The sequence below is a fragment of the Streptomyces sp. SLBN-31 genome (genome assembly GCF_006715395.1).
Taxonomy (GTDB): domain Bacteria; phylum Actinomycetota; class Actinomycetes; order Streptomycetales; family Streptomycetaceae; genus Streptomyces.
On sequence record NZ_VFNC01000001.1, the window covers coordinates 2275626 to 2333296 of the forward strand.

The following is a 57671-nucleotide window of genomic DNA, read 5'->3' on the forward strand; positions in this document are numbered from 1 at the left end:
CCTGGGCGCTGCCGTGGGGGCCGGCGCCACCGCCGCCGTCGGCTCGGCCGCGACCACCGCCGAGCGCGGCGGCGGAGACGGCGGCTTCGGCAGCGGCCAGGACCCCGCCGCTGGCAGCGGCTACCGGTCAGCCCCGCCGCGCATGGGATTCTTCACCGACACGTCCGTGTGCATCGGATGCAAGGCGTGCGAGGTGGCCTGCAAGGAGTGGAACGCCATCCCGGAGGACGGCCTGACGTTCACCGGAATGTCGTACGACAACACGATCGGGCTCGGTGCCGACAGCTGGCGGCACGTCGCCTTCATCGAGCAGGACAAGCCGCTCGCCGGCCAGGTCACCGGAGGGGTGACGGGCGAGGACGCGCAGGGCATGCGCTGGCTGATGGCCTCCGACGTCTGCAAGCACTGCACCGAGGCCGCGTGCCTCGACGTGTGCCCGACCGGATCGCTCTTCCGCACGGAGTTCGGCACGGTCGTCGTCCAGGAGGACATCTGCAACGGCTGCGGCTACTGCGTGCCCGCCTGCCCCTACGGCGTCATCGACCAGCGGCACGGCGACGGACGGGTGTGGAAGTGCACCCTGTGCTACGACCGGCTCGAAGTCGGCCAGCAACCCGCCTGCGCCAAGGCATGCCCCACCGACTCGATCCAGTTCGGGCCCTTGGACGAACTGCGCGAGCGGGCCGCGCTGCGCGTGGACCAGTTGCACGAGGCTGGCGTCACCGAGGCCCGCCTGTACGGGCACGACCCGCAGGACGGGGTCGGTGGCGACGGCGCGTTCTTCCTGCTGCTGGACGAACCGGAGGTGTACGGGCTGCCCCCGGACCCCGTCGTCACCACCCGTGACCTGCCCAGGATGTGGAAACTCACGGCGGTCGCCGCCGTCTCACTGGCGGCGTCGGTGGCCGCCGCGTTCGCAAGGAGGGCCGGCCGATGAGCGATGCCCGGATCACCCCGGACGGTCTGCGGGGCGGGCGCCCCGGCCGGGAGGCTCCCACCGGGACCAACGTTCCGGCGGGCGGCGGTGGACCGCGCCGCAAGCGGCGCGGGAAGCGCAGGGACAAGGAGCCGGAGTTCCGTTCGTACTACGACCTTCCGGTCATCAACAAACCGGTGTGGGAGTCACCGGACATCCCCGGCTACCTCTTTCTCGGCGGCCTCGCCGGCGCCGGGGCCCTGATCGGCGCCGCCGCACACGCCACCAGTCGTCCCGTGTTGAGCCGGGCGAGCAAGGTAGCCGCCGCTTCGGCCGGCCATCTGTCGCTGGTGGCGCTCGTCCACGACCTCGGACGGCGCGGGCGCTTCCTGAACATGTTGCGGGTGTTCAAGGTGACGTCGCCGATGAGCGTCGGCTCCTGGCTGCTGGCCGGATTCGTGCCCTCGGCCAGCGTCGCCGCCCTGTGCGACGTGACCGGGGTGGCGCCGGCGCTCGGCGCGTTGACCACCACGGGTTCGGCCGTGCTGGGCGGCCCGGTGGCCGCCTACACCGCGGCGCTGATCTCCAACACCGCCGTGCCGGCCTGGCACGAGGGCCAGCGCTGGATGCCGTTCGTCTTTGTCAGCAGCGGCCTGTCCGCCGCCTCCGGGCTGGGACTGATGGCCGCGCCCCCGGCCGAGACCCGGCCGCTGGTGCCGCTCGCCGTGGGTGGTGGACTGGCGGAGGTCGTCCTGGTCAAGGCCATGGAGGAGCGCGGCGGAGTGGTCAAGGAGGCCTACCAGAGCGGGCCGGCCAAGAAGTTCCTGCGGGCCGCGGAGATCCTCACGGTGGGCGGCGCGCTGCTGGCCGCGACCAGCGGGCGCAGCCGCTCCCGGGCCGTGGCCGGGGGTGCCGCCCTGCTCGCCGGTTCCGCGCTGACCCGGTTTGGGATCTTCCATGCGGGTCTGATCTCAGCTGAGGACCCGAAATACACCGTCGTACCTCAGCGGGAACGCCTGCAGAGTGAGGCGGACGCCGGATGAACCGGCTGTGGACGCCGGTGCAGGACGACCATGACGCGATCTGGCGCCTGCTGGACCGGATCACGGTGGCTCGGGCACACCGGAGCCCGACACCGGCACACAGCGTCGCCTGGCCCGTCGGCTCGTCGCTCTGCAGTCGGCACACGAGTTCGCCGAGGAGATCGTCCTGTGGCCGGCGGTGCTCAGGCACTGTCCAGCCGGCGATGCGCTGGTCACCACGGCGCTGGAGCAGGAACGGCAGCTCAAGCGGACGCTTGAGGAACTCGCCCATATCTCGCCCGGGAGCCAGGAGTTCACGCAGTGCGTCAACACCCTCGCCGGGCTCAACCGCACGCACCTGACCTATGAGGAGAACCAGGTCTGGCCCCGCCTGCAGGACGGGCTCACCGCACGTGACACCGTCCGGCTCGCCCGTCAGTGGAGTGGTGCCCGCCGCCGTGCCCCGACCCGGCCTCACCCTCGCCTGGCGGCCCGGCCCGTGGTCCTCGGCACGGTCGGGCTGGCGGTGGCGGTGGTGGACCGCACCCGCGATGGACTGACGGCACGGTAGACGCGGACACCCCGCCATCCGCGGGGTGTCCGCGTCTACCGTGCCGTCAGCCGGCCAGGAGGCTGCGGCGCAGAAGCGCACAGGATCGGTTGAGGAGCCGTGACACGTGCATCTGTGAGATGCCGACGATGTCCCCCACCTCCCGCTGAGTCAGGGCGTTGAAGAAGTACAGGCACACCACGGCCCGTTCTCGCTCCGGCAGCTTCGGCAGGGCCGAGCCCAGCGCCACCATGTCGGTGACCAGGTCCAGGCGGGGGTCCTCCGTGCCGAGGGTCGTCGCCAGCGAAGCGCTCCTGCCGGGGCCGCGTTGCTCGTCCATCGAGACGAGACGGCGAGCCTGGTCGGCCCGCAGGGCGAGCCTGATGTCCTCCTCGTCGATCCCCGTGAGGTTCTTCAGGTCGCCTACGGTGCCGCCCCGGCCGTCCCCGGACCGGCGTATCTCCTCCTGGGCCCGGCGGACCTCACGGTGTTTTTCTTGCACCCGGCGTGGCACGTGGACCTGCCACGTGTGGTCGCGCAGGTGGCGTTTGACCTCACCGTCGATCGTGGGCACGGCGTACGACAGAAAGGCGTGCCCACGGGAAGGGTCGAAGCGGTCCACGGCCTTGACCAGTCCCAGGCACGCCACCTGGTAGAGGTCTTCCCGGTTCTCGGGAGGGCAGCCGTAGCGACGGGCGATCCGGCGGGCCACCGGCAGGAAGGCGATGATGGCATGTTCCCGCAGGGATTCACGCTCCGGCCCGGGCGGGCAGGCGGCCATGCGGTGAACGAGCTGTTCCTCGGGTGTCCGGTCGCCGGGGGCCTGCTGCCGAGGAGACGGCGCGGTGTCGTGGGGGGTGGCGGAAACGTTCATGGCGCGTTCACTCTCGCTCGATCCGCGGGGCCGGGCGGCCCCGCGCGAACCATGGGTTGCGACCTCTGGGCGAGAAGCGAGTTCCCCACCTAATTTGTCCTATGCAAAGGTTCTTGCTCTTCTCTCGGAGATCCGGCGGGTGGCCGCAACTCCGCCACCCGCTACGTGCCGGTGTTTGGACATCGCGGGCCGGGACAACCCGCTTGGGTGACCGCGACACCACGGAGCCCGCAACGGCGACAGGCACCCGTCGGCGACGCTCGCCGGGTCCTGATCGTCAGCGCGAGCATGGGCGCCGGACACGACACAGTGGCTGCGGAACTCGCCCGCCGCGCGCGGCAGTACGGCCAAGAACCGTACGTCGTCGACATTCTCCGGCTGCTGCCGTACGGCCTGGGCACCGGTCTGCGCCACTTCTATCAGGCGTCGGTACGGCACTTCCCCTGGGTGTACGAGGGTTTGTACCGGGCCTTCCTGCGTCCGGGAAACGGGGTCCGTCCCAGCGGGGTCCCGCTGGCTCGGCTGGCCGCCGACCGGCTGACGGAACTGGCCGACCGCACCGGGGCGGATGTCGTCGTGCCGGTCTTCCACCTCGCCGCGCAGCTGACCGGCCATCTCAGGTCCCGGGGGCGGCTGCTGGTACCGAGCGCCGTGTTCGTTACCGACTTCGCGGTCCACCGGCAGTGGCTGCATCCCGGCAACGACCGCTACCTCTGCCTCACCGACGACGTGGCGCGTGAGGTGCGCGCCGGCGTGAACGCGCCCGCCGACACGACGGGCCCGGTCGTCGCACTGGAGTTCTTCGCCCCGACCCCCGGCGCGCGGCGGTGGCGGCGGGAATGGCACCGACACGCCCCCGGCCGAACGCCGGTCCTGCTGTCCGCAGGAGCCTGGGGCGCCGCCTCCCGGCCGCACGAGAGCGTCCGGCTGCTGGCCGCGGCCGGGTACCTGCCGGTTGTCCTGTGCGGCCGCAACGAACGCCTTCGCCGGCGGCTGACCGGCCTCCCCGGCACCCTGGCGCTGGGCTGGGTCGCCGACATGCCCGGCCTGCTGCGCGCCGCCCACGCCCGGGCCGACAACGCCGCCGGACAGACCGCCGTGCAGGCACTCGCCGCGGGCCTGTCCGTGGTCGGCTACCGCCCGCTGCCGGGCCACGGCGCGGACGGCGTCCTGCGCATGGCCGCGCTCGGCCTGTCGGAGATCGCCGCGGACGAGGCCGGCCTACTGGGGGCGCTCGAGCGCCTGCCGGTGTCCGGCAGGCGCCCGCCGACGCCGCGTGGCCCAGGGCCGTGCGCTGTTCCGGGGCGACGCCCTGGCCCAGGCGATCGACCTCGCCCGCGCCGCACCGGGCAGATGGGCGCCGTTTCGCGGGCGGCCGCTTGACCGCGGCTCGCGCGAGAGCCAGAGGACGGGGACCGCACCGCGCCGCAGGCGGAGGCCCACCGTGCGGACGGCCGACGGCGTTCGGGAGGATCGGCCGCACTACCGGGCCGCAGGGGATGCGTCATCCGCAGCAAGTGCGACTCGCGGAGACGGCCGTGCTACCGCGGCCTGGGGGCCTGCGGGCGGGCGGTGCGCCAGGTGACCACGGCGAAGGCTGTGGCGACGACGACATCCGCGAGGGCAGCCGTGCGCCAGCGGCCGTTGCACAGCGCCAGGCCGGCCATGGTCGCGGCGTGCAGAGCGTCCGGTACGGCTCCCCAGACTGCCGGGAAGGTTCCGCGGGCCACGGCACATCCCTGCAGGACATGCCGCGCGCCCAGAGCGCGCGCCGTCGTGCGGCTCGCCAGGGTCGGCGGAGTACGTGAGCAGCGGTGCAGGACGGTGTCCGGAAACAGGACGAGCACCGTTCCCCAGGCGATGCGGACGGCGGGTGTGGACACCATGGTGGGAAGCTCCTCGTAGTGAGAGGGGGAATGCCGTAGCCGCTACGGACGCCGGTTCAGTTCGGCGGGCTGGTGACAGCCGAGTGACTGTCGACTACTTCGGCCGTCACGGCGTCGACCTGGTAGGTGATCGTCGGGGCCGACTGCACAGTGGCCACGGTGACGGACCAGACCGTCCGGTCATCCTGCCCCTTCTCCAACGCGACATCGGTCACCTTGCCGAAATGCGGGTCCTTCGTCGCAGTGGAGGCCACCTTGTCGACCGCCTCCTCGGGAAGCAGCTTCGCCGAGCTCGCCAGCGCCGCGGTGCTCTTCCTGCCCTGCGCGGACTGCCCGGTCTTGTCGGACGTGCTCAGCAGCCGTCCCAAAGTAGCGTCCACGCGCACGACATGCACGGTTCCGTCACGGGTGGCGACACGCGTGAGCCAGACCGGTTCCGGTGCGGAGACCCGGCGCAGGCCCACCGACAGCAGCCGGCTGTCGGGCACCTCGTCGAGCGCCTTGCGCACGGCACGGTCGTATCGCACCTGGACCTGCTGCAGCACCTCGGGCCGACGGCCAGGCGGCGGGCCACTGCACCCGGCCAGGAGCGCGCCGGCGATGACGAGCGCCGCCGCGACAAACCCGGGGCGGGTGTACCGTCGTGCTTTCTTCGGTACCGGGCCGACCACCTCTACCACCTGCCTTTCTGAACCATCCGCTGCCCGCGCGGAAGGCCATGGGAGAACCGCACACCTGGGGGTACGCCGACTGACGCGTCGGGAAACCTTCGCGCCGACGCTGTCGGCACCGGGTTCAGGCCTCCTCTCCCGCAGCGGCCTCGGCCGGTGAAGGCCGCTGGAAGGTGGCGTACAGCCACCACAAGGAGGGGACCAGCAGCAGCGATCCCACCGCTGTCGCTGCCAGGCAGGCGACCAGCACGCTGTCCTGGGACCTGGCCTGTGCCACTGTCGTGCTCGACACCAGTAGGTACGGGTACTGGGCGGCGCCCCACGCCCACAGGATGGCGCCGACCGCGAGCGCCGCGGACACACGCGCGGCGGTGAAGTGGTGCCGCGCCAGCAGCACGAGTTCGCTCAGGCCGCAGACCGCGCTGAGAACGACCAGGGGCAGCGCCCGGTGGGTGAGCGCGTGAAACAGGAATGGCGCGTCGGCGTGCAGCACCGCGATGCCGGCCAGCGCCACCGCTCCGCTGACGAGTCCGGAGCCGACCGCCCGGCGCCGGAGGCCGCTCACCAGGTCCGTGTCACGGGCGCGGGCCGCGTCGGCGCACAGGTAGACCGCGGTGAGGTGGGAGCAGGTGAGGACGGCGAGGACACCACCGAGTACGGACGTGGGGTTGAGCCAGCTGGTCAGGGCGTCGCCCGCCGCCATGCCGGGTGGCACCCGCCCGGAGGCGATGCCGCCCGCGACGGTGCCGAGGAAGAACGGCGTGACGACGGAGGACACCGTGAAACAGGCGCCGAACAGGCGCTGCTGCCACAACTGGTCGCTGGCCTTGCGGAAGGCGAAGGCGGCGCCGCGGGCGATGATGCCCAGCGCGGTCAGCGTGAGGGACACGTAGAGGGTCGACAGCACAGCGGCGAACCCTCCGGAGAACGCCGACCACAGGAGCACGACCACGAAGATCAGCCACACGTGATTGGCCTCCCAGACGGGACCGATGCTGTGCTCGATCAGCTGACGCTGCGCACGCCCGCGGCGCGGACCGCCGGCCAGTAGATCCCACAGGCGCGCACCGAAGTCCGCCCCGCCGAATAAGGCGTAACAGGTCAGCCCGGTCCACATCACCGCGAGCATCACGTCTGCGAGCACCATCACCTCCACACGGCCGGGTCAGACGACGGGGTAGTGCCGGACATCGCTCTCCTGGGGTGCGACGGGTACGGGCGTCGACGGGGCGACTCTGCGCAGCACGTACAGGGTGGCGGCGGTCATGGCCGCGTACACGGCGAGCACCAGCCACAGGCCCAGCATGAGTCCGGGCGCCGGATTGACCGCGTCGCGCACGTTCATCAGGCCCCCGACGATCCAGGGCTGGCTGCCGAGTTCGGTGACGGTCCAGCCGCACTCCAGCGCGACCACCGAAGCCGGACCGGCCAGGGCCGACGCCCACAGGAACAGACGCGGCCCCCCGGAGGCCAGGACGCTCCTGCCTCCACGGCGGCGGCCGAGCCACCAGGCCACGGCCAGCCACAGGCCCAGGGCCAGCAGGAAGAAGCCGACGAGGACCATCAAGTTGAAGGCCAGGTGGACGCCGGTGACGGGCGGCCGCTGGGCGGGTGGTGTCAGGTCCAGTCCTTTCACGACCGTGTCCGGGTCGTAGCCTACGAGCAGGGAGAGGTCGTCAGGAACCTCCAGGCCGTACTTCAGGCCGTGGTCGCCCGCGACACCTCCGAGGGTGAGCGGCACGTGGGAACCAGTGACGTAGACGCCCTCGGCGGCCGCGAGCTTGGTGGGCTGGTAGTCCGAGAGGAACCGGGCCGCCCAGTCGCCGACGAAGCTCTGGAACGGCGTGACGATCGCGCCCAGCGCGAACGGGATCAGGAAACCCGCCCGGTGGTAGGCGTCGTCGCGCCCCCGGATCAGGGCGGACGGCGTACACGCTCGCCGTGAGGAACGAGGCGACCATGAGGGCCGCGAGGATCATGTGGACCGTTTCCGGCGGACTGGCCGGGTTGAGCATGGCCGCCCAGGGATTGACGCGCATGAACCAGCCCCGTGGCGCACGGTGACGCCGCGGGGCTGGTTCATCCACGCGTTGGCGCACACCACGAAGAACGCGGAGGCGGTACCCGCGACGACGACCGGAACACCGGTGAGCAGATGCCGCAGAGGGGACATCCGGTCCCAGGCATAGAGGTAGATCCCGTGGAAGATCGCTTCGATGAAGAAGGCGAAACCCTCCAATGCGAACGGCAGGCCGATCACCTGGCCGTAGCTGCCCATGAACCCGGCCCACAGCAGGCCCATCTCGAAGCTGAGGATGGTGCCGGAGACGGCGCCGACGGCGAAGAGCACGCCCATGGCCCGCGCCCAGCGCCGCGCGAGCAGCCGTAGGGCCGGGTCGCCGGTGCGCCAACCACGCCACTCGGCGATCAGGGTGAGCAGCGGCAGTCCGACACCGAGTCAGGCTACGACGATGTGCCAGGCCAGCTAGAACCCCATCTGCGCTCGCGCAGCCAGCAGGTCTCCCGGCGACGCGGGCGCGGCCCACACCGTCGCCCAGACTCGGGCGGAAGGACCGGGCAGGGACACGGGGGTGCTCCACGGGGTCGGGGGCCGTGACGGCTGGCTCGGGCGGATGGTCGCCGCCCGGAGTATCCCGGCAGGCACGCGCCGAAACGGCACCCTCACCGCGGACAGTGGAACCCGGCGGGCACTCATCCCGGAGCCTGGCGTGTCGCCGGGCGCACGAAGGCTGGCGCCGTGTGCGCACACGGCGCCAGCCTCCGTGAATGGTTCCTCTGTGATGTGCTGTTGGATATCGACCGCAAGCCGGTCGGGCCGGCCCACGCCCGTCAGCGGTGCGGGCCGGCTGGGTGTTCAGGAACGGCCGCGCGCCATCGCCGTCGTCATGAGTCCGAGGATCACGGCGACTGCCCCCGTGATGGTGTTGCTGACGATGGTGCCCGTCGTCGCCGAGGCGTTCTGCACCACCCAGGGGGCGATGATCGCCCAGGCGCCGATAGCGGCGGCGGCCCAGCCCATGCCGAAGGTGCGCTCGAAGACCGAGCCGAAGCCCAGGGCCAGGACGGCCAGGGCGATACCGGTGACGAGGTTGCTGACGGCCAGCGGGTTGCCGCTGAAGCCGACGACCCAGGGGGAGATCGCCAGATACAGGCCGGTCAGCAGGGTCAGGCCCTCCGTCGCCTGTGCGGACGGCTTCGCCGAGACCTCGGCGGCACGGACCCGCATGGCCCGAATGTCGGGATGTTCCTCGATACGTGGGTGCATGGTCACCAAAGCCACCTGCTCTCTTTCTCTTGGGGCTCTTTGCCTACCTCTCGCGTATCCACCCAGAGCGAGCGGAATCATGGCACAGTGCAATTATTTTTTTGCTCTTTCCTGCTGTACCCCTGGTCCGCCAAGGTGCCGTGGTGACCACTGGAACCGCCCTGGAGGAGCGCCGCAAGGGTGGATCCGGCCTTGATCGGTAACAGCGGATTCCGTGGGTCGCTTCTTGTGATCGTTGCATTCTCTAAAGGGTCGGCCAGACCATGCACGAGAGGAGCGCCGCAGGTTCAGCCCGATGGTGTCGGTGGCGGGCGTCGCCGCGGCGGGCGTCGCGGCGGCGGTGATGCGCTCGCGCCGGGAGCCGGAACTGGCCAGCGTGCACTCGATCGCGGAGGTGCCGCAGCGGGTGTCGCTGCGCCCGGTGCCGTGTCCCGTGCGTCCGCTGCAGGCGGCGGTGTCGTGTATGTCGGCGGTTGCCGGGGCGCGCATCGGTGGGTGACCTGTACGAGGTGGTTGCCTCGCCGCACGAAATCCGGGGGGGGCATCGTCGGGAGGTACCGGGCAAGAGGTCGGCCACGGGGGTGGCCGGCGCCTTCCGGTAGACGGCCCACGGCGAGCCCGATATCGCCGGGCTCGGCGAGCGTCTGGAGCGCAGTGGGGCCTGGGAGCCGGAGCGGGAGGAGTTCGTCACCGCTTTGCCGGCCGGATCGGCGAGCCCCAGGAGGTCGCCTAACGCCAGGGAAACTACACCCGTGCGGCGTAGCCGGCACCGACCCGGACATGCCGCGAAGGGCGGCCGCCGCCGACGAGCCCGGCAGGGAATAGACGGCCGTGGGTCAGCCGTCGCCTCCGACGCGCTCGCCGCCCTCCTTACCGTACGTTCGACTTCGACTTCGCCCGCGCGTTGGCGATCGTCTTCCAATTCCTCACCATCGTGCCGATGCGCGACATCGGAGAGGTCAAGGCGATCAGGCCGCCGTGAAGGTCGCGCTGTACATCCTCGCCTTCAGGTCGGCCCTATCCTCCTCGGCTCGACTCGCTCGCGAAATGACACGACCATGCGGGACCGCTGTGATTGAGGATGCCCCAGGGGGGTACTTCCAGGGCTCCGCGACATGGAAAGGACTGATGGGCGGATGGCGGTAGGACGGGACCCTTTGGTGCGACACCCCCATACCTCCGGGCCAAGGCCGTGAGCGGATTCACGGCGGCATTGTCCCTGCTCGGCGTAGTGCTGCTTTCGATTGCTGCACTGTACGGGGTGGGCTGGATCCTGCGGGTGTCGCGAGACCCGTTCGCGGCTCAGCCGTTCGGTTCGGGGCTGGAACCGGCCGAGCACGCGGTGAGCCGCTTCCACGTGCGCTGGTACGCGGTGACGATGCTGTTCCTGGCCTTCGACATGGAGATGGTCTTCATGTATCCGTGGACGCGGGTCATCTCTGTGATGGGGCCGAGCGCCGTGATCGAGATGTTCACGTTCCTGGCGATTCTGCTGGCCGGGGTGGTCTATGCCTGGCGGGAGGGCGCTCTGCGATGGGTCTGACCGCCTGGGCGCTGCGCGCCGCCGCCGAACGTCCCCGTGTCCTACTGGCGCCCATGCCGGGCTCCACTGAGCTGCGGGTAGCGGTTGAACGAGAGCTGCGTCGCCGGGATCTGCCGCTCGCGCTGACTCCTGCTGAAGCTGACATCCTGCTTGTCACGGGACTCGACTGGCCTGGCCTGAGGGCAGCGGTCGAAAGGTTGTGGCACGACATGCCCGCGCCCCGGTCCTGGTCTGCTGTTCGGACCGTCGGTGAGATCGCGTCGGCGCTCACCGCAGCCCAGTCTCGCCTCGCCACCTGCCCTGCGCCGGCTCCGCACGCCGTCGAGCACGGCAACGGCGACGGTCTCGAGGACCAGTTCGAAGGGGATCAGGAGCGGGCCAGCGGTGATGAGGACGCCGACGGGGACGGTCACCAGCCGCCGGAATCCGAGGAACACCAAGGCGAGCACACGGGGCAGGAGGAACAAGGGCACCAGGAGCACGACCACGGCGGGCAGGAGCATCAAGAGCACGACGACCACAGCGATCACAGCGGTGATGACGGTGGCCAGGAAGGCCACGGCGGTCACGGGCATGGAGAGATGAAGATGCCCGCCGGGTTGCCGATGGCCGACACCGGCCCCGACCGTGATGGTCTGGCCTTGGACCGGCTGCATGTCTCCCTCGGTCCGCTTCTCGCCGACTGGCCCGCCGGTCTCACCCTCCGCCTCACCCTCCAGGGCGATGTCATCCAGGAGGTGGAGACGGACAGCCTTGAGCTCAGCGGCGTGGTACCAGGCTCGTGGCCGTCCTTCTGGACGGAGCCATGGGCACGCGCTGCCGCCGGGGAGTACGTCAGCGTGGGCGAGGCTGCCCGGCGCCGGGCAGCCTCCCATCTGGACAGCCTGGGGCGGCTGCTCGCTGTTGCGGGCTGGTCTGCCATGGCCACCACCGCGCGACGCCTGCGCGACGACCTGCTTGACATGGCAGCCGGCGTCGAGCTGGAGCGGCGGGTACGCCAACTGTCCCGACAGATGGGGCGCTCCCATACGTTGCATTGGCTGACGCGCGGTCTGGGGCAGCTGTCCGCGGCGGACGCACGCGCCGCGGGGGTGGGCGGTCCGGCGGTACGGGCAGACGGGGACGTGTCTGCCCGCTATCGGCAGTGGCTGGCCGCGGTGGCAGAGGGCGTTGCCCGGCTGGAGGATGCCACGCCGCTCGATCCCAGCCGCGAGGAAGGTCCGCGTGGTCTGCCGGACGGGGCGCGCGCTCCGTCGGCTGCGCTGGTGGAAGTGCTGCCGGGGCTGCTGGAGGGCGCTGAGCTTGCTGCGGCACGGCTGATCGTGGCCAGCCTGGATCCGGATCCTGACGAGTTGGTGGCCCGGCCGCTGGAGGTGGCCGGTGGTTGAGAGCGCGCCGTGGTGGGGGCTCCTCATTGCCCCCGCTCTCCTGGTCCTGTTGGCGGTGCTCGCGAGGGCGGGTGACGCGCTGCTGGCCGCGGCGGAGGCCGGGCGGCCGGTCACGGTCGCGTCGGCGCTTCGTCCCCTGGTCGACGTACCGCGGCTGCTGGTGGCCCAGTCGCGCCGCATGCCGGCTCCGGACGTGCTGCTGTGGCGGATCGGCGTGGTGACGGTACCGGCTGCGGCCGTGCTGTCCGTGCTGGTGGTACCGCTCGGCCATCGGACACTCGCCGACCTCTCGGTGGGCGTGGTGTGGTTCAACGCCATGGAGGTGCTGACCTGGGCGGGGCTGTGGCTGGCCGGCTGGGGTCCGAACGCGGCGTTCTCCCTGATCGGTGGGTACCGGTTCATCGCCCAGGGCCTGGCCTATGAGCTGCCGCTGATGTTCGCCCTCATCACGCCCGCGACCGGGGCGCAGTCGCTGCGGGTCGGCGACATCGTCGCCGCCCAGCACGGTCTGTGGTTCGCGGTGTGGATGCCCCTTGCGTTCGTCGTCTACCTGGCTGGCGTGCTGGCCTTCAGTTTCCTGGGCCTGTTCGCGTATCCCGTCGGCACGGACATCGCGGGCGGTGTGCTCGGCGAGGCGGTGGGGGTGGACCGGCTGCTGTTGCGAACGGGCCGCTGGCTGTGGCTGACGGCCGGGTCCGCGATGGCGGTGCCGCTCTTCCTGGGCGGCGGCGAGGGTCCCGGACTGCCCGCCTGGGCCTGGTCCATGTTGAAGACGCTGGCGGTGCTCGCCGTGCTGGTGTGGGCCAGGCGGCGCCTGCCCGTCATCCGCGCCGACCGGTATGTGGAGCTGGCCTGGGTCGTCGTGCTTCCGTTGACGATTCTTCAGGCCCTGGCGCCGGCGCTGGTCGTGCTGAACCGCTAGAGCTGCAAAAAACAACAGTCATCACCGCGGAGTCGAGGAGGTTGGCATGGAGGCGGTGCTCTTCTGGGTGTTCGCCGTCCTTGCCCTGGCCGGGGCCGTACTGGTGTTCACCTGCAATTCGATGGCCCGCGTCACCTTCGCGCTGCTGGCCTGCCTCGCCTGCGTCGGCGGCGTGGTGGTCGTGCTGGGCCTGCCTTATCTCGGTGTCGTCATCGTGTTGATGATGGTCATGGAGATGGTGATCATGGCCGTGTTCATGATCGCGTACATGATGAATCCCGCCGGTCTGATGCCGATGTCGATGCTGCACAACAAGCGCGGCGCGTTCGTCATCAGTACGGCGGTGTTCGTGGCGATGGTGTCCGGGATCTGGCTGGTGCCTTGGTCGCACCGGTACGGAAACCGCCCCGCGGACACGACGTTCCAGGTGGGCGAGTCGCTGATGGGTGACCAGATGCTGACCATGATCACGCTCGGGGTCGCGCTGCTGGCCACGATGGTGGCGGCCACCGTGCTGGCCACCCATCGCGGGCGCTACGACCGGTTCGGAGACGAGCTGGACCGGCGCCCGGCGGACGACCCGGCCGGCGGAGGGGTGGGCCGATGACGTTGGAACTGGTGCTGATGCTGGCCGCGGGACTGTTCTCGGTCGGCCTGTTCGGGGCCCTGTCCCAGCAGTCCATCGTGATGATCATGATGGGGATCGAGCTGATGATCGGCGGCGTCATCGTCGCCGCCGCTGCCTTCTGGCACTACCTCGCCCCCGCCACGGCGAGCGGGCAGGTCGTCGTGGTGGCTGCGGTCGTCGCCATGGCGGTGGAGATGGCCATGGGGTTCGCCGTCGTCACCGCGATCTACCGGGCCCGCCAGGTCGACATGACCGACATGGCCGAGGACCTCAAGGGATGAGCCGATGAGCGTACTGCTGGTGATGCTGGTCGCCGTGCCGCTCGGCTCCGGCACCCTGCTCGGGGTGACCGGCCGCCGGTTCAACCGCCTCGTCCCCGCTGCCGGTCTCGCGACAGCCGTCGCCACCCTGGGCCTGGCGATCGGCGCGGCGGTGCAACGACGTGCGGCGAGTGCACCGCTGTTCACCGGGATGCGTGCCGGGCTGGCAGTGGACGGCCTGTCCGCCGTCATGGCGATCACGGTCCCGGCGGTCACGACCGCCGTCCTGGCCTTCTCCGCCGCACAGTTCGACGAGACGGCCAACCGTGGCCGCTTCTTCGGGCTCATGCTGCTGTTCGCCGGCGCGATGCTCGTCACGGTCACGGCCACGACGCTGCCGCTGCTGCTCATGGCGTGGGAGGTGATGGGCGCCATCAGTTGGGCACTCATCGGTTTCTGGTGGCAGGAACCGGACCGGGTGCGCGCTGCTGACACGGCATTCCTCACCACCCGCACCGCCGACCTGGGCCTGTACTTGGCCGCGGGCGCCGCTCTGGCCGGCGGCGTCGGCTCGCTGCGGCTGGACGCACTGTCCGGTACCGGCGGGGCGTGGCTGCACGTGGTGACCGGCGGGGTTGTGGCGGCCGCATTGGGCAAGTCGGCCCAACTGCCCTTCTCCTTCTGGCTGTCGCGCGCGATGGAGGGACCAAGCCCCGTGTCGGCACTGCTGCACTCGGCCACAATGGTCGCCGCCGGGGCCTACCTGCTGCTGCGCCTCCATCCGCTGCTGACCGCCACCGCTTGGGGCGGGCCGCTGGTCTCCTGGACCGGGGCCGTCACCGCGCTGGCCTTGGGGGGCGTGGCCGTGGCGCAGACCGATCTCAAGCAGTTGCTGGCCGCGTCCACCTGCGCGCAGGTCGGCTTCATGGTGCTCGCCGCCGGCAGCGGCGGAATCGCCGGCGGAACCGCGCAACTCGTCGCCCACGCCGCGACCAAGGCGGGACTGTTCCTGGCCGCCGGGGCCTGGCTGACCGCACTCGGCACCAAGCACCTGCCGGCGCTGCGCGGTGCCGTCCGCAAGTACCCCTTGGTCGGTGCCGCGTTCGCCGTCGGTGCGCTGGCCCTGGCGGGGCTGCCCCCGCTGTCGCTGTGGGCCACCAAGGACGAGGTCCTCGCCGCCGCGTTGGCACGCGAGCCCGCACTGTACGCCGTGGGGCTGGCCGCCGCGGCGGTGGCGGCCGTCTACAGCGTCAAGGCGCTGTGGTACGTGACGCGTCCGCAGCCCGCGGACGCCGCAACCGGATACGACACCGAGCAGCGCGGCACCCGCAAGGTCCCACCGGCGATGGCCCCTTCCCTGATGGTGCTCGCCCTGGGCGCCGCCGTGCTTGGCGTGCTGGCTCTGCCCGCTGTCGCCGACGCACTGCGCTCGGCCCTCGGGGTGCCCGGTGAACCGTCCCCGCGGCCGTGGGAGCTGGGTTTGTCCGCCGGCGTGGCGTTGGCCGCCACGGGACTGGCCTGGTGGTGGCAGCCGCGCACCGGTCCCGCCACCGGTGCGGTGGGCCGATGGGCGGCGGGGTGGCTGTGTCTGGAACGGGCGGCGCACGCCGTCGTCGTCCGTCCCGTGTTCGCCCTGGCTCGCGCGCTGGCCGCCTTCGACGACGGCGTCGTGGACGGCACTGTGCGGCAGGTGGCACGCGGCGGCCTCACGGCGGCCCGGCTCGCCGGGCGGGTCGACGACGGCGGTGTGGACGCACTGGTGCGCTCCGTCGCCGCGGGCGCCCGCAGCCTCGGCCGGTGGGCGCGCCTGCCCCAGACCGGACTGCTGCACCAGTACTACGCCCAAGTAGCGGTCGGCTTCGCCGTACTGACCCTGATCGTGCTGTTGGTGAGGTAATCCTTGTGCTGACCGTCGTCGCTTTCCTACCGATGCTGGCGTGCGCCGCCTTGTTGCTGACCCCCCACACCGTCCCGGACCGGGCCTGCGTCTGGGCGTGGATCGCCACCGCCACCGCCGATCTTGCCCTGGTCATCGCGCTCTGGGTCGGCTTCGATGTCGGCGGCGGCGTGCAGTACGAGCAGCGTGCCCGCTGGATCCCCGGCGCCGGGGTGGGCTACCACGTCGGCGTCGACGGCCTGTCTCTGCCCCTGGTGGCGCTGACCTGCGTGCTGTTCCTCGCCGTCGCCGTCTACTCGCTGCGCGAGACCCGACGGGTCCGCGCGTACGTGTCCCTGTTCCTGTTTCTGCAGACCGTCTGCCTCGGCCTGTTCATCGCTTTGGACCTGATTCTCTTCTTCCTGTTCTTCGACCTGTCCATCGTCGGCATGTTCTTCGTCATCGCCGGCTGGGGCCCCGGCGAACGGGCTCGGGCGGCGGCGCTGAAGTTCTTCCTGTACACCTTCGTCGGCTCCCTTGCCCTGCTGCTCGGCTTCATCGGCCTGTATCTGGCCGTCACCCCGCACACCTTCGACATCATCGACCTCACCCGCAGCAACCCACTGGCCGGCCAGGGCACCTACGCGGCACTCGTGCTGCTGGCCATCGGAGTCGGCCTGGCCGTCAAGACGCCGACCGTGCCCTTTCACACCTGGCTGCCACCCGCCCACACCGATGCCCCGGCGGCCGGCTCGGCGATCCTGGCCGGAGTTCTGCTGAAGATGGGCACGTACGGCTTCGTCCGCATCGCCATGCCCCTGCTGCCCGGCAGCTGGCGCCAATACGCCTTGGTGTTCATCGTCGTCGGCGCCGTCTCCGTCATCTACGGGGCGCTGGTCGCCCTGGCCCAGACGGACTTCAAACGCATGATCGCCTACACGTCGGTCAACCACATGGGCTACGTCATCCTCGCCATCGGCGCCGCCGGAGTACTTGCGGGCACCGACGCCCAGGCCCGTTCCCTGGCCGTCACGGGAGCCGTCACTCAGATGGTCAGCCACGGCCTGATCACCGGTGCCCTCTTCCTTCTCACCGGCGTTCTGCATGACCGGGCCGGGACCTATTCCATCGACGCCTACTCCGGACTCGCCACCCCTTCGCCCAGGTTCGCCGCGCTCACCGCCATCGCCGCCTTCGCCAGCCTCGGCATCCCCGGATTCTCCGGCTTCATCGCCGAATTCCAGATCTTCGCCGGCAGCCTCGCCTCTCAGGCCACCGCGACTGCCCTCGCGCTGACCGGCATCCTCATCACCGCTGCCGTGTTCTTGCGCGCCCTGCGGAGCATGTTCCTCGGCCCGACCCGCCTGCCCGGGAGCATCAGCACCCGCGGCTTCGGCGACCTGGCCGCCGAAGAGGCCCTCTCCATCGGCCCGCTGCTGGTGATTGCCCTGGTCATCGGAGTCGTACCGCGCTTCCTCCTCGATGTCATCGAGCCGGCCAGCCGGGCCTTGGTGGGACTGGTCGCCCGATGAACGAGAACGTCGCCGCCCTTCTGCCCGAGACCTCCCTGACCGCCGCCGCGGTCATCGGACTGCTCGCCGCCGGCTGGCTACCGCGCCGCCGACAGTGGGCTGTCGCGGCTCTGGCCGCCCTCGCGGGCATCGTCGGACTGGCCGCCACCGCCCACACCATGGCCACCGACGGGGAACAGACCGTGTTCTCCCGCGCCTTCGCCGTCGACACCGCCACCGACCTCGGCCGCCTGACCGTGCTCGGCGCGCTCCTGCTGGTCATCGCCATGTCCGTGGAGACCGTACACGGCCACAAGCGCGAGGCCGAGTACTACGTACTGCTGCTCCTCACCAGCACCGGAACGCTCGCCATGATCGGCGCGAACGATCTGCTGATGCTCTTCGCCGGCTACCTGCTCGCCAGCATCCCCGCCTACACCCTGGCCGGATTCGCCAAGGACGCACCCGGCACCGAATCCGCTTTGAAGTACTACCTGATGGGCGCCCTCCTCGGCATCACCATGCTGGCCGGAATCGCGCTCCTGTACGGCGCCGGCCGCACCACCCTCTACCCGGACCTACGCACCGCCCTGCCCACCGCTCCCTACGGACTGGTCGCTGTCGGCCTGGTAGCCGTGCTGGCCGGGCTGCTGTTCAAGGCCGGCGGGGTACCGGCGCACTTCTGGGTGCCCGACGTCACCGACGGCAGCACACCTCCGGTGGCCGCGTACGTCACGACCCTGCCCAAGATCGGCGCGCTCATCGCCGGGTTCCGGCTGCTGCACCAGGCCCTTCCCGACACCGACGTAACCTGGCCGCTGCTGCTGGCCGTCCTCGCCGCCGCCTCCATGACCCTAGGCAATCTCGCGGCGTTCTTCCAGACCTCGGTCAAACGTCTGCTGGCCTACTCCACCATCAGCCAGGTCGGCTACCTCCTCATGCCCCTCGCCGTCGCCACCCGCACCGACCTCGCCCAAAGGGGCCTGCTGTTCTACCTCGCCGCCTACGCCCTGACCAACCTCGGCGCCTTCGCAGTCGTCACCGAACTCCCCCACGCCCGAACGCTGGACGACTACCGCGGCCTCGCCCGCCGCCGCCCCGGCCTCGCCGCTGTCCTCGTCGTCTGTCTGCTCGGCCTGGTCGGGACCCCACCGACCGGCGTCTTCCTCGGCAAGCTCGAGATTTTCAGCGCCACCATCGACGGCGGCTACACCTGGCTCGCCGCCCTCGCCGTCGCCAACACCGTCGCCTCCCTCTTCTACTACCTGCGCTGGCTCGCCCCCGTCTTCCAGCCCGCCCCCGCAGACCAACCCGCCACCACTCACGTCGTCCTGGGGCGCTGGTCCGCGATCACCGCCTACGCCGCCGGCACCGCCTCCCTCGCACTCGGCATCGCAGGCGGAGTCGTCCTGCCCATCACCACGGGACCGCTGCTGCCCTGACGCCGGCCCCGGACGATGCGCGCGCAGGTTCCCTCACCCTCCCACCAAGAGACTCAGCCCAACCCACGGGCGCCCCCGAAGATCATGTGACCGCCGATCCTGAGAGCCCGACAGCGAACCACCTCGCGCCGAAGGCTCCTTCAAGCTCCGGTCGATCGTCAGCGCCCATCCATCGGATGGCCTACGGCCTGTCTCACGGGGAGTGCCCAATAGACGGCGGATCCGATGATCAAGGAGACGCCTGATGAGCGAGACCATCACCGAGCATGAGGCTGCGGAGGAGCCGGTCGTCGAGTCGGCCGCGGAGGGCGGGCTGCTGCAGATCCGCACTTTGATCGTCACGGCCCCTGCCGAAGTGCGCGAGCAGTTCCGGGGCTTGCCCACGGTGGAGCTGCTTGACCACCTGGCCCGCTCCCGCCCCGCCGGCAATCTGGCGGACCCGGCCTGCGCCGTCAGGACGGCTCTGCGGCGTCTTGCCCGTCGTGGCAGACGGTGATGGCCAGGCCGGTCTCGGCTGCGAACCGGGCGAGTTCGGTCTTCCAGGTGCGGGTGCGATACCTGTTGGAGCCGCTGGCATCGGCGGTGATCAGCAGCTGGCCCGCTGTCGGGTAGGTGGCCCGCCCGGTGCCGTTCCACCAGCGGCGGATCGACTCGACGGCGAATGCGGCGGTGTCGTGGTCGGTGCCCACGTTGACCCAGCCGGTGTTCGCGGCGACGTCGTAGATGCCGTAGGGCACCACTCTGCGTAGGGGGTCCAGCGCAGCGGTGACATGGGATCTCCGCGGACGTCGGGCTCGACCAGTGTGAGGAGTGCCTCCCGAACAGCCGGGTTCCGGTCGACGACGCGTTTGCGGCCGGCGCCGGGCCGGCGGACGCGTCGCAACGGGGCTGCTGCGGAGTCGAGTTCCCGCACTCCGGCAGACACAGTGGCCTCGCGAACCCCGGCGGCACGGGCGACCGCTCTGATCCCGCCGTGGCCGAGGGACTGGGCCTCCGCCTATCAGCAGGCGGCGCTGCCGCTGGTCGAGGTGCGGCGGAATCGCCTCGAACTGGACTGCCAGCGCGGCCTGTTGCCCATCCAACCAGCTCATGCCAGACCAACGAACAACCAAGCAGAAAGCCACGAGTTAAAGATCCGCACGCCGTAACACCGATCACATTCGGTGGTGACGGATCGCGTCAGTGGTTACTGATGGTAAGGGGCGCGGTCGGAGGGGTATATGGGGGTGTCAGGCTGGATCCTCGCCCCCGGATGCATCGAGGGTGCCCGCTCGCGAGCTGCGCATTCATGGACTGGACGAACGTGACGCGCGGTCACACCGGATGAGACAGGGCCGTCATCGTACAGACCCGTCCCTTCTCCGGATGGCCCTGCCGGTCGGCTCCTTGTGCCTCAACTGTGCTTGGCCATCTGACGAACAGCCCATCTCGTGAGCGTCGAGGTTAGGGTGGCGCGCGGGATGGTGCTGTGAGGGAGGGGTGTTCGTGCAGCGGATCGGCTCCTACGTGATCGAGGGAGTGCTCGGCGAGGGCGGTATGGGGACGGTGTATCTCGCTCGTTCACGGGGTGGACGTCCGGTGGCGGTGAAGGTTGCCAAGCCCGAGCTCGCACGAGATCCCGGTTTCGGGGATCGGTTTCGGGCGGAGATCAACGCGGCCCGTGCAGTGGGAGGCTTCCACACGGCACCAGTCGTCGATTCGGACGCGGATGCGCCGACACCCTGGCTGGCCACAGCCTACGTTCCTGGCCCGACTCTGGCTCAGCTCCTTGTCGAACAGGAGCCGATGGGCGAAGAGGCATTGCGGAAGTTGGGACTTGCCTTGGCTGAGGCGCTGCAGGCCATTCATGACTGCGGGCTGGTCCACCGTGACCTGAAGCCGGGCAACATCATCATGTCCAGCGACGGCCCTCGGGTAGTGGACTTCGGCATTGCCCGAGCTGTCGAAGGCGCTCGGCTGACCACGACAGGCTTCGCTGTGGGCACGCCGGGCTTCCTTGCGCCGGAGCAGGCCGATGGGCTTCCAGTATCTCCGGCCGCAGATGTCTTCGCTCTGGGAGCCGTCCTGATTGCGGCTGCCGGCGGCAGTGCGTTCGGAGAGGGCCCCGCAGCGACGCTGATGTACCGCTCCGTCCATCACGCCCCCAATCTGTCCGCGCTGCCATCCGCACTGCGCGACATCGTGGCGGACTGCATGGCCAAGCCGCCGCAGCAACGCCCGACTCCCAGTCAGTTGCTGGACAGGCTTGCGTCCCTGGAACAGCAGCGGCCTGCGGTCTATGAACCCACCCTGTTCGCGCCCGCTGTGCCCTTGCCGCTGTCCTGCCCGCCTGCGTCGCCGAACCCGCCTACTGCGGCCGTAGCCGGGGATAGACCGGAGTTCCTAGCCATGGACCATAAGAACGCCGTCATCGCCGACGCAGAAGGCATCTCTCTAGGCGTCAACGGCCGTACCATGGACTTCCCCTGGTATTCGGTCCTGGCTGTCACCCACGCGGAGACTGGCCGGAGTCTTGGCCTGACGGTGACCGTCCACCTCGCTAACGGCACCTCGCAGGTCTGCCGGGTCACCACCCGCAACGAAAACGAGCTGGATGACTGGATTGACCAGCTGAATCTGGTACGCGAAGAGTTCTTGCCGCCGCGCAGGTGAAGTTGTTCCCTTTTCGATCTTGAGCGGTGTCCGTCGAGCGGGAGTCTCGATCGGGTGATTGCGGCTGATGCCGGGTATGAGAACAGGACCTCTTGGTAGTCATCCCGTGCCCTGTCGGTCCCGCCCCGTGGCCGGGAAAAATCGGGGCTGGTGCCCGTCCGGAGGACGTCGATAGAGCTTGGTGCGAACATTGAGCCCGTTTGGTAGTCGGACGCGGGGGCCGAGCGCAGGAGTCCAGTGGTGTTGCCGCGAGCACGCAAGAGAGCTTCTTTGAATCCTGTGGTCCCTGATGGGTGGCCACCGTTACCGGTGCACGCCAGGAAGGGCGGGGCGGAACATGGATGTGGTCGAGGAATGGTGCGGGGGCGCCGACTTGGGCAAGACGGATGTCAAGGTGTGCATCCGGGTCCCGGGCACCGGCAAGCGCGCCCGTTATGAGGTCCGTACGTTCTCCACGATGAACGACGGCCTGCTGGAGTTGCGGGACTGGCTGGTGGAGAACAGGATCGCCCGGATCGGTATGGAGGCGACGGCGTCGTACTGGAAGCCGCTGTTCTACCTGCTTGAGGCCACTGAGGGGATCGAGCCGCGGCTGCTCAACGCCCAGCACATCAGACCGTACCCGGCCGCAAGAGCGACGTGAAGGACTGCCAGTGGATCTGCAAGCTGGTCGAACACGGCCTGGTCCGCCCTTCTTTCGTTCCCCCGCGTGATATCCGTCAGCTGCGGGACCTGACCCGGTATCGCACCGAGACTGTCCGGGACCGGGCCCGCGACGTGAACCGTCTCGCGATGTTCCTGGAGGACACGGGGATCAAGCTGTCCTCGGTCGTCACCGACATCACCGGCCGCTCGGCGCGGGCCATGCTGGATGCCTTGGTGGCTGGCGAACGGGACCCGCAGGTGCTGGCGTCCCTCGCTCTGGGCAGTCTGCAGGGCAAGGTCTCCTTGCTGACCCGCGCATTGACCGGTGGCTTCAACGAGCACCACGCGTTCATGATCGCTTCGATGCTGCGGGCCATCGACGAGGCCGATAACCGGATCTCCTGCCTGAGCGAGGAGATCAACCGCGAGCTGGGGCCCCTACGGCAGCAGGTCGACCTGCTGATCACCATTCCCGGGATCAGCCTGACCCTGGCCCAAATCCTGATCGCCGAGATCGGTGTCGACATGAGCCGTTTCGCCACCGCCGGTCATCTCGCCTCCTGGGCCGGAGTGTGTCCGGGCAACAAGGAATCAGCTGGCAAACGGCTGTCCGGACGCACCCGCCACGGCGATACTTGGCTCAAGACCGCCCTGTTCATCGCCGGCGCCAGCGCCGCCCACATAGCTGGTCAGCGGCCGCCCCGCCAATTCGCGGTGATGTGACAGAACATCCGGTGGTGAAGTCGGCCCGGGGCGCGGTCTCGTCTTTCGATCGAGCCGTTTCCCCGGAGCCGCTTCCCGCACCCGGCGTGCGGCTCTCACCGCACCGGGCGCTCCACAAGTCCCGTTCAACCATGGCCGAGGTGCGGAGAGAGTCTGAACCTCGTCGGGGTCGAGCGGATTGTCAGCAAGGGGCAATGCGACCTTTCCGGTTCCGCCTGGCTCTTCAATCCAGTCGGCGTCGGCGTCGACTGCCCAGATTCGGCAGACCACTCGGCCGGCAACCACGATGAGCAGGCGCAGGGTCGGCCTTCGGGCCGGGGATACGCTCCAGTACCGGCTATCCGCTTCCCACTGGACGGCGTCGGATAGGCCGGTCTCCCCGTAGAGGTGGCCGTCTGAGCCGATTCCGTGCTTGTCAATGGAGGCTGGTCGCGGAGGGCTCGGGGACCGGCTGGGCGGGCATGGCACGGGTGGATCTCATCTGATGCCGGTTGGCGTGTGGCGTCGGCGATCCCCGCTAGGGTTCACCTCTCGTCCACAATTGCTCTCGGCGGGGGTCTTGTTCGTGTCGCGGATTGCTGCTCGTCGTGCTTCGGACCCGGCTCGGATCGGGCGCTTCCGGGTGGTCGGGGTGCTGGGCGCGGGCGGGATGGGCACCGTGTACGCCGCGGTCGGGGAGCGGGGCGAGCGGGTAGCGGTGAAGGCCGTGCACGCCGGGCAGGCCGCGGATGAGCAGTTCCGGGCCCGATTCCGGCGCGAGGTGCAGGTGCTGCGGCGGGTGTCGGGTCCGTGTCTGATGCCGCTGCTGGAGGCCGATCCCGAGGCCGACATCCCGTGGCTGGCGACCACCTACGTACCCGGCTTGACGCTCGGAGAGCACACGGCGGTGCACGGGTCGCTGGCCGGGATCCAGCTGCACCTGTTCGCCGCGGGGACGGCCGGGGCGCTCGCGGCCGTGCACGCCGCCGGGGTGGTCCACCGCGATCTGAAGCCCGCGAATGTGATCCTGGCCCCGGACGGGCCGCGGGTGTTGGACTTCGGTATCGCCCACGTCGCCGACGGCACCGCGGTCACCCGAACCGGCATGCTGACCGGGACCCCGGGCTGGCTGAGCCCCGAGTACTACCGTGACGGCACCGCCGGACCGCCCGGGGACGTCTTTGCCTGGGGTGTGCTGCTCGCCTTCGCAGCCACCGGCCGCCACCCCTTCGGCACCGGCAACGCCGAGGCTGTCGCCTTCCGCGTCCTCAGCGCCGAGCCGGACCTCGACGGCGTCCCCGACGACCTGCTCAGCCTGGTGACGGCATGCCTCGCCAAAGACCCGGGCCACCGGCCGTCGTCCGCCCCCGTGGCGCAGAAGACCGCCGAGCTGCTCGGCGAGCAGGCGACCCAGGTCCTCGGGGATGTCCACGACCGGCCCACCGAGGTCCCGAACCTGATCGCAGCACAGTGACACCCCCCGACCGTCGAAGACCCCGCCTGGCCGGCTTCCGCGATACGCCCTCCCTACAGCCGCGCCCGGCTCATCGTCGTCGCGGCCGCCGTGTTCGCCACGGCCGCCACAGGGACCTGGTTCGCGCTGTCCCCGGACCACGCCTCAGCGCGCGCCACCCACTCCCCGCAGCCGGCCCCGGCCCGCTCCAGTGCTGGCGCCACACCGGCTGCGACCACGTCACCTCTCGCCCCTTCAGCCGTTACCGAGTCACAGACCCCGACCGCCGCGGCGTCGTCCGCGCCGACGCAGACCCAGGTGGTCACCCTCAGCCCCTGGTCCCCAGGCGGCACCCCGGCAACCGGCATCACCATCACCGACCGGGCCAGCGGCTCCTGCTTCGGGACCGCCGAATCCACGATGCGCACCGACGCCTGGCGCTGCACCGCCGGCGACCGGATCCTCGACCCGTGTTTCTCCCCGGACTCCGATCCCTCGGACACCAGCGCGCTGTGCCTGGACGGAGCCCCCGACCGCATGGTCGAACTGTCGGTCCCCGAGGGCTTTCCCGGCAACAACGACCACATGCCGGGCGGACCCGACATCGAACCGATCATCCTCGTCCTGGCCAACGGCGCCCGCTGCTCGTTCGCCGGTGGCGGCACCGCGACGCTGGCGGGACAGCGCCTGAACTACGGCTGCGACAACGGCGGCTACCTGTACGGCTACCCGAACAAGACAGCCGCCGTGTGGACCATCTCCTACGCCGCCCCCGGCAGCGGAGCCAGCGTCTCGACGCCGATCTCCACCGTCTACCAGTAGCGCGCGTGCCTAGCCGGGCAGCGGTCACGGTCAGGGAAGAGCGACGGTGGCTTCCGGTTGCAGTGGTCGAGTGGGCGCGATACTTTTCGCGGCTGGCTTGATCTGGAGAAAGGGAGACGGTGCCGGACAGGAACGTGACGGCGGCTGACGTACGGTCCGTGCTTCGAGCTGCGGGCTACACGCTTCTGCAGGTGCAGCCGCGCCTTGAGAAGCTGTCGAGCTTGCGGCCCGATGTGCTGGCCTGGGCCGCCAACGCCGATGGGGACTTGGCGCCGTGGGCAGTTGTCGAGGTAAAGAGCGGGCGCCTGAAGCGGCCCGAGCTGGCCTTGCCAGGCCTTGCCCGTAGCCGGGACGTCATGGGCACGGTCGACCACTACGCAGTCGTCAACGGCGAGTGGTTCAAGGCCGACCGGGGTGTCCGGTCCTTGGAGCCTGTCGATGGTCCGACCCCTCCCGAGTACGGTGTGCGGGGTCTGCTCACCGATGAGGAACTCGCGACGTCCCTGCTGGTCCAGCGCCTTTGGTACGAGGCCGATCGTCTTCGCGATTCCGGGGCGCATGCCGGCGACGCTTTTCCGTCCCGGACGGTCCTGGCCGAGACGGAGCAGTCCGGTATCGAATTGCCGGACGGCGGGCTTCTTCCCGTGCAACCGGATGTGCTGTGGCGTGCCAAGCGTGCGGCACTGATCGAGTTTGCCTCCCGCGGCAGCTCTGAATCCAGTTCCCACCCGGTGATCGCTTCCGCGGTCGCTGCGCTGGTCGAACAGCGTGTGGCAGGGACTGTCCTGGACCCGTTTTGCGGGACAGGCTCGTTCCTGTGGGCCGTTCTCGACCGTGCCGCCCGTCTGGACATCCCGGCCCGGTTTGTCGGCTACGAGATCAATCCGCGACTCGCCGGCCTCGCTGCGAGTATCGGCAACGGCGCCCCGCTGCCCGTGACGATCGACGAGGCCGATGCGTTTGCCACGGAATTCGTGGGCGCCGACGTCATCATCACGGCGCCGCCTCTTCGCGTCCGCTCATCTGATCACCAGACGCTGTTGGACGGATCGAGGACCACCGACGGTGACGTCGCAGCAGTCGACAAGAGCCTTCGGGCGTTGAAGGCGGGCGGGCGCGCCGTGTTCCATGTGGCGAGCTGGTTCACCTCGTCGGATCGCTATGCGTCGTATCGGACGTTTCTGGCCAATGAGTTTCACGTGGCGGCCTTGATCGGTCTGCCCAGGGGAGCTATGGCCGGCACGGCAGGCACTTCCGTACTTATGACGATTGACAAGAAGGAACCGGCGGAGACGTTCGTCGCGCAGCTCGGCGAGGACTGGGAGAACCAGTTGGAGCCGGAGGGCGCGGCTCTGAGCGCGGCACTCGCGTTCATCGATCCTGCTGCAGCTCCGCGCGGCCTGGGGCAGTCGTGAGTACGTCCCTGGTCGTTGACCTGCGCAGGGTCGGTCCCGGATGGGACCCGGTCAGGCTGGCTTCTTCCGCATTCCAGTGGCCGACCCAAGCACCGCTGGCTTCCCTGCGTGAGCTTGCTTCGAGTCTGCCGCCGGGCACGGTGACAAGGGCTGGTTCGCCCGTCATCACGCCCGTCAATGTGGCGGCGTCAACGGGCGCCATCCGGCGGCGCAGCACCAAGTACCAGGGGAGCGTCTTCGCTGTCGGCCTGCGCGGGCTGCGAAGTGGTGACGTCCTGGTGCCGCCCTCGGCATCCGGCCCGGCACTCCTCATCGACGACCGGCTGAACGGGGCACTGTTTTCTTCCCGGTTCACGGCCTTGCGCCCCCTCGCCCTGGTCGATTCCCTGTGGATCTGGGCCGTACTTAACAGCCGGAGCGGGTGTGCTCGGCGGGCGCTCCTGGCAGCGGGGTCGACCACGGGAGCCGTCAAGGCATCGGATCTGCTCGACATGACGCTGCCGGTGCCGCCTCTGGCGCACGCGCAGATCCTGCGCCAGGCCCTCGCTCAGATCGAGGAGCGAACCCATCGGGCGGAGGCGCCTGCGGAGTCGACATGGTGGGCCACGGCGGATCTTCGTGTCCGGAATGACTGGGCGGTCACGCTCGCGACGCCCCGCCCTGGTCTCCTGGACGACGGCGAGCCTCTCGGCTCCTTCATCCGGGAGCTGGCGCGGTCTCGATCGACCCGGAAAGCTGAAGTGTCTGAGGAGGTGCCGGGAACCCTGCCGGTGGTGGACGTCAGTTCCCTTGCTGGAATGCCGCCCCGCCGGTGGGTTGCCCCGGAGATCTCCGGGGCAACCGTCATCGCTCCTGGAGACCTCCTCATCGCGGGCCTGGGCGACTATTCCTATGCCACCATTGCCCAGCGCCCGGGCGTGGCAGACCCGCATGTCTTCGTCCTGCGCCTGCTCGATCAGGCGCAGGGGCCGGCCCTGGCGCACTACCTCAACGGGCGCGAAGGACAGGCCACCAGAAGGATCCTTCTGCGTGGGTCGACCGTGCCGTCCGTGAAGCGCGCGGACATCGAACGCTTCCCGATCCCCCGAGAAGCCCTCGACTATGACGGCGACGTCGAGCCGGACGTACCGCTGGCCGAACAGCTGGAACAGGTCCTATGGACGAGCTGAGGTGCGAGCTTTCACCGCTTGTGTACGCCGAGCTGTACCGGCTGCTCGCCGCCGACGAGGCACGCCGCGACGTTCTGGAGGAGCGTCTTGCCGTGATCGGCTACGACCACGTGTGGCTTGGCACCGCGGCCGATGCGTACAACGAGTACTGGGCAGCGCTGCTGGAGTCGACCGATGCCGACAGCGTCAGCAGCCTCGCGTTGCCGAGGAACGAGCATGCTCTGCTGGCCACCTGGATCCTGGCTGGGCTGCGCACCACAGGAGAAGACCGAGAGCTGGGCGCCGCGCTGGCAGAGAACGTACTGCAGCGTGCGCTCGCCGAAGTCCCGGGTCTCAGCACACCGCTGCCCCCGGACCTGAGCCCAGTCATTGTCGGATGGACGCGTGCCAGCATTATCGGCTCCTTCTCCTACGAGTGGCCCGTCGCTCCAGCACTGTTGCCGGACGACGCGAACATCAGATCGGCCTTTATCGGGCTCGCGCATCATGTCCTTGTACTGGAGGCCATGGCAGAGCCGTGGCCCGAGATGATGCAGACGTCCACGTACTGGCGCGGCTACGGGATAGCCGAGGCACTCAAGCCAGCCATGGGGGAAGGCAGCCCGGCCATCAACGAGTTGCTCAAAGAAGCGCGTCCTCTGCTTCCGCAGTACCTCAGCACCCAGCTCAACAGTCATTTCAGCCGGTTCGGCCAACGGCGTAACGCACTGTCGCACGTTACGGACGACCCGCGTCGGGAACGTTTCGTGGACGTTGTGACCATCACCCGCGGCTGGGAGCATCTACGCCTGACGGTGCTGGGTTTGACACAGTTCGTCTGCCAGGAGGTTTCCCGGTCCCTATACGACGCGGAGGAGCTGCCAGCGGCCCTGCGAACGATCCGTGGGGGTATCTGGAACGAGAAATTTCCACGGAGTGGCTGACATAGACCCCTCTCAGCCTCGGCTGAGGCACCCGTTTAGAGAAGAGAGAGTGCTGCGATGTTTGCAGCTTCGACTGGATCCTCGTCGGCAGGGACCCCGCGGTCGTCGCCCACCTCGTTCTGACCACCGCGATGAACATCGCCGACGGAGGCGGCATCGTCATCGCTCGCACCGTCCTCGGGCCCTCCCCGTACACCGAGACCGGTCGCGAACGACACCGCGATCTCAGCTATCAACGTCACTGACTACAGAAGCAGTTCGACGAGACTTACGCACCGCCCCCCCAGGACACCACGGTCCGCCTGGAGCGGGGCGATACCGGCGAGATCCCCGGCGGCCTACAGGCCTGCGCGAGCCATGACGGCTGCGACGTGGTTATCGTCGGCCGCCGCGGCAAGGACAGCCGCCTGCGCACGTCCGGGCTCGGTCCAGTCACCCGCCTCCCTCGTCCAGGACACCTGCGATGGCGGTATTTGCTATCGGTGCCCTTGCGGCTGATGGTCCCAGTTCGCCGAATCGGTGATGCCGTGAGTGCGGAGGGCTCTACGATGATTCATCGGCTGGGGTGAGGGCGGGGATTGATGACGACAGCCATTCACGAGCAGTACACGAAAGAGATCTACAACGGGCTCGGCTATTTCGCGGTGTGGATGCCCAACAGCCCGGTCGCGCTGGGCGATGTGGGATTCGTGCGGGGCCGGCGTACGTCGGTGGTCTCCGTGGGCAGGTCGCCGGCGATGACTTCCTGGTCGTGCTCGGGCATGATGCGCAGCTCCGCCTCGCAGTCGTACTCCCGTACGCGCGGTCCTCGACGAGCAGCGGCCATGGCTGTTTGGGGTACTGCGCGACCTCACCGCCGACCTGGGCCACCCCGACCACGCCGCCCGCGTCCTCCTCCACGACGGCACCTTCCAGGCCGCAGAACTCGACAACGCCAAGGCCGTCCGTGAAACCCTCAGCCGCGCCGTCGATGAGGTCTTCCCCGCCCAGAACACCTGACGACAGTCCACCGCCCATGGATCGCATCAGGGGGGCGTCTACCGTTCCGGCGTGACCAGTGCGCCGAACTGACAGTGCGCGGATGCTTGAGGCAACCCTCCAGACCAGCACCGACAGTCGACCGTCAACGTTGGCCAGACTCCGCACGATCGCAACACACGACCCCGTCACGGAGACGTCGACCAGATGCTCGCCGCCGCACATCTGGAGCCGGACGGACGGCATCAATCGCACTTGGTGAATTGGATATCACAGACTCGCATCTTCGCCGCGAGCCCCCCGAGTGGCCGGGTAACCTCCTGGATGATCTGCTGGGGGGAAATTGAAATATCGAAAACGAATGTTCGCCGTCTTGGCGACGACTGGGTTGATCGCTTTCGCGACGGGCAGACGTACGGTGCGTAAAGGCGCTACTCCTTCGGCACTCCGCTCAGCGCCGGAGATCACTCACGAGCCTACCGAGGGCTATTACGATGCGCGGAGAGGTGCCGCTGGCTACGCACCCATAGTCGGAGCATTTGGCGCGTTGGCAGTACCCGCAGTCGTCGTCGTGTTCGTCAACCTCACTGACGCCCAACGTCACAGTCCGGCTGCCGCGTTCGCGGCAGGACTGCTCGTGGTCACGGTCATCGCCAGCATCATCGGAGCGATTTCTCTGGCTGCCATCGGCGGAGAAAGCTCCCTTACCCCCAACTTGACATCGGCAGTGATGTTCGCCGCTGTTCCGGTCGTTATCGCACTCGTCGATGTGGTCGCAGCGTTCGAACTGCTCTCCTCTCTAGCCCTGCCTGATGCCCGGCTCCTCCTCCAGTTGATCACCGGCGCGTCCGGAGCCCTCGGAGTGTTCTTTACAGCCCTTGCGCTGGGAGACAGCTGGGCTACCCATCCAGCCCACTCGCCCAACTACGAAGAGTGGAAAGAGGACGAGTGGATTCGATCGCAGGAAGAAGCGGACAAAGCCGCGCTGTGGGTAGCGGGACTCGGAGTTCTTCCGGTCACGATAGGAACGGCCTTGAGGGTCTTTGCCGGATTACGCGTGACAGCAAGCGTCACCACAGCTAATTCGATCATTCTCTGTGGCCTCGCGCTCTCTGTCGCTGCAACTGTCGCCAGCGCCCTGCGTACTCACCACCCGGAAAGGGTGCCCTCTAGGGGGCCGCGACCGGAGGAGGCCTACGTCACTACCCTCGCTACCAGCACCTATGCCGCCATTCTCCTGATCTTCCTGCCCTGAAGCCAGGCAACTGGTCCGTCAGTGCTCACGATGCCCAATGGAACGAAGTCGCCCTTTTCTGCGGGGGTTCACCGGCCGACCATGCGCCGGCTCGGGCGTGGCGCCGATGACGCAGGCGTGGCCCGTCACTTTTCATGAGTGGCGGGCCACGCCGGTCTACATGACCGACGCTTCCAGCGAAGTGGCCCTCAAGGGCCGTCCTCCTTATGGCGCTCGGCGTTCAGGTACACATCAAGGCGACCACCTCGCCGTGTTTGAGGGGATGACAGGAGGCAGGAGTTGACGGCCAGAGCGGCAGGGTAGATCACCCGGTGCCCGTAGCGAGCGCGGGCGCGATCAGCAACGGCTTCGATCGCAAGAGGCTTGTCGTCGCGTGCGTCGAGGGTGAGCTGCCAGGTGCCACGGTCCGCCGGACGAAGGGCATCGGCGCGCAGCGCGATGCTGCGGACCCGGGCGCGCTGGAGCACGAGGGAGTCGTACACCGCGTAGGCGGTGCGGGCCAAGAGGACGGTGTGCCGGGCGACCCAGGCCGGGAACCCTCGATTCAGCGCGGACCGGCTCTGTGGAGGAGGGCGAGGCGCACGGTGATGGCGTCGGCGGAGTTGCATCCGAAAGGAGTGTCAGTGGGTGGCAGTACCGTCGGGGCATGACTGTATGGCCGCCAATTGATCGTGATGATCTTCGCAAGGCGCGTGGTGACGCGGGCTTCGATACCGTCTTCCCGTTGCTGATCAGGCGCTTGATAGCCGAGACCGCAAGTGGGTTGGAATTCTTGGACATGCCAGGAGGCTCCGGCACTGCGATCGGAGGTTTCGACGGCATCGTCACAGCGACGGGACTGTCGGCGTTCGTGCCCGAGGGAACTTCGGTGTGGGAGTTGTCTGTTGGCGGCGGCAACAGCAAGGCCGAGGATGACTACGAGAAGAGAATCAAAGGCCCGAAGGGGCTCGCGACCCAAGACGTTACATACGTGGAAGTCGTCCTCGACAGGTGGCGAGACGCCCGAACCTGGGCCGCGCGCCACACCGAGGACGGTCGGGGGCGGGAGGTGCGCGGGTACAATCTCGACGGGATCGACCTCTGGCTGGAACAAGCGCCCGGGTCTGGTGCACGATCGGGTGACAGTTGAAGCGGCCCCACTGGGGCCTCCGGGCCGGTCACGGGCGGGGCCGTTTCAGACCGCCTCCGAGCGGGCTTCACAAGCTTCGCGGTGGTGGGACCAAGCGCCGCGCTTGGCACCGACCGACGCCACGACCTGGCCCTCACGCGATACATCACGCCCCGCACGGGCAACTATCGGACGTGGCGCCTGCGAACTTGGTCCAGAACCTTCCATTGCCAGGCGGCCTTATGGATGTGCTCTGCGAGCGGTACGCCGCCGTTCCCGAGGCCTTGCTCGAGCGCTGGCGGCCGAGCCACGCGAACGAACGCGAGAGCAGCCATCGACAAAGCGCCCCGGTTGACGTGAGCGAAGCCAAAACGGTCCCCGCGGAGTGGCCGGTCAGTGGCTGCCGGCGAGTTCCCCGCTGAGCGTCTCGTGGATGCGTGCGCTGAGTTCGTTCAGCCCGATGATCTCGACGGTCTTGCCGCGCTGAGCGTACTTGGTCTCGATGGCGTCCAGCGCGGCCACGGAGGACGCGTCCCAGATGTGTGCCGCCGACAGATCGACGACGACCTTGCCGGGGTCACCGGCGTAGTCGAACTGCCCGACCAGATCGTTGGAGGAGGCGAAGAAGAGCTCGCCGGTGACCCGATAGACGACCGCGGTACCGTCGGGGTCGGTGACGGCGGTGACCTCGGCGAGGTGGGCGACCCGCTTGGCGAAGATGACCATCGCGGTGATCGAGCCGACGACTACTCCGATGGCGAGGTTGCTGGTGGCGACCACGCACACAACGGTGATCACCATGACGGTGATCTCCCCGGCGGGCATGCGCTTGAGAGTCTTCGGTGCGATGGAGTGCCAGTCGAAGGTGGCGAATGACACCATGACCATCACGGCGACCAGCGCGGTCATGGGGATGTCGGAGACGACCGGTCCGAAGACGATGCACAGCACCATGAGGAACGCACCCGCGAGGAACGTCGACAGGCGGGTGCGGGCGCCGGAGACCCGTACGTTGATCATGGTCTGGCCGATCATGGCGCAGCCGCCCATGCCGCCGAAGAAGCCGGTGACGATGTTGGCGACGCCCTGGCCGACGGACTCGCGGGTCTTGGAGGAGTGGGTGTCGGTGATGTCGTCGACCAGCTTGGCCGTCATCAGCGACTCCATCAGGCCGACCAGCGCCATGGCGAGCGCGTAGGGCGCGATGGTGGTCAGGCTGTCCAGGGTGAACGGCACGTCGGGCAGGCCCGGCACCGGCAGTGAGGACGGCAGCTTGCCCTTGTCGCCCACGGTCGGCACCGCGATTCCGGCCGCGACGGTGATGACGGTCAGGATCACGATGGAGACCAGTGGTGCCGGGATCACCTTGGTGACCTTCGGGAAGAACACCATAAGCGCCAGTCCGGCGGCGATCAGCGGATAGACCGGCCAGGGCACGTCGGTCATCTCCGGCATCTGCGCCATGAAGATGAGGATGGCCAGGGAGTTGACGAAGCCGACCATCACGCTGCGCGGCACGAACCGCATCAGCTTGGCCACCCCGAGCGCGCCGAGGGCGATCTGGAAGACGCCGGCCAGGATCACGGTCGCGACCAGGTAGCCGAAGCCGTGCTCGCGGTTCATCGGGGCGATGACCAAGGCGACGGCACCGGTGGCGGCGGAGATCATGGCAGGCCGTCCGCCGACGATCGCGATGGTCACCGCCATGGTGAACGAGGCGAACAGGCCGATGGCCGGGTCGACCCCGGCGATGACCGAGAAGGAGATCGCCTCGGGGATCAGGGCAAGGGCGACCACGAGCCCGGCCAGCACCTCGGTGCGCAGCACCTTCGGATCGGACAGCCAGGATGGGCGCCGAATGCCGCGCAGCCGGGCGGCCGGGGACAGTGCAGAGGAGGACAAGAGGAAAGGAACCTGTCGTGCTCGGGCACACCCGGCATCACAGCGGGCGCGCGGGAAGACATGACGACCGGGGCGGCCCGTCACGAAGTCCGCGAGAGGCGGACAGAAGTCAGTGGGTGGCAGCGACGGAATCAGGCGCCGCCGGGAGGCTAAGGGTCACGGCGGACAGGAAGCGGCGCCGGGCATCACGGACATGCTCACGCTCTCTCCTGCTTGCTGCGGACAATGGTCTCCACCCGGGGCGTCGTCGGCCCCGACACGGCTGACGGAAACGGGACGGCATCCCGCACCATGGGGAGCGGTGCCAGCAGGCAGCCGACCCGGCACCAAGGCAACTCTACCCTAACGTTAGAGTAGAGATCGGCGGCGGCCGCCCGTTGCCGTGGCGAGAGATGAGGAAGGCACCCCGCGTGAGCAGCGAGCACATGCAGATCGGCGAGGTCGCCGCACGGACCGAGCTGTCGCTGCGCACCATCCGGCACTACGAGGAGACAGGGCTCGTCATCCCGTCGGCTCGCTCGCAGGGCGGTTTCCGTCTGTACACCGAGGCCGACGTCGCCCGCCTGATGGTCATCCGCCGTATGAAGCCGCTCGGCTTCACCCTGGACGAGATGCGCGCCCTGCTGGAGACCACCGACCGGCTCGACTCCGGCGAAAAGCTGCAATCCGGGGAACGAGAGGAACTGCTGGAGCGGATCCGTGGCTTCGAGCGGGCCGCCCAGCAGCGGGTCGAGGACCTGCGCACCCAGCTGTCCCGGGCCGAGGAATTGGCGGCCACGCTGGCACAGCGCCTCGCACAGGCCGCCGACTGCTGACGTATCCGGTGTCCTTTGCCGCGGTCGATGCCACTCCCTGTTGACCTGCGGCTGGCCACCACGCCTCCATACCCGGGCACTCGGGCCCGAAACAGACGCAACACCGCACCTGAGCGCTACATGTAGTAGGCGTAGCGGGTGGCGATGCGGGCGTTGGGTGGGACGTGTTTGAGGATGGATCCAACTCGGTAGGCGGTGCGCAGGGTGAGGGGGTCTCGTTCGTCGAGTTGGGCGTTGTTCCAGTTCATCTTGGTCAGGGCGAGGATGTCGGTGCTGGCGGTGAGTAGGTCTGTGCCGTGTGTTACGGGCCGGATCAGCAGGGGCTGGGGGACGTACAGGCCGGGGTAGGTCCGGAAGTACGGTACTGAGCCGCGGGTGTACAGGAGCAGGGAGCGGGCGTCGAGTTGGACGCTGGTGCCGCGCAGTGGCGGGAGTTGCCCGGTGCGGTACAGGTGCGGGGCGCCGCGCCGCTGGATCCACAGCAGGTCGACATGGTCGATGTCGCGCAGGTCGGCTGCCTCGTGGAAGCCGTCGATCTCGCCGGTGGTGAAGTTCGAGGTCTTGTGTACGACGATGCGTGCGGGCTGGTGGCCGTGGGTGGTGCGGTACTCGGTGAGTGCGTCCAGCAGTAGCTGCCGGGCGTCGGAGAGCTTCAGGTGGGGCTGGCGGTCGGTCTTGGAGATCTGTGCGGTGCCGCCGCGGACGACGACACCGTCGCCGCGTTCGTTGAACACCTGGGCGACGGCGGTGTGCAGTTCGTTTCCCCTCGCGCTGCGGTAGAAGCTGACGCCGACGTAGCAGGTGGCCAGGTCGGAGCTGTGGCGCTGCATGCGCCAGGGGGTCCCGCCGGCCTTGTAGTACAGGGCGGTGTGCAGGTTCCAGGCCCTGGTGGCCTCGTCTTGCAGGGGGCGGAGTGTTTTCCCGTTGGTCCTGGCCGGGGTCCCGGTCCAGGTCTCCTTGCGCATCAGCTGTAGTGGAGCGGGCAGCGTGAGCGCGGTGGCCTTGAGCAGGTCGTGGAAGTCGCCACCAGTGTCTCGCTCGTCCTGATCCTCGATGCGTTCGGCTGCGGACTCCTCCGGCGGCGGCTGTTCTTCGCGGTCCTGGAGTTCTTCCGGGCGGGCGCAGATGATGACCCGGCAACGTCCGCTCTCGGCCAGGGACCGGGCGGCGTCGGCGTAGAGATCGACAGCGTCCTTGGTGGCGGAGGCTGTGTCGGCGCGGGCAAGGCGGCGCAGATGGCGTTCGGGGATCTCGCGGACGAGGGCGTCGTCGAAGACGAGCTCGGCGCCGAACGGGGAGTCGGTGCTGAAACCGGGGAACGGCTGGTGAAGGTTCTCCTGGCCGGGTTTGGTGTCCTTGGCCTCGATGTGGTTCTGGCAGCGCTGGAGCCACTTTCGGATGCCGTCGACCGCATGGGCGGGGCCGACCAGGGCGATGGGGATCCGGTGTGGTCCGGTGGGGGAGTCGGCGTCGGCGGGGCCGTACACGCTGATGCCGTAGCGGGGATCGATGTGGCGGTTTCCGGCGCGGAACTCCAGCTCCGGCTCGTGCAGCACGGGTGCTTTCATTGCGGCAGCTCCCACAATCCCTCGGCCAGCCCGTTCACGCTCGGCTTCGGCGCTGGCTCTTGCGGGATCCAGACGCTTTCGTCGATGGCGGCATCGCAGTCGAGCTGCAGGAGCTGGCCGAATCGGATGCGCTCATCACGGCTTCTGAACAGGGTGTCGTCGCCCTGCAGGTAGTCTGCCCAGGCGCGTACGAGCTGGTAGACGGCGTTGTTGCGCTCCAGCCGCTTGATCTTCTGGACGTACTCGGCGTCGTACAGAGAGTCGCGTCGGCCGTCGATGGTGAAGTGGTAGGTGGGGTTGATCTCCAGGAACCACTGCTCGCCCCAGCGGCGGAAGTACAGTCCGGCAGCGTAGTGACGGCAGAAGCTGATCTTGGTCTGGTCGTCCTTGCCGAAGTACGGGGTGAAGAAGGCACGCCCGCGGCTGCCTCGGTAGCGGCCTTTGATCTTCCGGCTTGATCGGTCGGGCGGGGCCTGCATGTAGACGACCTTCTTGGTGGAGTGCCAGACCAGCTCGGGATGGTGTGCGGAGCGCAGGGTGAAGTTCAGCAGGGAAACGAAGCGCCGTTGCAGGTCGGGGTCCTCAGTGGTCGACCACTCCTGCGTCGGGATGGAGGTGACCGGTCCGTCGCACAGCACGGCGAGAGGGCCCTCGTCCAGTCGGCACAGCGAGGAGATCCGTCCGGCGGCCAGGACGAAGCCGCTCTCGAACTGGTTGCCGTTCGAGCGCATCCGCTCCCATGCATCACCGCGGTCCCGACACGGCGTGGACGCCTCGTAGATGAGCGGGGCGAAGCCCTCAATCATGAGGAGGTTCGAGACCAGCTGTTCGCTTCCCTCAAGCCGTGGCAACGGCTCTCCGGCGGGCACGCCCAGGGCCGACAGCCGACTGAAGGCATCGAGGTCGAAGCGGTCCGCGGCCTTGTCGAACTGAACCACGCGCCGTGCCCTGCGTTCAGGGTCGGCGAACCAGGTGTCGACGCGTTTCCACCACGCCTGCTGGACACGCAGGTCCACGCAGATGAGCACGACCGGACGGCCCAGACGAAGCCAGTAGGCGATGTGGTCGGCCTTGCACGTGAACTTGAATTCGGCCGCGGTCTCGCCCCGAAACCCGACTTCTGTGCCCTTCACCTGGGCAAGGACGGCGACACCGGTGACTTCCCGATCGGCGTCCACGAACTCGATCTGACCGTCGATGGCGAAGTCACGCTTGGTGTCGTTCCACACGTGCCCGGCGTCGGAGACGGCCTTGTCGACGAATGCCTCGCCCCGGAACCCAGCCCGCTGCTGGACACTGCGCTGCGGCATCCGATCAGTGCTCCGAGAAGGACACCGGAGTGCCCGCCGTAGCCCGGCCGGATCCGCGAGGCCGAGGCCACGCTCTGTTGTCCCACCCCATGGAGTGATCCTCCGTCCTTCACGCGTGGTGCACGTCAACTCAGGATAGGAGGGACCACCGACAACGACCGGTGCGCGCATGCGGGAGGAGACTCGGAGGCCGCGCACTGGGACATTTCGAGGACTTCACTGACTTCGCCCAAAGTGCAGGGCATCGCGGGCCGGCCAAGTGATTACTGTTCTTCTGTCTTGGGCGCGGTGAGGTCGGGAGGGTAGCCCTTGGCACGCAGGAATGCGTCGAGCGCCATGGCGACGATGTCGCCGTGCTGGACGCCGTGGTCCGCGTGATATCGGCGGATGCGCCGTTGGAGTTGGAGAGCGTCGGGGACGGCGTAGTTGATCTGCCCGCGACTGGTATGGCGTCCATTGATGACCTCCAGCGTGTCCGGATGCGGCGCCAACGGGTCGTCGGTCAGGTCGGATGCGTGTCGAGAGCGTCAGCCAGCTCACGCAGCTGACGGGCGTGGTGCGAGAGATCGGGCATGGGCTGCTCCAGTCCGGTCGCCTAGTCGACTAGCTAGCCGCCTAGTCGACTAGTGGAATAGTCGGGGGGACGGGTGTCCGCGAACGAGATGAGCGTTCGCGGACACCCTGGGAGATGTACGCCGTGTCAGAAGCCGCGGGAGGTGAGCCATTCGTCCAGGGCGACCGAGACGATGTCGCCGATGGGCAGGTGGTCGAGTTCGTTGTCCAGCGCGAAGCGCTTGATGCGCTTCTTCAGCCTCAGCGCGGCAGGCACGGACGAGTCGAGGCTCTCGCGCGTGATGATGCGCTGGTTGAGAACGGCGGCCGTCTCGGGAATGTCCGTGGGCCTGCCGGGTCCCTGAGCCCACGGGGTTCCCTCGCTGGGTGCCGCCTCAGATCGCGTGTTCTGCTCCGGGTGAGATCGCGGAACGTCGGTCCTCACCGGGAAGGCAGTCCCGCCTGGGACCGGAGACACAGCTGGCCGGACGGCAACCTCGGCGGTCGGGGACACCCCCGAGTCCGTGTAGGTGGCCTGGGCCGGAGCGGACTGCGGAGCCTGTTCGATCAGTTGCGCGGGCTGACCAGGGGGTGCCATGGTTTCGGCAGCCTGGGCCACGAACTGCTCCTGCCCCTGCAGCGATTGCCCAGAGGGAACCGGCTGCACTGCGGGCGCTACTGCGGACGGGGCTTGAGCAGGGCCGCTCGGTACGACGCTGACGGTCGGCGAGACGTGGGGCCGTGGCACCTCGGGGTCCGTCCCAGTCGGGTCGCCCTGCGTCGCGTTCGCCATGCGAGCCGTGGAAGCGCGCTGGGCCTCGGATCCGTCGCCCGCAGTACGCCCTTCGCTTTGGGTGGCGGCCTGTTCGGCAGCGAACTGCTCGGGCGTGAGTTCGGCGGCCGGGGGAGGGGGCGGCGGGGTTGTCTTCTTGGCTCCGCCCAGGGTGCGGCCGCCGGTGCGGCGGGCCGGCGGCTTCGGCCTGTCGTTCTTCTCGCTCATGCCTGGGTCAGCTCCTTCATCAGGTTGGCGTACTCGCTCAGTTCGGTGGGGATCTCGCCGAAGGCCTCCATGTAGTGGACCCAGGAGTGGATGGTGGTTTCGGCGAGCGGGAATGCTTCGTCGCGGTCGGGGCCGATGCCCTCGCCCTGGTCAGGGTCGAGGAGCTGGTCCTTTGCCCGGCTGGGCAGGCTGGTGCGGTCGTCGGCCTTGACCATGACGACGTGGGCGGTGACGCCGTGCTCGTTGCGTGCGGCGGCGCGCTCGGCCTCGTCGAAGGTGGCCACGAGCTTGCGGCGCTCGATCTTGGTGGGGGCGACTGGCACGAGCAGCAGGTTCGCCTCGGTAACAGCCTCGTGGAAGATGCGGGCGCTGCCGCCGCCGGCGTCGACCACGATCGCGCCGAACTCGGCGCGCTTGGTGCGGATGTACTCGGCGATGTCGTCGAACGGGTACCGCTCGACAACCAGGTTCTCGGGAATCTCGAAGCCGGCGGCCTGGGCGACCTTGAACCAGTCGTAGGCGGACTGGCTGGTCGCGTCGGCGTCCAGCAGCAACGTGGGCAGGCCGAGGACGACGGCGTAGTAGAGGGCGATGAACCAGGCGGAGGTGGTCTTGCCGGTGCCGCCCTTGAGCATGCCGACAACGATCACGAACGCGTCCCAGACGTGTTCTGTGGCTGCGGCCAGGGTCTTGTGACGGGTGTTCTCGTTCACGTGTGCTTGATCTCCTGAATTGGGACGGGGTGTTGTGTGGTGTGCGCGTCGGCTAGCGGGCCGTCGACGGGGGTGTCCGTGCTGCCCTGCGGCGGCAGGAATGGCGTACGGCCGCCTTCTTGATCTGCCAGACAAGGTGGGGAACACCCACGGGGACGTGGGGGCTCATGGCCGCTCCCTCGGGGCGTGGGCCGGGCCGTGGTGGTGTTGGGGCCGCATGCGGGTGCCTGCTTGGTGCAGGAGCCGGTAGACGGTGGCGACGGAGTAGCTGTGCTCCCTGGCGAGTTCGGGCACCGTGGCGCCGGCCTCGTACCGGGCCCGCAGGGACAGCGCGAGCTTGTGCCGCTCGGCGGCCCGCGCTGCGGCGCGCATCCGCAGCGTCTGCTGGGTGGTGCGCACGGTGCCGCCGGCCTCGATCAGCAGGCGCCGGGCAGCACGCCTCGTCTCTCCGGCGCCTGCCGCGAGTTCGGTGAGGGTCGCGCCGTGCTGCTCGTAGAGAGTCCGCAGATGGGCTGCGAGTCGCTTGCGGGCTTGTGGGTCCTGGCGCATCCTGCGGGTCTGCCACGACGTGCGCATCACGGTCCCGGCGTCGTGCAGCCGGTTGAGGACGGTGCCGTAGGACAGGCCGCTGGCGGTGACCAGTTCGTCGACCGTGGCACCGGACTCGTACTGCTTGCGCAGGGACAGGGGCGTCACCGCCTCGCTCGGGTCGATGGTGACCGGGGGCTCTGGGTTCATGCGACGGACTCCCATTCGCTGAGGGCTTCGGCATGGGCAGCGGCCAGCTCGTCGTAACTGCGCTGGTCGGCGGGCGTGATGAGGATCAGGCGGCCGTCGGTGGCGACCCGCCAGTCGGCGGTCGGATGTCCTGTGGCCGGGTCGAGGACGCGCCCGTCGGGGGCGTGCCAAGTGGGCGGGATCTCGTCGGGGCGAGGTGCTGGGACCAGGACCTGGCGGCCGTCGCGGACGAGCACCACAGCCCTGCTGCGGTGCTCCGCAAGCCGGTCCAGTGCCTCCTGGTAGGCCGCACGCTCCGCCGTGTGCAGGGTCTTGCGCCGGGCCGCGACGCCCCAGGTGCCGTGTTGCTCGGCGACCTTGGCCCAGCCCTGTGCCGGCGTGTGGCCGTTGGCGGCGTCCGGGAGGTGGATTCCGAAGCCCTCCAGCGCACGTGGCGCCAGGGCCCAGGTCTCCCCGGTGTGCTGGACGAGACCGTGGTCGGCGAGGCGTTTCAGGGTCCGGTAGGTGGTGGCGCGAGAGACCGAAGAAGAAGCGACGAGGTCGGCAGCGGTCTGGTCGGGGTGCAGGTGCAGGGCGCTGATGATCACGAGGGCGGCGCTGCCGAGGCCGTGATGGGCGAAGGCGTCGTAGCCCATCAGACGTGCGAGGACGGTGGAGTCGATGTCGGCCGTTGTGGCCGTCTCAGGGGTGGTCCACTCCTCAAGTGCCGGGTCGGGGGGGAACTGAGTGGTCCACAAACGAGACGGAGCGCTGCCCAGGGCGAGATACCAGGTCGAGCCCTCCCGGCCGTGGCCGACCCGTAGTCGGCGCAGCCAGCCTCCCGGCTTGAGGACCGTCTCGTAGACGGCCCGCAGTGTCGTGCGGGAGATGCCGGCTTCCTCGGCGGTCTGCCGCTCACTGGCGTGATGCAGCGGACCGCCCGCGGTCTCCGCGAAGTTCAGGTGCGCCCGCAGGACCCGCAGCGCGGTCTGGCCTCGCTCCCCCCGCCACGGCGTGGTCTCGATCCGGTCGCGCAGCGCGGCGAGTAGCTCGTAGGCGTGGTCCCGGGAGCCGAGCGCCAAGGTGGTGCTGACGGTCTGGACGGCGCTGGCCCACACCCGGCGGATGTAGTCCAGCGCCCGAGCCTGCCCGGAGCGCAGCGCGATGTCCCGGGTGTGCCGTCCGCCTTCGTGCTCGGGGTGCAGCAAGAGCTGTGTTAGCTGGTCGACGCTGCCGCCAGCCCGGGCCACGTGGCACGCGATGGCCGCGGTGATCCGATGACCGTGCTCGGCCGCGCCCTGGCGGTCCCCGCGCAGCATCACGGTCCGCTTGTCGGAGGCGAGTCGGCTGTAACTGCCGGTGGCGTAGCGGCCGGTGAGGTCTCCGAGCAGAATGAGATCGGCCGCGGCCGACGGCAGTTGGGCGTGGCCCAGAACGTCGTGGAATTGGGTCGAGCGTCGTTGAGAGGGGGAGTGGTGGGTGCTGTCTGGCACAGTGGGGTCGTCTCGCAAAGACGTGGACGCCACCCAGGCCCGCTAAAACCACGGGTGGTGTCCGGAACCGACCTCCATCGGCGCCAGCAAGGTCCCCAGGATGGCCGTCCTGGAGGCCCTCGTATGCCTGGCCCCGAGCGGAGGCAGACGTCCCCATCGCAGCTCGACCGAGGTCGAAACAGAGCCCCACCAGAGTCCTCACTCGTGATCCACACCGGCCAACTCGGGTCCCTCAAAGGCCAATTCCAGGGGCTGATGCCTCTGGCTGCCTCCGAGCGACCCGGGTCGAACCGGGGTCGAATCAGAGTGTTTTCCTCTGACTGCCTCCGTACGCCTCTGCAACCCGTCCTAGCAGGTCACAGCCTCATCGCCCCCACACAAGCGCAGGTCAGAAAGATGCGCTAGCTGTACCACTGGTTCCTGGCGAAGGCGGTGATGTGAGGCATGGCGTTCCCGTCCCTGAGAGCGGGGCGCCGTCGCCCCGCGTGCCGTGGTGGACTCAGATTCGTGACGGGGACACAGGGGGGCAAGGACGCTTCCGTCTGACGGAAGCGAATCTGCGGCACGAGGCGGGCGGCCGTCCCGGGGTCGATGAACGCCTCCCATGCGGTCGGCCCGCGGCAGGTACCCGCGCCGCGTGGCGGTCAGCGCTCGCCCTCGGCCTCGTCTCCCGTGATCAGGACACTGCGGTGCGTCCCGTCCGGCGCAACCAGCCTCGGCTGCAAGGTGAGATTGATCCGATGAGTCTGCGAAGCCGCCGATTTGGCGTCTGCGTTGGCTTCGATCACCCAGAAGCGGACCTTGCCGCCGGCCCCGGCCTCACGGTCCACGACCACGCTTGCCTCGATCTCCACCGGACCGAGCTCGAATCGCATCGGTCCGGGAGGCCCGTCCGCCATCGCGGCGTACAGCTCCTGCCGCAACTCCCTTATCAAGTCGGACAGTTCAATCATGCATCGCTCCTTGGCGCTGTCCCGGAGCCGGAATCTTATCGACGTCTCACGGCAAAAGGGGGCGATTGGAGTCGAGCGACGGTCCCGGACGACATGAGCGCCGTGGGCGACCACCAGCTCAGGCGAAGTGCACGGGCGCCATGGAGCTCAGGGTGCTCGACGAGCCGGACCGCACACCCGCTCACTCGATTCGTCGCGCGCTTCGCCCGGTGGACAGGTTGTGCTTCTCCAGCGCTTGCCAGAGAGGCTCGATCGCTCATTGCGACCTTTCGAGCGCCTGACGGTTGGGAAGGCTAAGCCGTAGGCTGTCCAAACCAGCGGGAAGCTACTCGATGACAGCCGGGGGGAGGTCACGGGGTGAGGGAGCGCAGCTCCGCACGGGTACGCAACGAGCTCATCGCAGCGATCACCCGCGTACTCACGACGTCGGAGACGATGCGCCGACAGGCCGGCGCGGACATGGTGCTACAGGATCTCGCTGCGGAGCTGGGGCCGAGCATGGTCATCGACCCCCGCCAGGATGCCCCGCTGACGCTGTGGATGCGGCAGTTGGTGAAGTCCTGTGCGGCTGCCGACGAAGGTCTGCAGACTCTGGCTCGTTGCGTCGACTACGCCGAGCAGGGCTCCGAGACCGCGCTTGCCGTTTGGCGGCTGGTGGACGAGTGGGAAGCGGCGGCATTTTTCGAGAACGCGGATCTGCATCCCCTGCGCCCGGTCCTGCACAGCATCCACTCAACATCGCTCCTGACGCGGCTGGCCCGCCGAGCCAGCCACGCGCGCACGCAGGAACTCGAAGCCTGGTGCAGCACCGGTTGGGAGGTTTTCCTGCACCTGGCCGGGGACAACGCGGCCGCGGATGAGCTGCCCCCCGCCATGGCGTTCCTGGCTCTTGTCGCCGAGTACCTGGTCAAGGACGGCCGCACCAAGGAAGCCGAGGAGCTGCGGCGTTGGAACCGCAGACAGGCCCAACTGCGGGGACTGACCGACGAGATGACCAACTGGCAGCATGACACGTACGACCCACCGAGTGAACCCGCGCTCCATCCCGCGTACCTGCTGATCCAGTTGGAGCCCGACGGAGTCGACCTTGACAGTTACTACCTGTCGCATTGGCGTCAATCCGATTCGGACGGCTGGCACCCGATACCCGGTGAGACCCTGAAACTCAAGAGGACCGAGCTTCCCGCCGCAGTGGATCGCCTCATTGAGCAAGCCGAGGAACGGTGGGCAGACCTGCGCCAGCCTGTGATCATTGAGTACATTTTGCCCTGGGAACTACTTGACGAGCCCGTGGAGTGGTGGAACAAGGAACTTGACGCCCCCATTCCGACCCCCCTGGTGATGGACTACACCGTGGTCCTGCGCTCGTTCGAACGACTACGCAAGGGGGCGTGGCATCGCCCCTGGAACAATCGCTGGCGCCAATTGAAGGACAGTCCTGCCCACAGCCGCTCGCACTGGAGCACGCCGGAGGGTTCTGCCTTTCACCTGGAACGAGAGCTCAAAGAGGACGAACAGATTGTCTGCCTCGTCCTCAGTGAATCGCCCCGTACCGACTCGCCCACGGCCCGTCAGGAGTTCGTGGCAGCTCTGCGAGCGGGCATCCCTGCCCTTCTGTGGGACAGGAGCGGCTCGGGAGTGCCCTTTCGTGAGGCAGCCGCGGACATCGTCCGTGACGGCGGCCTTGCCGGACTGCTGGACCGGACCCGCCGTTGGCGCAATGCAGCGCTGGCGCTGGGGCCCGAGGGATGGAACGACCATGTCGGCCGGCATTTGGCACTGCTCCTGGATGATCCAGAACGACTGCCAGGGCCCTCTGCCGCAGCAGGTGGGCCGGGCAGCTCCTGATCTGAAGTTGCCTACGAGCGGGGGAGATTGGAGGCGCATTTCGTGATGCCGGATGCGCGTGTCATCGCGTGCGACCACTCGCCCGTGGCGCGGGTAAGCTGCCCCGTGCACGGGGTGGTTGTCACGACTGTCAGCGGAGACGCGTCCCCGTCACCGCATCGACACCGCCGCCGATCTTCTGCGAGTGACCATGTCCTATGACGATGTCTGGCGCGGTCGGTTACGGGCTGGAGCAGACACCGCACTGCTCTGGCACACGTTGCTCCCAGAAGGCGGCGACGTGCCCACGGAGGCAGTTCTGATCGTTGATGCCCACGTCAGCATGCGCGTGTGGGATCGCGTGGTCCAGCAAGTGCCCGAGGCGCTGGCTGAGAACCTCACCCATGTGAGAGTCGTCCGACTGCTGGGCACGGACGAGACGGTGCCGTCGCGCGTTGGCACCGATTCTGTCCTTGGAGCGACCGAAGAAGGCACCCGACGGGTGATTCTCGTGGTCACGGATGGGCTTGCAGCTGGTTGGCACCTCGGCACAGTGCAGCCCCTGATCCGTGAGTGGACGCTGAACTGGCCCCTTGCCGTGATCAATGTCCTCCCACCGCATCTGTGGTTTCGCACCGGGCTCGATGTGTCCCACGTTCAGGTGAAAGCACCGGGCCCCTGGACGGCCAATGCGTCGTGGGAGTGGCGGCTGCGGGAGACACCACCGGGACTGTGGGCAGGCGCCGTAGGAGAAGCGGATGGCGAAGGGGAGGACGCAGCCGAAGGGGACCCCCCGAGCATCGTCCCCGTTCTCTCTCTCCTCCAGCACGGTGCGAAGGCCTTGTCCGGCGTGCTGACCGCCGACGAACCTCTCTGGCGGGATCTGCCCGCGCTGGTCGCCCACCGCTGGAAGGCCCGCCCCGACTCTGCGCGGGCATTTCCCTGGGCGGACGAGTTTCTTGTATCGCAAAGTCCACCCACAGCAGCAAGCCGCGTCTCCGACTTCCGGGCGGCCGCTTCCCCCACCGCCTTCCAACTGGCCACCCGCCTTGCCGCGGCACCGCTCAGCCTTCCTGTCATCCGTGCTCTGATTCACTCGACACCCGGTGCCGAGCCGGTGCACGCCTCGGAACTCTTTCTCGGTGGCTTGGTGCGTCCCACAGGAGTCCGCGACGACGCGCCCGAAGCGGTCGTCTACGACTTCCTTCCGAATGCGCGTGAACAATTGCTTGCCGTGGGCCGGCGCAGCGCGACGATACGCACCGTGCGGGAGGTGCGCTCGGTTTTGGCCAACGTTCCGTCAAGCGCTTCTCTGCTGCCGCCCCCGTCGGCGTCGTTGTGCGACCCGACCGTTCCTTCCATCACGAGCCGCAACGCCTATTTCCATCGCGTCGAACTGAGCGCCATGGTGGCCGTGTCCTTTCTTGGGCGTGCCGCCGTTCTCCGTGATGCCCTGCGCTGGCACGATCAGCGGCATGCAGTGCGCCTCAACGATCTTCCGCCCGCTGCGCCCGACGTCATCCCATACCCTCGCCCCGTAGAAGACCAAGGAGCACTGCGCATGACAACCACGCCTCAGCGCCCGGAGGAAGGAGTAAGGACCGCACAGCCTCGTATTTGGAGTCTGCCGCCGCGTAATCAGAATTTTACCGGCCGGACCGAGCTTCTCGATTTGCTGGACGAGCGGCTTGGCGAGGGTACGACAACGGTATTGCCCGAGGCGATCCATGGCATGGGTGGGGTTGGGAAAACACAGCTGGCGATTGAGTACGCCTATCGTCATCAGGCGGAATTCGACATCATTTGGTGGATTCCGTCCGAACGGCCTGGGCAGATCGGCCAGTCGTTGGTGGAACTCGCCAGGCGGTTGGGATTGACCACTTCTTCGGAAGTCAACGTTGCTGGGCCTGCGGTTCGGGAAGCACTGCGTGAGGGTAAGCCCTTCTCTCGGTGGATGCTTATCTTCGACAACGCCGACAGCCCTGAGCAGGTGCGTCCCTATTTCCCGACCGGTGGCACGGGAACCATCCTCGTCACCTCCCGCAATCGGCGCTGGGGGCTCGTCAGCGGCTCCCTCGAGGTGGATGTCTTCACGCGAGAAGAGAGTAAGGAGTTGCTGCGCGGTTCGGGGCCGATCCTCGCGGAAGAGGAAGCGGAAGCACTGGCGGACGCGCTGGGTGATCTACCTCTGGCACTAGTGCAGGCCGCCGCCTGGCGGGCGGAAACGGGAATGTCTGCAGCCGAGTACTTGCGCCTTTTCGAGAGCAAGAAGGACGAGCTGCTCGAGACTGCCCCCCCGCCGGACTATCAGCTGCCTGTCGCAGCTGCCTGGAACGTCTCCCTGGATCACCTGGAGACGCGTAGCCCAGCCGCCCTCCGGCTACTCCAGCTGTGCTCATACTTCGCACCGGACCCGATCTCCAGGAAAATACTGTCACGCCGCGAAAGCAATCGCGACGATCCCTTTCCGGAGCTGAACGCGACGCTCAGCGATCCGATGAAGCTCGCACGTGCGATTCGGGAGATCAACCGCTACTCGCTAGCCCGAATTGATCACCGAACCAACTCCATCGAGATGCACAGGTTGGTTCAGCACGTTTTGATCAACCGTATGAGCCCCCAGGAGCAAGACAGCATGCGCGGTAGCGCCCACCGCCTGATGGCGACAGCCGACCCAGGGACACCGACCGACCCGACCAGCTGGGATCGGTACGCTGAGCTCTACACTCACGTAATGGCCTCAAATGCCCTGCGGTCGGAGCAGTCCTGGACTCGCGACCTGGTCATCAACGTCGCGAAGTATCTGTACCACTGGGGCGAGCACGAGGTCGCCGTCGACTTCTCCGAATCCGCTTGGAAGGCGTGGTTGGAGCTGTTCGGCGAGGAAGACCACCAGACACTGTTGATGGGCCAGTGGTTGACCTGGATGTACTGGACGGTCGGCCGATACCAGGAAGCCTCTGACCTGGTCGAACACGTGCGACGCGTTTACGACCGCGTTGCGGACCCCGACGCTGAAAGCGTTCTTGACGCAATCGACACCGAGGCCGGCGTGCGCCGCGCCGAAGGCCGCTTCCAAGACGCGGTGGAGCTGAACCGAGTCGCTTACGACCGAGCGGTACGCGCCTTCCGCGAGGACGATCCCGTCACCCTGAACATCGCCCACAACCTCGGAGTGAGTCTTCGCCTGACCGGAGCATTCCGAGAAGCGCTCGAGCTGGACCGCAAGACGTGGGGACTCAAACTGCGCGTCTTCGGCCGCGACGAACAGCGCAGCCTCATCACCGAGAACTCGATCGCCATCGACGTCCGCGAGATCGGGGACTACATCGGTGCGCGTCGGCTCCAGGAAAGTGCCCTGAGTGCGTCCCGCGAGCTGTTCGGCGGCGACAATCCCAACACCATCGACACCGTGCGCGAACTGGGCATCGCCTGCCGGAAGGCAGGTGATCACGCCCGCGCACTGGAGTTCGCCCTGGAAGCCCAGGAAGGCTTCACCCGGCGCTATGGTGAGACCCACCCGAGGTCCCTCGCGAGCGCGCTGACGCTGGCCATCGCCCTTCGTCAGAACGGCGACCTGGACAGTGCGCACGCCCGTGGTCTCCAAGTCTGCTCCGGTTATCGCACGGTGTTCCACGAGCGGCATCCTTACACCATGTCCGCGGATGTCGGTCTGGCCGTCTCCGAACGCCTGCTGGGACGGCCGGAAGAGGCACACCGGCTGGACGAGGCGGCGCTGGAGGCGTTGGTCGACGCGATCGGTCCACTTCACCCCTTCACCCTGGTGACCGCCATCAATTTGGCCAGTGATCTGGCAGCCCTGGGCGAGTACCGGACGGCCGTGGACAGGGGCCGGGAAACACTTGCGCGGTGCCTGGAAACCTTCGGCCCGGACCACCCCACCACCCTCGCCTGCGCCGGAAACCTTGCCCAAGACCTTGTGTCAATCGGCTTGCACGACGAAGGCGCAGCCCTGCGCAGGGATACCGGCGAACGCCTGGAGCGAGTGCTGAACACGTCATCCGATGGTCAGGACGCTACTGCTCCCCACCCCGCAGCCATTGAATTCCGGGCGGGCGCCCGCGCGAACTGCGACATCGATCCCCTGCCGCTCTAGCCGGCCCGCTCCTTCGAGTCATCTGCCCTTGGCGAGCCAGGCAGCCAGTCGAAGGGGATCACCGTGCTCCAGACCTGCGGCATTCAAAGCTTCATGAACGGCTCTGATCCGTTCCGGGAAATTGAGCAGAAAGCGAGAAACCTCGCCCTGTGCGGGTTCGTCGGCAAGTGCTCGCCCCAGAAGGGGCCAGGCGGCCGCGGGGGGTTTACCGGCGCGCAACTGCTCCAACAGTACTGGGCGAGCGGCTGACCGCTCGCCCAGTGCGAGGAGCACATCTGCCGGCCCCGTCCCGCTCACCTGATCCTCAGCTCGAAGGACCCAGCATCCCTCGGGGTCGTCGATGGTGTGACGGGCGAGAGTCGCAGCAGTGTCAAGACAGACCGCCCCGCTGTCGGGCACGGAACGCGGCGCGGCCGCAAGGAGAGTGGGTGGGTGGCTGTCTCCGCGCTTCCAGGCGCTCACAGCCTCGTCGACGGCCTGCTGGGACGGTCGTAGGTGATGGGCGCGCCATCTGGCACGGTGGTCTGTCGCCACCTCGTGTGCCAGGTACATGCCCGTACGGGACACCTCTTCGGCCGCCCACGCTTCACACCGCTCACCCAGTAAACACATAAGTCGTCGCCCTAAGGGAGTCAATCGGTGGTGTCGCCCGACGTCCTTCAGGGTTGTCCAGACCTGGTTACGGCAAAGGGCAAATTCAAAATCGGCCAGCAATGATGCGGGGTTGTTTCGGCGGTGCCCACGCCAGAAGTTTGCCATGCCGAAGAAGGCGTATATTCCCTGAATCATGCCTTCCAAAGGTCGCGGATCGTCGCGCCAGGGAGCATAGAACAACTCGATCTGATCATTTGCGTTGTCCGCACGACGTAACAATGGTTCCAGATGAATCAGCGCGCCTAGCTTGATGTGCTGGAATTCGTGTACCAGGGTGGCCGCAAGTTGGGTAGGGCTGTCTGGTAACGAAGCGCTGATGCCACCAAAAGCCTCACCGGCTGAGCTGCTGAAAGGCCGGAATTTCTCTCTTGCGTCCGTGGGCGCCAGGGAGAGGAGAGGGCCGCACCGAAATTCCTCCGCCACAACCGGATCGTCACGCATGAGTATGTTCCATGCGTCGTCGAGTGATGAGCGCCAGACGCGGTCCTCCGCCGGATGCAGAAAGCGTGGCGCTCGGGGTGACGAAAACATGCGGTAAGGGTCATGCTCCTCCAGGACTAGGTGGAGGGCGGACGTCCGCTCCCCGACCGTCAGCCGCCGGGTAGGCAGCCAGTCCGGGGTGGGGCGGTGCCATTCGGGCTCGACGTGCACTTCGACGTCGGCTGCGGTGACCCGCAGAGCGCCTTCCTGTCCGACAGCGTGGGCAGATGCCCACGATTTTCCGCCCAGTTCCTGAAACCTCGCACAGCCCAGCCCCGGAAGAGAAACGGTTCCTCTGTGGAGCGGCACTTCCATGGCGAACGGGAGTCGGGCACGGGTCGCTGCGGCAACGGCCAGCGCGGACAGCCGCCCCGTGACCACCCACAGCGGAATCTGACCGGATACGCCCTCGGTGAGGCGCCGCAGGGCCGAGGAGACCCAGACGCCTGTCCCCGGAGACATCAGGATCTCTTCCACGAGTTCGGGGACCACTCGCTGGGCACGCTCGAGCAGATCCCACGCTTGGGTGACAGTTGCTGCTTCAGCCGGCTTGTCCTGACGAACTCGGTCGAGGAATGCTCGCAGGAGCAACATGCGGCGACTGCGTTCGGCCCTCAGCAACGCCATGACGAAGCGGCCCGGATCGCCATCCTGGACAAGCGCCGGAACATCCTCCGCGGAAAGGGAGTGGAAGGCCGGGCGGCCTTTGGTCGCACCGACATCAGCACCCACAGATCCCCCTGCGTCACCCCACACGAGACGGGTTGCTGCCCCCGACCCTGACCGAATACGGGTCGTCGAGGTCGCTCAGCAAGTGCTCGAGCGACTCGGTCAGATCCGGACCGTCCATGGAGCGCAGTTCCTCAAGAGATATGCCCGAAAGGTCCAAAATTCCAGAACCACTCTCGGGCGTAACCTGCTCTGCGGCTGTCAAGTCCCCTCCTGTTAACGGCCGTTGCTCCATGCGGCGCTCCTTCCCATGATGGCCCAGAGTGAGCCTTCCCGAAACCCTGCGTACGGACCGGTCACCGCATCACTTCATCCATATTTGAGCGTTAATCGTCTCAGAACGTGCTCGACGTGGTGGACCTCCTCCGAGTCTTGCTCCCAGCGCCGCAAAGCATCGACCACCGCGGCGAAGGTGCCTGGGTACCTCCTGCACGTGCGCAACAGTCCGTGCACCTCGAAGCGGAGACTGCCGGCGCGGGGGCGCTGGGCCGCAAGGCGTGGATCGACCTCCTCCAATAGCGTGTCAAGTCCGTCGAGTCGGCGCAGGGAAGGAAGAGCGGCAATGGCATCCGTCACCTGCCATAGTTCGGCGGGATTCACGAGGGACAGCAGGCGGGAGGGCAGTGGGGGAAAGAAAGCCTCCTCGGTGAGCAACAGATGCGGCGGCAAACCGGCATGCCGGCGCATCATCTCCAGCTCCGCTTCCTCCAATGCCTCATACCAGCGGGTCACCCGTACAGCGGCCAGTCGGTTCAGACCGTCTGCCCGATGATGCACGGCAACCACGCCGATGATCGCGTCCCGGTGCCAGACGGCCGCGCCGGACATACCCTCCCAGGGCGAACGGTTCGGCCCCACCTCGTCGGAGGGCGGAGCAACGGCAACTTCCAAGGTCCCCTCGCGGCGGTTCGAGAGGACGGAGACCCTGCCGTCCACGTGACAGGAATCGCGATACCGGGTCGGTCGACCGGTCTCGGCGTGATCGGCCGGGACGGTGGACTGACGCATCTTGAACAGCGGGAACCCGACGGCGGAAACCTGCACCGTCACGTCGTCGTCCGGTAGCCCCGTGAACCGTGGGTGTGCGAGGGCCGAAGGAACCCGGGCAGGTAGATCGGTGAGCTCCAGCAGCGCCAGGTCTGCTCCGGCTGACGCAAAGACGACCCGCGCCTCGGTCGCCCACTCGGTGGGGCGATCCGCGTCGAAACGGACCCGCAACACCGCGTCCGACGCCTCCACGACGTGCGCCGAGGTGATCACGTGATGCCCCGACACTCGATAGCCTGAACCCCGGCGACCCGCAAGACCATGGGTGCGTCCCGTGATCACCTCGGCCACTCGGCTGATCTCCAGCCCTGCCGGACTCCTCTCGGGTGCGTCCACAGGAGCCCTCTACCCCGCGCCTACTCGGCCTACGCCGTCAGGCGCTCAAGCCGCCCGGCGAGTTCGGTGAAGGGCGGGCTGCGGGCGTGCTCCTGGAGCAGACGTGATCATCGCGCCGACAGCAGCAGCCCCGCCAGGGCAGGCAGTTGTGCCGGCGGTGACACCGGCTTTCGCGCTGCGCCGTCCGGCACCTGGTCATCGCGATCGCAGGCGCTACGGCTGCGGCAGGTCGGCTCACTCCCCGTACCGACGACTTTCACGCGGACGCCACCGCACCCTTCCCTGACGTTCGTCGCTCTTGGAACACTCGCACCGCGCGCAATCCGTCACGTTCCGGCCATCCGCACCCAGGATGAGAGGCACTCACCCATGCCCGAAGTCAATCGGCGCCGATTCCTCCAACTCGCGGGCGCCACAAGCGCCTTCACCGCCCTGTCCAGCAGCATCCAGCGCGCCGCCGCGCTGCCCGCGAACCATCGCACGGGGTCGATCGAGGATGTCGAGCACATCGTCGTCCTGATGCAGGAGAACCGTTCTTTCGACCACTACTTCGGCACTCTCAGAGGCGTCCGCGGCTTCGGCGACCCGCGCCCGGCCGTGACCCGGCAGGACGGCAAGCCGGTCTGGTACCAGGCCGACGCCAACGGCAAGGACATCCTGCCCTTCCACCCGGACGCCGACGACCTGGGCCTGGCCTTCATCCAGGACCTTCCGCACGGCTGGAACGACGGACACGCCGCCTTCAACGGGGGCAGGTACGACAAGTGGGTGCCGTCCAAGGGCTCCACGACGATGGCCTACCTGACCCGCGAGGACATCCCGTTCCACTACGCGCTCGCCGACTCCTTCACCGTCTGCGACGCCTACCACTGCTCGTTCATCGGCTCGACCGACCCCAACCGCTACTACATGTGGACCGGGTACACGGGCAACGACGGCCAGGGCGGCGGCCCGGTCCTCGGCAACGACGAGGCGGGCTACGCCTGGACCACCTATCCCGAGCGCCTGGAGAAGGCCGGCGTCTCCTGGAAGATCTACCAGGACGTCGGCGACGGCCTCGACGCGGCCGGCGGCTGGGGCTGGATCCAGGACGCCTACCGCGGCAACTACGGCGACAACTCGCTGCTGTACTTCAAGCAGTACCAGAACGCCCAGCCCGGCACCCCCCTCTACGACAAGGCCCGCACCGGCACCGACGCCCGCAAGGGCGAGGGCTTCTTCGACCTGCTGAAGGCCGACGTCAAGGGCGGCAAGCTGCCGCAGATCTCCTGGATCGTGGCCCCCGAGGCCTTCACCGAACACCCCAACTGGCCCGCCAACTACGGTGCCTGGTACATCGCCCAGGTGCTGGACGCGCTGACCTCCGACCCGAAGGTGTGGGCGAAGACGGCCCTGTTCATCACCTACGACGAGAACGACGGTTTCTTCGACCACCAGATCCCGCCCTTCGCTCCCGGCTCGGCCGCGCAGGGCAAGTCGACCGTCGACGTCGGCCCCGACCTGTTCAAGGGCGACGGCAGCCACCCGGCCGGCCCCTACGGGCTCGGCCAGCGGGTGCCGATGCTCGTCGTCTCGCCCTGGAGCAAGGGCGGTTACGTCTGCTCCGAGACGATGGACCACACCTCCGTCATCCGGTTCATGGAGCGCCGCTTCGGGGTGCACGAGCCGAACATCTCGCCCTGGCGACGCGCCATCTGCGGCGACCTGACCTCGGCCTTCGACTTCTCCCACAGGGACGTCCGGCCGGTCGCCCTGCCCGACACCGACGGTTATCTGCCGCCGGACCACAACCGCCACCCCGACTACGTGCCGACCCCGCCGGCCGACGGCACGCTGCCGAAGCAGGAGCGCGGCCTGCGCCCCGCCCGTCCGCTCAAGTACGCCCCGTACGTGGACGGTTCGGTGGACACGGCCGCCGGGAAGATCACCCTCACCTTCGCCTCGGGGGCGAAGGCGGGCGCCGCCTTCCTGGTCACCTCCGCCAACCGCACCGACGGGCCGTGGAGTTACACCACCGAGGCCGGCAGGACGGTGGCGGACACCTGGAACTCCGCGTATTCCAGCGGCTCGTACGACCTGACCGTGCACGGCCCCAACGGCTTCCTGCGCGCCTTCAAGGGTGTGAACAAGACTGCGGGACCCGAGGTCACCGCCCGCCACAGGGGCGACGCCATCGAGCTGACCCTGACCAACAAGGGCTCCGGCACGGTCCGTCTGAAGCTGAGCGGCGGCTACGGCTGCAGGACACGGTTTCTCACGGTGCGGCCCGGCGCCACGGTGAAGCACACCGTCGACCTGGCGGCGAGCCGGCGCTGGTATGACCTCACCGTCACCTCCGAGGCCGACCCGGCGTTCCTGCGGCGGTTCGCCGGGCACGTCGAGAACGGGCGGCCCGGCGTGAGCGACCCGGCTCTGATCACCGCCTGAGTAAAAGGCGATGCGAGGGGCTGGGTAAAAGGTGATGATGGCGGTGTTGCCGGGACTGGCGGGGCGTGGGTGGTGCCGGGGTAGTGTGCCCCGGTGACCACACAATCGAACACATCTGCTGGCTGGTATCCGGATCCGCACGGAGCGCCGCAGACCCTCCGCTACTGGGACGGCGCCCAGTGGACCCAGAACACCCACGCGGACCAGCAGCAACCGCAGGCCGTCGCTCAGCAGGCACCGCCGCAGCCGATGCCCCAGCAGGCACCGCAGCAGCAGCCGATGCAGCAGGTACCGCAGCAGCCCGCCGCGCCCGACCCGCGGGTGCAGCATCAGGTGCAGCAGCAGGCCGGGGTCGCGCCCAGCGGCCCCGGTGGCGGCAGCCTGTTCACCGAGCCGGTCCTGGTGGTCAACCAGAAGGCCAAGCTGATCGAGCTGACCAACGAGTACACGGTCATGGATCAGAACGGCAACCAGATCGGCTCGGTGACCGAGGTCGGGCAGAGCGCGCTGAAGAAGGCGGTGCGGTTCGTCTCCAGCCTCGACCAGTTCATGACGCACCGGCTGGAGATCCGGGACGCCCACGGACAGCCGCAGTTGGTGCTGACCCGGCCCGCGAAGGTGTTCAAGTCCCGGGTCATCGTGTCCCGTCCGGACGGCTCGCCGGTCGGTGAGATCGTGCAGCAGAACATGATCGGGAAGATCAACTTCGCGATGGTCGTGAACGGCGAGCAGGTCGGGGCGATCAAGGCGGAGAACTGGCGGGCCTGGAACTTCGCGATCGCCGATCACGCGGGCAACGAGGTCGCCCGGATCACGAAGACGTGGGAGGGGCTCGCCAAGACGATGTTCACCACCGCGGACAACTACGTGCTGCAGATCCACTACCAGTTGCCGGAGCCGCTGCTGAGCCTGGTGGTGGCCACGGCGCTGACGGTGGACACGGCATTGAAGCAGGACTCGCGCGGACTGGGCTAGCCCGGGCCGGCGGCGGGCCGGTGCGGGGTCAGAGCGGCGTCAGGTGGCCCGGGTCGGCCGGCTGCCGGGGCACCAACGGGTTCTCCAGCAGCGCCGATTCGGGCTCCAGGGCCAGGACGGCCGCCACCGGGTGCTCCTCGTCCGCCGGGACGAAGGCGGGGGCCGTCCGGGTCAGCAGGACCACGCCCCAGGAGGCCAGGCCCGCCCCCGCGAGGGCGAGCAGGATGCCCGCCGCCCCGCCCTGCAGCCGTTCGCCGAGCAGCGTGAGGCCGATCACCGCGGCGGCCAGGGGGTTCGCCAGCGTCACCATGGCGAGGGGTGCGCCGAGGCCACCCCGGTAGGCCGTCTGCGACAACAGCAGTCCGCCCGCCGCGAACGCGGCGACCAGCAGGGCCACGCCGATCACCTGCCAGCTCAGCAGTGAACCCGAGCGGTCCGTCGCCGCCACCGTCACGGTCTGGGTGAGAGCCGAGGCGACACCCGAGGCGAAGCCCGACGCGGTGGCGTGTCGCAGCCCCGGCTTGGCGCCCGGCCGGGCCAGCGCCCCGATGAGCGCGGCCGTACCGCCGGCGACCGCGAGCGCCTCGGGCACGCTCAGCACGGCCTCCGGTGCCTGCCCCGAAGCGGTGACCAGGATCGCGCCCAGTCCTGCCAGCGTCAGCGCGGTGCCCCGCCACTCGGCGGAGCTCACCTTCCGCCCGGCCACCCGGGCCCCCATCGGCACCGCGGCGACCAGGGTCAGCGCGCCGAGGGGCTGTACGACGGTGAGCGGGCCGTACTTGAGGGCCACGACGTGCAGCAGGGCCGCCCCCGCGTTCAGACCGACGGAGGCCCACCAGGCGCCGGCGGCCAGCAGGCGGAGCGTGCCGGTGCCGGAGCTGCGGGCGGCGAGCCGCTCCTGGGCGACGGCCGCGGCCGCGTAGGCGACGGCGGAGACCAGGGACAGGGCGACGGCGACGAGTGTGGCGGTCATCGGGCCGCTCCCACCAGGATCTTGTCCTCGACGGCGGGCGCGGCGCCGCCCCGGCCCGCCGTGGAGATTGTGTGCCGCGGCCGGTGGATCAGGGCGAGCGCCGTACCGAGCATCGCGGTCGCCACGATCGCGTCGAGCCAGTAATGGTTCGCCGTCCCGACGATGACCAGCAGGGTGACCAGCGGGTGCAGCAGCCACAGCAGGCGCCACCGGGACCGGGTGGCCGCGATCAGGCCGACGGCCACCATCAGGGCCCAGCCGAAGTGCAGCGACGGCATCGCCGCGAACTGGTTCGACAGGTGGTCCGAGGACGGCGGCCCGTACACCGAGGGGCCGTAGACCCTGGCGGTGTCGATCAGGCCCGTTCCGGCCAGCATGCGCGGCGGGGCCAGCGGAAACACGAACGGCAGTACCAGGGCGGCGGAGGTGACCGTGGCGAGGACCCGGCGGGCCCAGACGTAGTGCGCGGGCCGCCGCAGGTACAGCCAGACCAGGAAGGCCACCGTGGCGGGGAAGTGGACGGTGGCGTAGTAGGTGTTCGCCAGGTGCACGAGCGTGTCGCCGTGCAGCAGGGCGGACTGCACCGAGCCCTCGCCGGGCAGACGGACCGCTCGTTCCAGGTCCCACACGCGGTGCGCGTTGTGGATCGCCTCGCCGGTGTGGCCGGTCGCCAGCTGCCGGCCGAGTTTGTAGACGAGGAAGAGCCCTGCCACGAGCAGGAGCTCACGGACGAGCGGAGGCCGCGCGGTCGCGCGGGCCTCTCCTTCTGCAGGCTCGGTGTGGGCTGTCATCCCCCGGCCCCTTCGCTGACGAGGTGCGTGTGGTGGTGCGAGTCGAGACCCCTGTCGCGGCCGGAACTCATCGGTACGCCAACGTCCCGAAACGGAAGCGTTCCGATACGTGAGTGTACCGATACGACAGCGTTCCGGTACACTGACGTATCGATTGAGGAAGGACACAGTGGCTTGTGGGAATAGAGTCGTGGTGGAGTCCCACCCGACTCCGAGCCGACGCAGAGGGGAGACGAGCACATGACGTCGCAGGCAGCGGACGGACCGGAGACGGTCGCCGCCTCGCGCCGCTCCAAGATCACGCCCGAGCGTGAGCAGGAGTTCTTCGACGCCGTGCTCGAACAGGTCCGCGAGTGCGGGTACGACGCCGTCACCATGGAAGGCGTCGCCGCCAG

The 57671-nt window shown here is 68.5% G+C and carries 47 protein-coding genes and 4 pseudogenes (1 of these 51 only partly in view); 29 read left to right on the forward strand and 22 right to left on the reverse strand.

Going from position 1 to position 57671, the window contains the following annotated elements; all coding sequences use genetic code 11:
* Positions 1 to 142: 142 nt before the first annotated feature.
* From FBY22_RS10420 to FBY22_RS10430, 3 genes are read left to right on the forward strand one after another with little or no spacing between them, the layout of a single operon-like run.
* The gene (locus FBY22_RS10420; protein WP_260844975.1) at positions 143 to 937 is read left to right on the forward strand and encodes a 4Fe-4S dicluster domain-containing protein; all 795 of its coding nucleotides are present in this window, start codon (positions 143 to 145) and stop codon (positions 935 to 937) included.
* The gene (gene nrfD, locus FBY22_RS10425) at positions 934 to 1959 is read left to right on the forward strand and encodes an NrfD/PsrC family molybdoenzyme membrane anchor subunit (RefSeq protein WP_142144370.1); all 1026 of its coding nucleotides are present in this window, start codon (positions 934 to 936) and stop codon (positions 1957 to 1959) included. Before FBY22_RS10420 ends, nrfD begins: the two co-directional genes overlap by 4 nt.
* Positions 1960 to 1999: 40 nt before the next feature.
* Entirely contained in the window at positions 2000 to 2509 is a 510-nt protein-coding gene (locus FBY22_RS10430) for a hemerythrin domain-containing protein (RefSeq protein WP_142144371.1), read from the forward strand.
* Positions 2510 to 2555: 46 nt separating this feature from the next.
* On the opposite strand, the gene FBY22_RS10435 is transcribed toward FBY22_RS10430, so the two are convergent.
* A complete protein-coding gene (locus FBY22_RS10435) occupies positions 2556 to 3362 on the reverse strand; it encodes a sigma-70 family RNA polymerase sigma factor (protein ID WP_142144373.1) in 807 nt (268 codons plus the stop codon).
* 288 nt (positions 3363 to 3650) lie between these two features.
* On the opposite strand from FBY22_RS10435, the pseudogene FBY22_RS10440 reads away from it, so the two are divergent.
* A pseudogene (locus tag FBY22_RS10440) lies at positions 3651 to 4698 on the forward strand (galactosyldiacylglycerol synthase); the annotation flags it as partial.
* Between the two features lie 205 nt (positions 4699 to 4903).
* On the opposite strand, the gene FBY22_RS10445 reads toward FBY22_RS10440, so the two are convergent.
* The 5 genes and pseudogenes from FBY22_RS10445 to FBY22_RS10465 all read right to left on the reverse strand — a co-directional run bounded on the left by FBY22_RS10445 (position 4904) and on the right by FBY22_RS10465 (position 9205).
* The gene (locus FBY22_RS10445; RefSeq protein ID WP_142144375.1) at positions 4904 to 5248 is read right to left on the reverse strand and encodes a hypothetical protein; all 345 of its coding nucleotides are present in this window, start codon (positions 5246 to 5248) and stop codon (positions 4904 to 4906) included.
* A 56-nt stretch (positions 5249 to 5304) separates the two neighbouring features.
* Positions 5305 to 5919, reverse strand: a complete 615-nt coding sequence (locus tag FBY22_RS10450) for a PepSY domain-containing protein (protein WP_142144377.1) — start codon at positions 5917 to 5919, stop codon at positions 5305 to 5307.
* 124 nt (positions 5920 to 6043) lie between these two features.
* Positions 6044 to 7063, reverse strand: a complete 1020-nt coding sequence (locus FBY22_RS10455; protein WP_142147517.1) for a cytochrome d ubiquinol oxidase subunit II — start codon at positions 7061 to 7063, stop codon at positions 6044 to 6046.
* A 21-nt stretch (positions 7064 to 7084) separates the two neighbouring features.
* A pseudogene (locus tag FBY22_RS10460) lies at positions 7085 to 8365 on the reverse strand (cytochrome ubiquinol oxidase subunit I).
* A gap of 429 nt (positions 8366 to 8794) precedes the next feature.
* Positions 8795 to 9205, reverse strand: a complete 411-nt coding sequence (locus FBY22_RS10465) for an SPW repeat protein (protein WP_142147519.1) — start codon at positions 9203 to 9205, stop codon at positions 8795 to 8797.
* A gap of 295 nt (positions 9206 to 9500) precedes the next feature.
* On the opposite strand from FBY22_RS10465, the gene FBY22_RS45900 reads away from it, so the two are divergent.
* The 10 genes from FBY22_RS45900 to FBY22_RS10515 all read left to right on the forward strand — a co-directional run bounded on the left by FBY22_RS45900 (position 9501) and on the right by FBY22_RS10515 (position 19271).
* Positions 9501 to 9704: a hypothetical protein gene (locus tag FBY22_RS45900; protein ID WP_399210859.1), complete on the forward strand. Its 204-nt coding sequence runs from the start codon at positions 9501 to 9503 to the stop codon at positions 9702 to 9704.
* A gap of 693 nt (positions 9705 to 10397) precedes the next feature.
* The gene (locus FBY22_RS10475) at positions 10398 to 10748 is read left to right on the forward strand and encodes an NADH-quinone oxidoreductase subunit A (protein ID WP_142144379.1); all 351 of its coding nucleotides are present in this window, start codon (positions 10398 to 10400) and stop codon (positions 10746 to 10748) included.
* Positions 10739 to 12136, forward strand: a complete 1398-nt coding sequence (locus FBY22_RS10480; protein WP_142144380.1) for a hypothetical protein — start codon at positions 10739 to 10741, stop codon at positions 12134 to 12136. Before FBY22_RS10475 ends, FBY22_RS10480 begins: the two co-directional genes overlap by 10 nt.
* Positions 12129 to 13058, forward strand: coding sequence for an NADH-quinone oxidoreductase subunit H (locus FBY22_RS10485; protein ID WP_142144382.1), 930 nt, complete (start codon positions 12129 to 12131; stop codon positions 13056 to 13058). The genes FBY22_RS10480 and FBY22_RS10485 overlap by 8 nt, the downstream gene beginning before the upstream one ends.
* Before the next feature lie 46 nt (positions 13059 to 13104).
* Positions 13105 to 13665, forward strand: a complete 561-nt coding sequence (locus FBY22_RS10490; RefSeq protein WP_142144383.1) for an NADH-quinone oxidoreductase subunit J — start codon at positions 13105 to 13107, stop codon at positions 13663 to 13665.
* Positions 13662 to 13967: an NADH-quinone oxidoreductase subunit K gene (locus FBY22_RS10495; protein ID WP_142144385.1), complete on the forward strand. Its 306-nt coding sequence runs from the start codon at positions 13662 to 13664 to the stop codon at positions 13965 to 13967. The genes FBY22_RS10490 and FBY22_RS10495 overlap by 4 nt, the downstream gene beginning before the upstream one ends.
* A gap of 4 nt (positions 13968 to 13971) precedes the next feature.
* Complete coding sequence (locus tag FBY22_RS10500) at positions 13972 to 15843, forward strand: NADH-quinone oxidoreductase subunit L (RefSeq protein ID WP_142144387.1); 1872 nt, start codon at positions 13972 to 13974, stop codon at positions 15841 to 15843.
* 5 nt (positions 15844 to 15848) lie between these two features.
* Positions 15849 to 17354 (forward strand): NuoM family protein, encoded by a 1506-nt coding sequence (locus FBY22_RS10505; protein ID WP_142144389.1) that lies wholly within the window; start codon positions 15849 to 15851, stop codon positions 17352 to 17354.
* Positions 17351 to 18775 (forward strand): NADH-quinone oxidoreductase subunit N, encoded by a 1425-nt coding sequence (locus tag FBY22_RS10510; protein WP_142144391.1) that lies wholly within the window; start codon positions 17351 to 17353, stop codon positions 18773 to 18775. Before FBY22_RS10505 ends, FBY22_RS10510 begins: the two co-directional genes overlap by 4 nt.
* A gap of 244 nt (positions 18776 to 19019) precedes the next feature.
* Positions 19020 to 19271, forward strand: coding sequence for a hypothetical protein (locus tag FBY22_RS10515; protein ID WP_142144393.1), 252 nt, complete (start codon positions 19020 to 19022; stop codon positions 19269 to 19271).
* Here FBY22_RS10515 and FBY22_RS10520 read toward each other — a convergent pair.
* Positions 19258 to 19866, reverse strand: a pseudogene (locus tag FBY22_RS10520) (ISAzo13 family transposase); the annotation flags it as partial. The gene FBY22_RS10515 and the pseudogene FBY22_RS10520 overlap by 14 nt on opposite strands.
* Before the next feature lie 394 nt (positions 19867 to 20260).
* On the opposite strand from FBY22_RS10520, the gene FBY22_RS10525 reads away from it, so the two are divergent.
* From FBY22_RS10525 to FBY22_RS10555, 7 genes and pseudogenes are all read left to right on the forward strand, one after another.
* Complete coding sequence (locus FBY22_RS10525) at positions 20261 to 21427, forward strand: serine/threonine-protein kinase (RefSeq protein WP_142144395.1); 1167 nt, start codon at positions 20261 to 20263, stop codon at positions 21425 to 21427.
* A gap of 337 nt (positions 21428 to 21764) precedes the next feature.
* A pseudogene (locus FBY22_RS10530) lies at positions 21765 to 22795 on the forward strand (IS110 family transposase).
* Positions 22796 to 23426: 631 nt separating this feature from the next.
* Entirely contained in the window at positions 23427 to 24248 is an 822-nt protein-coding gene (locus tag FBY22_RS10535; protein WP_260844780.1) for a serine/threonine-protein kinase, read from the forward strand.
* 297 nt (positions 24249 to 24545) lie between these two features.
* Positions 24546 to 25049, forward strand: coding sequence for a hypothetical protein (locus FBY22_RS10540; RefSeq protein ID WP_142144398.1), 504 nt, complete (start codon positions 24546 to 24548; stop codon positions 25047 to 25049).
* Positions 25050 to 25168: 119 nt separating this feature from the next.
* The gene (locus FBY22_RS10545) at positions 25169 to 26464 is read left to right on the forward strand and encodes an N-6 DNA methylase (protein WP_142144399.1); all 1296 of its coding nucleotides are present in this window, start codon (positions 25169 to 25171) and stop codon (positions 26462 to 26464) included.
* Positions 26461 to 27633 (forward strand): restriction endonuclease subunit S, encoded by a 1173-nt coding sequence (locus FBY22_RS10550; RefSeq protein ID WP_142144401.1) that lies wholly within the window; start codon positions 26461 to 26463, stop codon positions 27631 to 27633. Before FBY22_RS10545 ends, FBY22_RS10550 begins: the two co-directional genes overlap by 4 nt.
* Complete coding sequence (locus tag FBY22_RS10555; RefSeq protein ID WP_142144403.1) at positions 27621 to 28556, forward strand: hypothetical protein; 936 nt, start codon at positions 27621 to 27623, stop codon at positions 28554 to 28556. Before FBY22_RS10550 ends, FBY22_RS10555 begins: the two co-directional genes overlap by 13 nt.
* A gap of 634 nt (positions 28557 to 29190) precedes the next feature.
* Here the strand turns inward: FBY22_RS10555 and FBY22_RS10560 are convergent.
* Positions 29191 to 29382 (reverse strand): hypothetical protein, encoded by a 192-nt coding sequence (locus tag FBY22_RS10560; protein WP_142144404.1) that lies wholly within the window; start codon positions 29380 to 29382, stop codon positions 29191 to 29193.
* A gap of 699 nt (positions 29383 to 30081) precedes the next feature.
* On the opposite strand from FBY22_RS10560, the gene FBY22_RS10565 reads away from it, so the two are divergent.
* The gene (locus FBY22_RS10565; protein WP_142144406.1) at positions 30082 to 30789 is read left to right on the forward strand and encodes a hypothetical protein; all 708 of its coding nucleotides are present in this window, start codon (positions 30082 to 30084) and stop codon (positions 30787 to 30789) included.
* Between the two features lie 188 nt (positions 30790 to 30977).
* On the opposite strand, the gene FBY22_RS10570 is transcribed toward FBY22_RS10565, so the two are convergent.
* A complete protein-coding gene (locus FBY22_RS10570; RefSeq protein ID WP_313905367.1) occupies positions 30978 to 31292 on the reverse strand; it encodes a hypothetical protein in 315 nt (104 codons plus the stop codon).
* Positions 31293 to 31435: 143 nt separating this feature from the next.
* On the opposite strand from FBY22_RS10570, the gene FBY22_RS10575 reads away from it, so the two are divergent.
* Complete coding sequence (locus FBY22_RS10575; protein WP_142144408.1) at positions 31436 to 31918, forward strand: hypothetical protein; 483 nt, start codon at positions 31436 to 31438, stop codon at positions 31916 to 31918.
* Between the two features lie 372 nt (positions 31919 to 32290).
* On the opposite strand, the gene FBY22_RS10580 is transcribed toward FBY22_RS10575, so the two are convergent.
* A complete protein-coding gene (locus FBY22_RS10580) occupies positions 32291 to 33799 on the reverse strand; it encodes a SulP family inorganic anion transporter (protein ID WP_142144410.1) in 1509 nt (502 codons plus the stop codon).
* Between the two features lie 410 nt (positions 33800 to 34209).
* On the opposite strand from FBY22_RS10580, the gene FBY22_RS10585 reads away from it, so the two are divergent.
* The gene (locus tag FBY22_RS10585; RefSeq protein WP_142144412.1) at positions 34210 to 34614 is read left to right on the forward strand and encodes a MerR family transcriptional regulator; all 405 of its coding nucleotides are present in this window, start codon (positions 34210 to 34212) and stop codon (positions 34612 to 34614) included.
* 116 nt (positions 34615 to 34730) lie between these two features.
* Here the strand turns inward: FBY22_RS10585 and FBY22_RS10590 are convergent, their stop codons facing one another.
* The 8 genes from FBY22_RS10590 to FBY22_RS10625 all read right to left on the reverse strand — a co-directional run bounded on the left by FBY22_RS10590 (position 34731) and on the right by FBY22_RS10625 (position 42920).
* Positions 34731 to 36182: a hypothetical protein gene (locus FBY22_RS10590; RefSeq protein ID WP_142144413.1), complete on the reverse strand. Its 1452-nt coding sequence runs from the start codon at positions 36180 to 36182 to the stop codon at positions 34731 to 34733.
* The gene (locus tag FBY22_RS10595) at positions 36179 to 37663 is read right to left on the reverse strand and encodes a DUF4365 domain-containing protein (protein WP_142144415.1); all 1485 of its coding nucleotides are present in this window, start codon (positions 37661 to 37663) and stop codon (positions 36179 to 36181) included. Before FBY22_RS10595 ends, FBY22_RS10590 begins: the two co-directional genes overlap by 4 nt.
* A gap of 92 nt (positions 37664 to 37755) precedes the next feature.
* Positions 37756 to 37983, reverse strand: a complete 228-nt coding sequence (locus tag FBY22_RS10600) for a hypothetical protein (RefSeq protein WP_260844781.1) — start codon at positions 37981 to 37983, stop codon at positions 37756 to 37758.
* Between the two features lie 209 nt (positions 37984 to 38192).
* Positions 38193 to 39044 (reverse strand): hypothetical protein, encoded by an 852-nt coding sequence (locus tag FBY22_RS10605; RefSeq protein ID WP_142144417.1) that lies wholly within the window; start codon positions 39042 to 39044, stop codon positions 38193 to 38195.
* A complete protein-coding gene (locus FBY22_RS10610) occupies positions 39041 to 39757 on the reverse strand; it encodes a ParA family protein (RefSeq protein ID WP_142144418.1) in 717 nt (238 codons plus the stop codon). The genes FBY22_RS10605 and FBY22_RS10610 overlap by 4 nt, the downstream gene beginning before the upstream one ends.
* Positions 39758 to 39922: 165 nt before the next feature.
* Positions 39923 to 40495, reverse strand: a complete 573-nt coding sequence (locus FBY22_RS10615) for a helix-turn-helix domain-containing protein (protein ID WP_260844782.1) — start codon at positions 40493 to 40495, stop codon at positions 39923 to 39925.
* The gene (locus tag FBY22_RS10620; protein ID WP_260844783.1) at positions 40492 to 41967 is read right to left on the reverse strand and encodes a MarR family winged helix-turn-helix transcriptional regulator; all 1476 of its coding nucleotides are present in this window, start codon (positions 41965 to 41967) and stop codon (positions 40492 to 40494) included. The genes FBY22_RS10615 and FBY22_RS10620 overlap by 4 nt, the downstream gene beginning before the upstream one ends.
* 644 nt (positions 41968 to 42611) lie before the next feature.
* Complete coding sequence (locus FBY22_RS10625) at positions 42612 to 42920, reverse strand: trypco2 family protein (protein ID WP_142144424.1); 309 nt, start codon at positions 42918 to 42920, stop codon at positions 42612 to 42614.
* Positions 42921 to 43277: 357 nt separating this feature from the next.
* Here FBY22_RS10625 and FBY22_RS10630 point away from each other — a divergent pair, with 357 nt between their 5' ends.
* Positions 43278 to 44768, forward strand: coding sequence for an effector-associated domain 2-containing protein (locus FBY22_RS10630; protein WP_142144425.1), 1491 nt, complete (start codon positions 43278 to 43280; stop codon positions 44766 to 44768).
* A 190-nt stretch (positions 44769 to 44958) separates the two neighbouring features.
* Positions 44959 to 48864 (forward strand): FxSxx-COOH system tetratricopeptide repeat protein, encoded by a 3906-nt coding sequence (gene fxsT / locus FBY22_RS10635; protein ID WP_260844977.1) that lies wholly within the window; start codon positions 44959 to 44961, stop codon positions 48862 to 48864.
* Positions 48865 to 48882: 18 nt separating this feature from the next.
* Here the strand turns inward: fxsT and FBY22_RS10640 are convergent, their stop codons facing one another.
* Together FBY22_RS10640 and FBY22_RS10645 are read right to left on the reverse strand one after the other, a co-directional pair.
* Complete coding sequence (locus FBY22_RS10640) at positions 48883 to 50730, reverse strand: HEXXH motif domain-containing protein (RefSeq protein ID WP_142144429.1); 1848 nt, start codon at positions 50728 to 50730, stop codon at positions 48883 to 48885.
* 306 nt (positions 50731 to 51036) lie between these two features.
* The gene (locus FBY22_RS10645; protein WP_160159866.1) at positions 51037 to 52065 is read right to left on the reverse strand and encodes an effector-associated domain 2-containing protein; all 1029 of its coding nucleotides are present in this window, start codon (positions 52063 to 52065) and stop codon (positions 51037 to 51039) included.
* A gap of 414 nt (positions 52066 to 52479) precedes the next feature.
* On the opposite strand from FBY22_RS10645, the gene FBY22_RS10650 reads away from it, so the two are divergent.
* Positions 52480 to 54537 carry a phosphocholine-specific phospholipase C gene (locus FBY22_RS10650; protein ID WP_142144433.1) on the forward strand — a complete coding sequence of 686 codons (2058 nt, stop codon included), beginning with the start codon at positions 52480 to 52482 and terminating at the stop codon, positions 54535 to 54537.
* 93 nt (positions 54538 to 54630) lie between these two features.
* Positions 54631 to 55512, forward strand: coding sequence for a phospholipid scramblase-related protein (locus FBY22_RS10655; protein WP_142144435.1), 882 nt, complete (start codon positions 54631 to 54633; stop codon positions 55510 to 55512).
* A gap of 28 nt (positions 55513 to 55540) precedes the next feature.
* Here the strand turns inward: FBY22_RS10655 and FBY22_RS10660 are convergent, their stop codons facing one another.
* Both FBY22_RS10660 and FBY22_RS10665 read right to left on the reverse strand, forming a co-directional pair.
* Complete coding sequence (locus FBY22_RS10660) at positions 55541 to 56485, reverse strand: DUF4175 domain-containing protein (protein WP_142144437.1); 945 nt, start codon at positions 56483 to 56485, stop codon at positions 55541 to 55543.
* Positions 56482 to 57276: a phosphatase PAP2 family protein gene (locus FBY22_RS10665; protein WP_142144439.1), complete on the reverse strand. Its 795-nt coding sequence runs from the start codon at positions 57274 to 57276 to the stop codon at positions 56482 to 56484. The genes FBY22_RS10660 and FBY22_RS10665 overlap by 4 nt, the downstream gene beginning before the upstream one ends.
* 240 nt (positions 57277 to 57516) lie before the next feature.
* On the opposite strand from FBY22_RS10665, the gene FBY22_RS10670 reads away from it, so the two are divergent.
* Positions 57517 to 57671, forward strand: the beginning of a protein-coding gene (locus tag FBY22_RS10670; protein ID WP_142144441.1) for a TetR/AcrR family transcriptional regulator. It continues 460 nt past the right edge of the window; only the first 155 of its 615 coding nucleotides appear in the window; its start codon is at positions 57517 to 57519; its stop codon lies off the right edge, out of view.

Bases quoted from the DNA above. Each gene is read 5' to 3' on its own strand.
- FBY22_RS10420 (WP_260844975.1), top strand. From the start codon at position 143: ATGGGATTCTTCACCGACACGTCCGTGTGCATCGGATGCAAGGCGTGC.
- nrfD (WP_142144370.1), top strand. From the start codon at position 934: ATGAGCGATGCCCGGATCACCCCGGACGGTCTGCGGGGCGGGCGCCCC.
- FBY22_RS10435 (WP_142144373.1), bottom strand. From the start codon at position 3,362: ATGAACGTTTCCGCCACCCCCCACGACACCGCGCCGTCTCCTCGGCAG.
- FBY22_RS10445 (WP_142144375.1), bottom strand. From the start codon at position 5,248: ATGGTGTCCACACCCGCCGTCCGCATCGCCTGGGGAACGGTGCTCGTC.
- FBY22_RS10465 (WP_142147519.1), bottom strand. From the start codon at position 9,205: ATGCACCCACGTATCGAGGAACATCCCGACATTCGGGCCATGCGGGTC.
- FBY22_RS45900 (WP_399210859.1), top strand. From the start codon at position 9,501: ATGGTGTCGGTGGCGGGCGTCGCCGCGGCGGGCGTCGCGGCGGCGGTG.
- FBY22_RS10480 (WP_142144380.1), top strand. From the start codon at position 10,739: ATGGGTCTGACCGCCTGGGCGCTGCGCGCCGCCGCCGAACGTCCCCGT.
- FBY22_RS10490 (WP_142144383.1), top strand. From the start codon at position 13,105: ATGGAGGCGGTGCTCTTCTGGGTGTTCGCCGTCCTTGCCCTGGCCGGG.
- FBY22_RS10495 (WP_142144385.1), top strand. From the start codon at position 13,662: ATGACGTTGGAACTGGTGCTGATGCTGGCCGCGGGACTGTTCTCGGTC.
- FBY22_RS10500 (WP_142144387.1), top strand. From the start codon at position 13,972: ATGAGCGTACTGCTGGTGATGCTGGTCGCCGTGCCGCTCGGCTCCGGC.
- FBY22_RS10510 (WP_142144391.1), top strand. From the start codon at position 17,351: ATGAACGAGAACGTCGCCGCCCTTCTGCCCGAGACCTCCCTGACCGCC.
- FBY22_RS10515 (WP_142144393.1), top strand. From the start codon at position 19,020: ATGAGCGAGACCATCACCGAGCATGAGGCTGCGGAGGAGCCGGTCGTC.
- FBY22_RS10555 (WP_142144403.1), top strand. From the start codon at position 27,621: ATGGACGAGCTGAGGTGCGAGCTTTCACCGCTTGTGTACGCCGAGCTG.
- FBY22_RS10560 (WP_142144404.1), bottom strand. From the start codon at position 29,382: ATGGCCGCTGCTCGTCGAGGACCGCGCGTACGGGAGTACGACTGCGAG.
- FBY22_RS10575 (WP_142144408.1), top strand. From the start codon at position 31,436: ATGACTGTATGGCCGCCAATTGATCGTGATGATCTTCGCAAGGCGCGT.
- FBY22_RS10590 (WP_142144413.1), bottom strand. From the start codon at position 36,182: ATGAAAGCACCCGTGCTGCACGAGCCGGAGCTGGAGTTCCGCGCCGGA.
- FBY22_RS10595 (WP_142144415.1), bottom strand. From the start codon at position 37,663: ATGCGCGCACCGGTCGTTGTCGGTGGTCCCTCCTATCCTGAGTTGACG.
- FBY22_RS10605 (WP_142144417.1), bottom strand. From the start codon at position 39,044: ATGAGCGAGAAGAACGACAGGCCGAAGCCGCCGGCCCGCCGCACCGGC.
- FBY22_RS10615 (WP_260844782.1), bottom strand. From the start codon at position 40,495: ATGAACCCAGAGCCCCCGGTCACCATCGACCCGAGCGAGGCGGTGACG.
- FBY22_RS10625 (WP_142144424.1), bottom strand. From the start codon at position 42,920: ATGATTGAACTGTCCGACTTGATAAGGGAGTTGCGGCAGGAGCTGTAC.
- fxsT (WP_260844977.1), top strand. From the start codon at position 44,959: ATGTCCTATGACGATGTCTGGCGCGGTCGGTTACGGGCTGGAGCAGAC.
- FBY22_RS10650 (WP_142144433.1), top strand. From the start codon at position 52,480: ATGCCCGAAGTCAATCGGCGCCGATTCCTCCAACTCGCGGGCGCCACA.
- FBY22_RS10660 (WP_142144437.1), bottom strand. From the start codon at position 56,485: ATGACCGCCACACTCGTCGCCGTCGCCCTGTCCCTGGTCTCCGCCGTC.
- FBY22_RS10665 (WP_142144439.1), bottom strand. From the start codon at position 57,276: ATGACAGCCCACACCGAGCCTGCAGAAGGAGAGGCCCGCGCGACCGCG.